This window comes from Enterococcus sp. DIV2402 (assembly GCF_017426705.2).
Classification (GTDB): Bacteria; Bacillota; Bacilli; order Lactobacillales; family Enterococcaceae; genus Enterococcus_F; species Enterococcus_F lowellii.
This window is the reverse complement of sequence record NZ_CP147251.1, coordinates 932,843-990,513: the sequence shown is the minus strand read 5'-3', so window position 1 is coordinate 990,513 and position 57,671 is coordinate 932,843. Positions and strand designations below refer to the sequence as shown.

Genomic DNA, 57,671 nt, shown 5'->3' with positions numbered 1-57,671 from the left:
CAAGAAGAAGGGAAAGTATTGGTCTACCAAAGTGCTGATTTAACAGATTGGTGCTTATTAGGAGAACTAGACTTTACCAAAGAATCAATGGGTTTTATGGTTGAATGTCCCAACTTAGTTTTTATTGACGAACGACCTGTGTTACTGTTTTGTCCTCAAGGAATGGCGCAATCTGTGACACCTTATGATAATATTTATCCAAATATGGTAGTCATTGGCGATGCTTTTGATAGTGACGATGTAAAACTCATCAATCCACAACCGTTACAAAACTTAGATTATGGATTTGATATCTATGCTACTCAAGCGTTTAACGCTCCTGATGGACGTGTATTAAGTGTTGGTTGGGCCGGTTTACCCGAATTAGAGTATCCAACAGATGAAGAAGGCTGGGCACATTGCTTAAGTCTCGTACGTGAATTAACAATTAAAGACAATCATTTGTATCAATTACCTGTAGCAGAACACAAAGAGTTACGCCAAAAGCAAACAGCCTTAAAAGGCACAATCGGTCTCCAACAAGCACTTGTTGAAAATACAACTAATTGCTATGAATTAGAAATAACTTTACCAGCAAATAGTGAAGGGGTTCTTTCTTTCTTTGCAGATGAACAAAATAACTACCAGTTAGCGCTTCATTTTGACACAAAAAATGGTAAGATAACCTTAGACCGTTCCCAAATGAGCTTACCTTTAAACGAAAAATTTGGTACAACACGCACAGTTGAACTTACTCAAAGCCGTGCATTGAAATTACAAGTATTTGCCGATCAATCTATTTGCGAAATTTTCGTTAATGATGGTGAATATGCCTTAACCTCACGTGTTTTCCCACAAACAGGCGAAACACAGCTCTTTATCGAAGGCACTCAAGGTGAATATACTGGTAATTACTGGGAGTTACGGTCATCATCACAAAATTAAGGAGTCCAAACGATGGCAATTAAACTCACAGATGTTGCAAAAAAAGCAGGTGTTTCACCAACAACTGTTTCACGTGTGATTAATAACTACGGTTCATTAAGCCAAAAAACTATTGATAAAGTCCATGCGGCAATGAAAGAGTTAAATTATCAACCAAATTCATTAGCACGTTCACTTCAAGGGAAAAATACCCAACTAATTGGATTAATCTTTCCAACCGTTGCAAACCCCTTTTTGGTGAATTAGTTGAAAAGCTTGAAACTAAATTTTTTGAGCGCGGCTACAAATCCATTTTATGTGACAGTGCCAATAATAAAGAAAAAGAACAAGCCTATTTAAATATGCTTGCAGCGAATAAAGTCGATGGAATTATCGCTGGGGCTCATAATCTAGGTATCAAAGAATATGAACAAGTCGATTTGCCGATTGTTTCTTTTGACCGAGCCTTAGCAGACAGCATTCCCATTGTGGGTGGCGATAATTATCAAGGCGGTTATTTGGCAACAGAATACCTATTTTCACAAGGAGCTAAAAAAATTGGGATTATTACTGGTAGCAACGCGTCTGATTCCCCCACAAATAATCGACTCCATGGCTATCGTGATTTTCTCAAAACAAAAAATTTAACCGAGCATGTCTATCGTTTTGAATCATTTGAACACTCTCTCGCCTTAAAAACGATGCGCCTTAAACGAATCTTGGAAGAAGAAGATGTTGATAGCTTATTTTGTACAGATGATTTAACGGCAATTCTTGTTTATAATCTGTGTCAAGAAATGCAACGAGATATTCCAAAAGAATTAAAATTAATTGGTTATGATGGTACCCGCTTTATACAGAATTACTTTCCCCAATTAACGACTATTGGACAACCCATTGATGAATTAGCTGAATTACTTGTGGAATTATTGATTCAACGCATCACCTATCCAGATAAACAACTCGAATCTGCCTATAAATTACCGGTTAAAGTCTTACCCAGTCAAACAACATAAAAAAGGATGAGCGAAGTGTACACTTTGCTCATCCTTTTTGTATTTCCAAAATTAATACACCGCCTTGTGCAGTCTGATCTTTTTCAATCATCCATTGTGTCTTGTTTAGCTCATGGATACTAAATTCCTGTTGTTGATTTATTGTTTTATTTCCAAAAAGAACGGTTACTTGATTCTTATTCGTAGAAAGAACTTGACTAAAATCAAAGGTAATAGTAACTGCTCGGTCGATATTTGGATTAGCCGCTACTACAATTATCCGTTGCTCGTCTTGATAATAATAGGGCGTTGGTAAAATCTCTTCGCTAGAATAATCAATCGTTGCATACGGCATTATCGCTTCTTTCATCCTATAACCATGTATTAAATGAGAATATTTATGTCGAATAGCAATGAGTCGTTTTACATCCTGAAACATCGCATTTTTTAAGGAATCATTTAGTTGTTCCCAATCCAACCAATTTCCATATAACCAGCGAGCACCTGTAGTTACACCATCACCAAATAAATTGGGCGACAAATTTGGCAATGGTCGATAGTCTGCATTGAATTCTTCTCCCGCCATGAAAACGGGCACTCCAGGTGAAAGTAATCCCACATATCCCATCAAATAGCGACTACCTTGGGCACAATAAGGATTTTCATTACTAGGAAAACCAATCCAGCCACCGTCATGACAACTGATTTGTGTCGATAAAAGTTGTCCGTCTTGAATTCTTATTGGAAACTCTAGCTGTAATTCATTTTTATCTTTTTTTACTGTGATTCGGAAATCCACTTCAATAATTCCCTCTAATTCTATATTGCTGTTCCACAATTGACCAATAGTATCCTTTAGTTGAATATTTTCAATTTTCTTTTCTTCAAAATAGTTTTTTATTGTTAGTTTGCCAATTTGATTTTCATACATAACGTCTCCGATAACACACGTCTGCCTTTCATATCCTTCCCAAAATATTTCGGGAACACGTTCTTTTTCATACCAATGATTCTCTTGACTATCTTGAACCGTTCCATCTTTATAAAAAATTTTTAGCGTATAATTCTCTCCTAAACGTTGTTGTCTATCCTTAAAATAACCAATTGGATCATGAAGAATTCTAGAGGACTTATTTAACCCATAATTATGAGAAATAGCTTCACCGTGTTGCAACATGTCTACAACTCCTCGAATTGCAGGACCATTTTCTGCAATAATCGCAATGTCCTTACCAATCGCTTTAGACTTATGACGAATTTTTGCCCATAAATCATTGCGGTAATGGGCAACATCTAAACGAAAACCATCTACATCAAAATCTCTCACATAGCGAAACCAGGTTTCAATCCACCATTCATCTAAATCAGGATGATCTCCATACCAGTCATAATCAAACATTCCCCAAGATTCAGCATTAAACCAATTTGGGTGTTCCATTACAAGTGGACTTGTTTTCATTACACCATGTGTGATAACGTCTAGAAAAACTTTGATTCCTGCTTCGTGCGCTGTTTCAATGAATGTTCTGAATTCAACTTCACTTCCTAAACTTTCATCTAATCGATCAGGTCGAATACAAGCATATTCCGTCCATATATTAAAAAAGTGTTTCTCATCACACCACTGATGTCCAGACAACCAAATAGCATTAATACCTAACTCTTTTAAATATGATATTTTCTTTGTTAAAGAAGCAAATGTTCCTGATTGTGGTCCATTAGGCGACGTAAAATTTTTAGTAGCAATTTCATAAATAACTAAATGCTTCAAATAATCCGGGGTATCTACTATAGTCATTGAAAAAACTCCTTCTCGTAATAAATAATCTAATTTGTTTGTTTTACAACTTTATCAAAAATAGCCAATAATAAATAGGTTCTTAAAAGATGAATAAAACTAATACCAAGAAAGCAACTCATATACATTCCAAAAACAAACGCATACGGAGACAACACCATCACAAAAATTGGTGCCAGCCAAACGCCTATTAAAAATAAACTACTAATTGGATAACGCAACAGTAATTTCAACAAATTACGTAGCATTTGCTTCAATGAATCATCGAAACGAGAAAGATAAAAAAAAGCATATTGAGAAATATTCATTACTAACAAGGTTACCAAGCCTAGACCGACTATAAGCCAACTATGCAATTGCTGAAAATGAATGACGTAATTCCAATTGATAATTAAAATGCTACTAATGATTAATAATATTCCCCACACTATCGTACTTTGTTTAAAATTCTTTTTAAAAGACGAGATAAACGTAGTTGTAAGATGTGTTTCATTTTTGGTAATCATTCGTGTAGTTACTGTAAAACCTGCTGTTTGCGCAGCACCAATGGTAACGAGTGGCAAACTAAAAATCAGAATCAAAAAGTTTAGTAGTAATAAATGCCAAATTTTCATCATCACTCGATAAAATAACCCATCTATTCGAAATATATTTTCTATCATCTCTCTACTCCTTCACTGCTCCAACAACAATTCCTTGCACAAAATATTTTTGTAAAAACGGATAAATAACTAACAAGGGCACAATTGCTACCACTATTTTAGCTGCATTTAAGTTACGATCAGAAACAGCTAACAAGCTTTGTAGTTGTTCTGTAGATAATCCAGCTGCATTTTGAAGTGTTTCTGCAATGTTGACTGATAACGATTGAATATAGGTCATAAGAGGATAGTTTTCAATCTTTGTCATATAAATTAATCCACCAAAGAAATCATTCCAACTACCTACAATACTAAACAAGGAAACTGTCGCTAATGAAGGCAAGGAAATGGGAATATAAATCTTTAATAAAACATCCCAAGCATTGGCGCCATCTAACAAAGCTGATTCTTCCAATGATTTAGGCACACCACGGAAAAAATTCATGACTAAAATCATACTCCCTATTGGAACTGCACCTGGTAAAATCAAAGACCAAACACTGTTAATTAAGCCTAGATTACGTACAATTAAATAGGTCGGAATCATTCCACCATTAAATAACATCGCAAAAATAATCAGACTCATAAAAAATTTTCTAGAATAAAATACTTTTGCTGATTTAGATAATGGATAAGCCAATGTAACAATTAAAATGATATTCAGTACCAACGTAACCAGTACACGAAACACAGAAATCCCAAAAGAACGCCAAAATTGGGTATCATTCACAATTCTTTCATAGGCTGCCCATGTCAATTCTACCGGCCATAATCCGACACGATTTCCTGCTACTGCTTGTGAGCTACTCAACGACAACGCTAAAACATTTAATAACGGAATCAAGCAAGATAATGTTAATAAAATGACAATAGTGTAAATAATCAATTGGCGTACACCAAATTTTTCCTTCATAAAACACCCTCCTTTAATTAGAACATCACACGATTAGTCGCTTTTTCTGCAATCTTATTAGAAGTTAAAATTAATACTAACCCAATAATTGAACGAATTAATCCGACTGCGGCTCCTAAACTATAGTCTCTACCAATTAGACCGATTCGATAGATATACGTATCTAAAACATCACCACTTGCATAAACTGGAGGGGAGTATAGATTGTATACTTGATCAAATCCTGCACTTAAAATATTTGGCAAAGCTAAAATTGTCATTAAAATGATAAAGGGCATCATTCCTGGTAATGTGACGTGACGCACTTTTTGACCCCAATTTGCCCCATCCATTGTAGCTGCTTCATATAAACCTGGATCAATCGACGTAATCGCTGCTAAGAAGATAATTGAATTATAGCCAAATCCTTTCCAAACATCCGTCCAAATTAACAAATGCGGAAACACTTTGTTGCTTCCTAAAAAATTTATAGAATCCAACCCTAAATTGGTTAAAATTTGATTGACAGTGCCATCCAAATTAAATAAATTCACTACGACAGATGCCAAAATAACCCAAGATAGAAAATGTGGGAGATAGACAATCGTTTGCATAGATTTTTTCATCCACTTCACACGAATTTCATTTAATAAAATAGCAAATACGATTGGAATAATCGTATTAAAAATAATTTTTCCTACTGCAATAAAAACTGTATTATAGGTAACTTGCCAAATATCAGGAAGATTGAGTATGTATTTAAAATTATCAAACCACACAAATTCAGAATTTAAAAAACCTCGTGCAGGCACAAAATCTTGAAAGGCCATAACCAACCCAAACATTGGTGCATATGAAAAAACAGCTAAAAAAATCAATCCAGGAGTAATCATTGCTAAAAATAGCCATTGGTCTTTCGCAAACCAAGTTTTATTTTCTTTTTTTCTCTTCATAGTTTTCTCCTCTACTTGTTTTGATAAAGAAGAGACTGAGACATAAGTCACAACAAGATAAAGTAACCGAATAATACGAAGCGAAAAATAGAGTCGCTATGTTCTACGTAGTTCGGATATTTCACTGTTAACTAGACGTATGTTACAGCCTCACTTCCAGACATAATTAGTTATTTTCTTTGATAATTGTACTCATTTCATCTAAAATCGCCTGACCACCTTGTTGATTCCATTTTTCTACATAACTATCAAAGTTATCCATTGATTCTTCACCAGTAACAAATTTGATAAAGGTTTCTTCCTCTATCTTCGCTACTTGAGCACCATTTCGTTCATTTGCTTTAATTTTTTCAAAGATAGCAATCGGATGTACTTCATTAAAACTTCCATTTTGTCGAACACCATTCATCACATTATCTACGGCTAGCAAACGGGAAGCGTAAACTGCCCAATCAGTTGGATCTGCTTCTTTCGGATTGTCTAGATAGGATTTGATTTTATTGGCATTATTTCTAACGGTAAAACTATCAATATCCTCAATATTAGTTTCTCCTAAAGCAGCATCCGAGGCTACCACTGCATCATCGATTTCACTTAAGTTTTTAAACATCTCAATATTGACTGGACGAACAGAGCCATCCACAGCTTGCTGCATGTATTGATAAATTTCTGGAAACTCATTTTCAATATCTTTTGAATTAGCTACTTCATCAAAAAGTAAATCAATCATTTCTACAACAAGTTCTGGTTTTTCAAATCCCTTGCGTACAACTACGAAATTGCCAACACCTGGTTTAGCAACACCATTTACTTTGCTATCTTTGTCTTCAATTGCAAAAGGGGTAAATTCTGCCTCTGAATTTGTTGTTCTAGCTTGAACTAAAGCCCAGTCTGGCATATGCCATGGTCCAGGAATAATTCCTAACTCACCATTAACCATCATTGCATTAATGTCATCATATGTTCTTGTCCCAAATTGAGAATCTAATACACCTTCATCAAACCAATTTTTTAAATGAGTTAACCCTTCTTTCATTTCAGACGTGTTCGAACCATAAACTAACTCGCCTTTTTCATTTTCTAAATACGTTTTAGGATACGCATTAAAAGCATTTAAAATAGCCGTAGCAGTATAACCTGAACCACCATGATTATCTGATGTTAGCCAATTGGCAAAGGCAATTCCTTTAGTTTTCCCAGTGCCACCCGCATCTTTTTCCTGAAAAGCTTTAGCTGTTGCTTCTAATTCATCTAAAGTAATAGCTTGGTTCCCATCTTCATCCAACTTGATGTTTAATTTATCTAACCAGTCTTGGCGAACCCATACTAAGTTTGGTCCAAAATCATTTGCTGTTCCAGGTAAAGCCATCAAACGATCATCAATCGTCGCTGCATCGAGTTGAACATTATCAAATGATTGATAAATTTCTTTAATATACTCACTGGCATGTTCTTCATAAATATCAGTCAAATCAGCAATTAGATCGTTATCGGCTAATTCTTCTAATTCATCTCGTCCTACTACCATCATATCGGGAATATCTCCTGAAGCAATTGCCAACGAAACTTGACGATTATAATCATCTCCATTCGCTTCAAAAGAACTTTCTAATTCAACACCTAATTTTTCCTTAACTAAACGACGATAGGCATTATCACTGTAACTATCACCTTGAGGTAATTTTGAATTTGGAGCTGTTTGTTGTCCTACAGTCATAATAATATCCCCATCTTGATTCGTAGGTGCTTCTTCTGCCTTTTCCCCACCACAAGCGGTTAAAACTAGCGGTGTAATTGCTAAAAGTGAAAATAAAGTTTTCTTTTTCCAACTTTTCATTTTTGTATCCCTCCGTTATTTGATAATACAAGTATACGCAATCGTTTTCATCGCATAAATAGCACATTTTCCATTTTTATAAAACAAATTCCATAACATGAAGCGCTTTCAAAAAGAATCTTCATTCTTATTTGTAGGAACAAGCAATTCAGACTATACTTTTAATTGTTCAACTAGTTTTTAGGAGGTTTTCACATGTACCATGTATTAATTGCGGATGATCATTTCGATCAACGTGAACTACTATACTTTCTTTTAGAAAAACATTCAACCCAGTGGATAATTTATGAAGCCATTAATGGCAAAGAAGCACTTGATATTTTTGCTAAGCAACAAATTGATTTATTGATTACCGATGTACAAATGCCTTTTACAACAGGAATCGAACTGGCTGAAACAATTCGGAAAAAACATCAACAATTACCCATATTATTTATTAGTGGCTACGATGACTTTGCTTACGCTAAAAAAGCACTTGATTTACAAGCCGTCAATTATCTTCTAAAACCTATTAATCCAGAAGAATTTTATTTACAGCTAGATAAATTAGTTACGTCTATCAAAAAAACAAAAATTGAAAACACACAACAACAACGGATTAATCAGCAAGATTTATTAATCAAATTATTTAGTGGGATTTCTTTTGAAAAATTAACTGTAGAAGAACAGGCTCTTGCTTTTCCTCTACTTACAAAAACGACGTATCTGCTAACGATCGACAGCAACCATGATGAAGCAGCAAAGTTGGAAAATTTTCTTTATCTCTATGTAGAAGATGCTGTATTGATTCGAACAAGTTTAACACGCTTTGTTTACTTACTCTCCGTTTCTACTTTCCATGAGGCTGTCTTAAAAAAACGCGAGTTGGTACAACAGCTTCAAAAAGACTTAGGAATTGAAGTAACTCTTGAATTATCCCAACGTATTCATAAAGCTTTGGATATTTACCAAGTTTATCAACAGCATAATGAACAAATTACTAAGAAATTCTATCAAATAGATAGTCATCCTACATTAGGATTAGCGTTACCTACCAAAGATATTGTCAAAGAGGAAAATATTTTAAATGAAATAAAAAACACTATCCATCTTCAAGATTTTGAAGCTCTTCAAAATCAAATGGGTCTTTTATTTTCACAGTATGAACAAGCGGCTAGCGAAACACCCAGTATTGTAAAATTTTTCTTTGCTACAGTGTATCGTAATATTGTCGAACTTATAGCAATTTCCCCTATGGAAGTTCGAGCTGGTTTGGAACTAATACTAGAAGCCACCACCTTTGAACAAATACCAAAAGCATTCACAAAATTGCTCCAACTGGCACAAAAACGATTGAATGATTTGAATAAGACGACCAACGAATATGTTCGTGAAACAAAAAACTATATGTGGAATCATTATCAAGAAGACTTAAATTTAGAAATTTTAGCTAACAATGTTCATCTTGCACCTAAATATTTAAGTGATTTGTTCAAGCGAGAAGAAAAAATTGGAATTACGAAATATTTAAATGAACTACGAATGGAAAAAGCAAAAGAGTTACTCATCCATTCTCATCATCGTATTCGTGAGATTAGTCAATTAGTAGGTTTTAACAGTCATTCGTATTTTATTAAAAGTTTTCAAAAATATACTGGAGTAACACCAGAACGCTTTCGAAAAATAAAGGGGAAAATTGAAAATGAAAACTAAATTCAAAGTTTTTTTCCAGAACTTGTCTTTTCAAAGAAAAATTATTGTGATTTCTTTTGCAGCAAGTCTTTTCCCATTACTCTTGCTTACTTTTTTCAGTATAGGAACGATTCAACATTTTATTATTGAACGTGAAAAATCGAATAATCAAGATAATCTGACAGCTACGTATCAACAGATTAATTTGCGATTAACTACTTATGAAGAAGCCATTGCTTTTTTAACAAGTTCTCAATTTTTAATTGATGAATTATCCATTGAAAATCCAAGCAATTTTGAACAATATGACTTATATACCAATACAATTGTCCCTTTATTTCGCAGTATTTATTCACAACAAGATACTATTGCTAATATTACCTTATATACTTCCATTAATTTGTACGATCATGGAAAATATGTCAAAAAAATAGTTCCTGGTGATATTACTTCAAAATTCAAATTAAATAATACGACCAACATTTCTTATTTTTTTGATAATAAACAGAATCAAATTTATTTATACAGTCAACTGTTTTCTGCTAAGAACACGGACACCAATATTATTGTTTTCCAGCTATCACCAGAAGTTATTTTTGATAATCTAGATAATATATCCAACGAACCTTATCTTTTAACAATCACTAATGCAAAAAAAGAAAACTTATTTCAATTCTCTAATGAACAACCTGAACAATTAGGCTTTATTTCTCGTTTGATGCAAACGCTTAACCAATCACAAATTAAAAATCAAAAACAATTAAAAAATGATTGGATAATTACCTTTTCACGACCAATGTACTCTGTTTATAATGGTGTACTTCTGCTAGCTTCTGTGGCATGTTTGATTTTTTTATTTGCGATTATCATGTTGAGTTTATCCATCATTGGTTTATCTAAGACAGTTGTTGCACCTATTCAAAAATTAGCGAATCAAATGAATGATTCACCAGAGAATACTTTGAATCTAAAACCTACCTATCAATCAAATGATGAAATAGGCAAACTCTATCAAAGTTTCTACCAGATGATTCAGCAAATCCAAGAACTTATCAATAGAGTCTATAAATCTGAAATCAAACAACAAAAACACGAGCTACGTGCATTACAAGCTCAAATTAATCCTCATTTTTTCTATAATTCTTTGTCCTTAATTAATAACAAAGCCTTATTGACGGGTAACCAAGAAATTAGTGAGATGGCACAGCTACTTTCTCAATTTTATCGTTTAAGCTTAAATAATGGTAAAAGCCGCTTATCGGTTGCTAAAGAATTAGAATTGACGATTACCTACGCAAAAATCCAATTAAAAATGCACAATCATTCTTTTGATTTAGCAATCGATGTAGACGAAGAAATTAAACAATATGAAATTATTACTTTATTGATTCAACCATTTGTTGAAAATGCCATCTTTCATGGAATTGATCATATTGAAGATGACCGGCGTGGTAAATTGACCATTCGTGGCAAAGTTTTAAATAATCATTTACAATTTGAAATTAGCGACAATGGACGAGGAATGACAGCTGAGCAAACTGCCACTATTTTAACTCACCAAGGAAAACATTATGGGATTCAAAATGTTAAACAACGAATCTCTTTATATTATGGAGTTAAAGAGGCTATTGTTTATACGTCCAAGTTAAATGTTGGAACGACTGTACGTATTATTTTACCTAAGTACACAACATAAAAAAAGGATGAGCGAAGTTTACACTTTGCTCATCCTTTTTTTATTCAGTCATCTTCTTTTGATATTGTAACGGAGATTGTCCAACAGCTTCTTTAAACACGTGATGAAATGTTTTTACACTCGAAAAACCAGCCTGTGCTGCGACTTCTGCCATTGGTAATTTTTCATTTGCCAAGATAAATTTCGCTTGGTTCACCCGATATTCTGTCAAAAATTGGATAAATGTTTGCCCGGTATTTTTCTTAAAGAAACGCGTAAAATAATAGGGACTAAATCCCACAAATTTGGCAACTTCTTCTACCGTAATTGCTTCTTGATAACGCGTTTCAATATAATCAAACACTTGATTCAATCGTTCTAGCGTTTCTTTCCGATGTACAGCAGTCGGCGTAACTTTTACTTGCTCAGCCTTTCGTGGAAGTGATTGATAGAATTCACCAATCAAACGATAAAGACATCCAAGTATCAAATAGTTTTCACCCATCGGCTGTGTCGTTTCCAATTCGTACAATTCCACTAGTAGATTTTTGATTGTCTCACTAAATTCTGACGGCCAATAGCGGCTATGGCGTTCCCCTTGTTCAAATAACGCAATCAGACTCTCTTCATTTTTACGTAAGCTAGATTCGTCAAATAATTTTAAATCAAATTGATACACATAGCGTTCACTATCGGGCGATGCCAGAAAATAATGGGGTTCTCCACTAGCAAAGAAAATCATCTCTCCTTCTTCTAATGCAACTACCGTTTGACCGATACCGATGTTTACCTTTCCTCGGCTAGCATAGATTAACTCAATTTCTTTGTGCCAATGAGGATAAACAATTGTCATCCCATCGTTTAATAAAAAACGATAAGGAAACTGTTGGTTTAGTTCAGGAATTTCTAGATATAAACTCATGCTAGCTCCCTTTAGATCAAATTAATGTCCGTGTAATTCTGCGTTTCTTGCTAAAGCCAAACAACCTAATGTTCCTGCATTATCTTCTAGTGCTGGAGTGACGATATATTTATCTAATTCAGGAGTTTTCACATAGCCGTTTAACAATTTGGTAAATGCTTGGTGAACTTTTTCAACCATGTGGCGTTGCTTCATGACACCGCCTCCAAAAATAATGACATCCGGTGATAACATTAAAGTTGTATTGTAAGCACATTGTGCAATATAATACGCTTCAATTTCCCAGAATGGATCATCCTCTGGAATGTCTTGTCCTTTACGACCATTACGTTTTTCAACGGCTGGTCCTGCTGCCATTCCTTCTAAACAGTTGCCGTGGAATGGGCAGCTGCCTTCAAACTTATCATCTGGATGTGGCACTACTAACATATGGCCCATCTCAGGATGGCTAAAGCCTTCAACAAAGCGACCATCTTGTAAAGCGCCTCCACCAACGCCCGTACCAATTGTATAATAGACGACACTTGATAAACCTTTACCATTACCAAATACATATTCGCCATAAGCCGCTGCATTTACATCTGTTGTCCAAGCCACAGGTAAGTTAAACGCTGCTTTTAATGTACCCACAAAATCATAATTTTGCCATGCTAATTTAGGTGTTGATGTAATGTACCCATATGTTTCAGAATCTTGATGAATATCGATTGGTCCAAATGAGCCTACTCCGATTGCTACCAATTCTTCTTTGTGTTTATTGAAAAATTCGATAACTAACGCCATTGTTTCTTCTGGTACCGTTGTTGGAAAACTGACACGTTCCACAATTTCTAATGCTTCATTCCCGACTGCACAGACAAATTTTGTACCGCCTGCTTCAATTGATCCATATAACATGATTTTACCTACTTCCTTTGTTAGTTGTTTCTCTTTTATTTTAAATAGAAAAGGACTAGAAAGCTAGTCCTTTTCTAAATTTATTCTGTTATTCTTCTTGACGCGCAAGATTTGTAATATAGTCAAAGAATGTATCATGTTCTACATGGTAAACTAACTCGACTGGACGACCTTCACTATGGCGTTCAGTTTTTCCTTGACTGACACCATCCGCAATGACAATTGACGAAACGGTTTCTTTTTTGACCATTTCTTCTTTGCCGAATGTTGCAGCAGTCAATACATCCCATAAGAAATACGTTGAATTGGTTTGGAAATGAACTAACGGTGGAACAATCGCATACGCTTGTCCAAGGAAATCAATACCTTCATCCGCACGGTTTCTTGCCCACATGTCACGAATATCATTAGTTAATGGCACCATATTCGTGCTTTCTAAAGCTACTAAAACAATTTCAATGGTACTCTCCCAAACCACAGCGACCGCTTCAGGATCCCAAAAGGCATTCCATTCAGCCGTTCCATCATGTTCAGGCTCTTCGACGTTTCCTTTTTCTAAAAACGTCCCGCCCATCCAATATAATTTACCAATTTTCTCTTGAATGGTTGGGTCAAGCTCTAATGCCCGCGCTAAATCCGTTAAAGGTCCCACAAAAACTAAATCAATTTTCTCTTCTTGCTCATGCAAAGTATCAATTAAATGTTGATGCGCATACGTATCAGCTAAGGGTGTTTCTACTTTGCCGCTTTCATTTAAAATAGGTAATGCATCAACTGTAAAGGCATGCATGCGCCAATCCTTTGGAAAAGGATTTTTAGGACGAGAATTTGATGATGCAACGGAAAGTTGTTGTCCTTTACCAAATTTATCAATAATTTTACGACTCGCAGAAACAGCTGGTTCTAAATAACAATCGGCTGGAATAACACCGACACCCACTAGTTCTACTTCTTCCATTTGTAACATTAAAAATAAAGTCACTAAATCATCCACGCCACCGTCATGGTTCAAATAAACTTTTCTCATAATTTCTCCTTTTCATTAAAGACGACACAGGCAAATGAGAAATCTTGACCTGTGTCGTATCATTTATTCTATTTTAACGTATCTTTCACAACAATGTCACCTGCAATGATTTGTTCACGAGCTTCTTTTACTGCTGCTTTTGCTTCATCAGAAAGTTGACCATCTGTTATACCAACTCCATTTTCTTCTAAACCGTAAACAATGTGTTCACCACCAGGGAATTCACCGTTGTTTGATTTTTCAGCTAAATCTTTTACTGCTGCTCCAACTTCTTTTAATGTCGAAGTTAACGTAAAGTTATCTTCTTTGCCATCTTTTTTGTAAGCACCTTCTTCAACTTGGTCACGGTCAACACCGATAACCCAAACTTTATCATCACGAGTTTCATTTAATGATTTCGCTTCTTGGAATAAACCATTCCCAGTTGCTCCTGCTGCACCGTAGATAATATCTGCACCTTGGGCATAAATCGCTGAAGCAATCGTACGTCCTTTATCTGGTGCTGAGAAATCACCTGCGTATTGGCTAACCACTTTAATATCTTTATCTAACGCTTTCGCACCATCTTCAACACCTTGTTTGAAACCAGCTTCAAAGGCTTCAATCAATGAAATTTGCATACCACCCAAGAAACCAACTGTATTTGTTTGTGTTGAATACGCTGCTGCTAAACCAGCTAAGTACGCTGATTCATTTGATTTGAATGTAGCAGAAACGGTATTATCTAATCCTTCAACAATTTCATCCACAATAACAAAGTTTACTTCTGGATTAGCTGTTGCTTGTTCTTGAATTGCTGCTTGTAATTTAAAGCCAATCCCGAAAATTGTTTGATATCCAGCAGTTAACGCTTGATCAATGTTTGGAATAAAATCAGATTCACCTGATGATTGGAAATATTGGTAACCATTGGCCCCTTGTTCCACGCCATTTTCTTCACCCCAAGCAACCATGCCTTCCCAAGCAGATTGGTTAAATGAACGGTCATCTACCCCATTACCATCTGTAATTAAGGCTACTGGTGACACTTCTGATGAACTAGCTTTGCTAGAAGAACTGCTACTTGAATCTGAGCTATCTGTTCCTCCAGTTCCGCAACCACTTAATACAGCAACGATTCCTGCTGTTGCTAAAGCTAATTTCATCAATTTTGTTTTTTTCATTTTGTGTATTCCCTCCGAATAAAGTCATCTGTATTTTCCGTAATTATAGATAAAAACGAATGTAATTAGAATTTAAACCTTCGTTTAATCTATAAAACACGTACATTCATATCTAAGCACTCGTTTATTATACACGTTAATTATTCATTGTAAATACTTTTTTTACAAAAAAACGAAAGAAAATGATTAAAAAAATAAAAACATTCCTATCAGTAAACAAGATTCGAATATTAATTATATAAAAACTCTTACAAAAGAGTAAAACACGAACAAAAAAAGAGTGTAGCTAAAACTACACTCTACGAACTACTAGCACTACTTGCTGCACTTTCGTCTGCTTTGACACAATCGATAGCGATTACTAATGAAATGATGACTTGTTCCATTGACTCATCTAAAATCGTTACTTCATATGTGTCGCCCCACGTAAACCATTTTTTATTAATATCAGCAATTTTTTTACCGTGGGCACGTACATCAAAGTCCATATCCCACCAGTTCCCTTCAACACTTATCCCTTGAGAATCAATCGAATATTTGGGTTTAAAAAAGGTGAATTCCTTTGTAATGGTAATCATTTCTTCACCATCAACTTCGACAAAAAATTTCGGAAGTAAAGAAAAGATTTTTTTCGTAATCACGCCAATCTCATGATGATTTTCATCTAAAATTTTGAATTCTTTTGGAATTTTAAAGAAACTACCTTCTACAGAATAGCGTGGCTGTTGATTTTCATCCGTGATTGTAAATTTTTCACCAATGCTAAAAACTTTTTGTTTAATATAGAGTTTTTTCATACGTCACTCTCCTATCTTGTTTTAACTTCTTTGACATCACCTGTATTAATAACCGGTTGAGTGCCACGATCGGTAATGATGGAGACAAGTAAATTATTAATTAGTTGTACTTTGCGATCATCTGTAAAATTAATTTCTTGGCCTTCTTCAATTTGTTCCAATGCCATTTGTGTCATCGTCACTGCTCCTTCGACAATTGTTTGTCGTGCTGCTAAAATGGCCTTGGCTTGTTGACGCTGTAACATCGCGCTAGCAATTTCAGTTGAATAGGCTAAGTGATTCAGACGTGTTTCGATTACTTCAACACCAGCCACTGCTAAACGTTCTTGCAACTCTTTCGCTAGTTCATCAGAAACTAACCCTGTATTTCCTCGTAACGTAACATCATCATCACTAAATGAATCATATGGATATTGGGTCGCAATATGGCGAATAGCTGTTTCACTTTGAATTTCAACAAAGTTTTGATAATAATCAACATCGAATAAGGCCTTAGCAGTGTCAACTACTTTAAATACAACGACTGCTGAAATTTCTATAGGATTTCCATCATTATCATTTACTTTTAACAAAGAACTATTAAAATTACGAACTTTTAATGAGACATTAATTTTTTGTGTCAATGGTGTCGTGATAAACAAACCATTTGATTTAATTGTTCCTAAATATTTCCCAAAAAATAAAATCGCTTTGGCTTGGTTAGGACTAACAATCGTCAATGAACTAATAAATAAGATAGAAATAATCCATAGAACAATACTAACTACAATCTGGAAAACACTGTCTGTGGTTACACCCATATAAAACACATAAATTCCTGCCAGCATTAAACCAATTAAAACAAACAAACCCAAATAGCCATTTACATGAAATGTATTCTTTTCTTTCATTACATAACCTCCCTTTCTTCTATAGTATCGCATAACTTTTAAAAAAGAAAATCAGGCGTTAGAAGGATTTAAAAAGATGGTCATCGACTTTTTCAAGGCTACGACCATCTTTTTTATTATCGGTAGGACATTTCTTCTACATGCAATACCCTGTTATCAATTAATGACTGGTACCAATGAGCAGATTTCTTCAATGAACGCTGACGATTACGTTGTAGATCAATCCGAACTAACCCATAACGATTTTTAAACGCATTCATTGGGGATACGCAATCGGTAAAAGCCCATAACATGTACCCTTCACAGTTGGCTCCCTCTGCAACAGCTTTTAATAAATAGTGTAAATGATCCCTAATAAAATCAATTCGATAATCATCTTGTACTGTCCCGTCTGCGTTTAGGTAATGTTCCTCATTCTCAGAGCCCATACCATTTTCCGTGATTAACCAAGGAATATCTCCATAATTAGCTTTAAGATACATCGCTAAATCATACATAATTTGAGGATAGATTTCCCACCCTCTGGAATGATTCATTTTTCTGCCTGGCAACTCAAAAGAATCAAAATAAGCTTCTGGATGAAATGGTGTATTTGGATTCCATTGATATTTCGGTGCTTGTACACGTTTAGGATAATATTGATTAATGCCTAAAAAATCAACGGGATTGGTTTTAATAATTTGCAACTCCTCTTCGGTTGGATCAAAATAAATCGCATGTTGTTTGCATAAATCAATTAATTTTTGGGGAAATTCTCCTTTAATCATAGGATCAAAAAATACTCGATTATAAAATAAATCATACATTTCTTTTGCCTGGCAATCTTCAGGTGATGTTGAGCGAGCATAAACCATCTCTGGATTTAATACACACCCAATGCGTCCTTCATATTGATTTTCATGGAAAATCTTAATCGCTTTCGCACTTGCTAAGACTTTATGATAATTCCATAGCATCCATTTTTTAGTATTTTGTTCATGTGGCCAACGAATGGCATCTAGATAGCAACGTGTTTGAATAACAATTGGTTCATTGAACGTAAACCATTGTTTCACGCGATTACCATATCGTTCAAATGCAATCCGCGCATACTCTGTGTACAGTTCAACTACTTTTTTTGAAGACCAACCATCGTATTTTTCCAGTAAATAGGCAGGCAACTCATAATGTTCCAAACAAAGCATGGGTTCAACATTTGCTTCGATTAAGGCATCAATAACGTTATCAATATGTTGTGCATATTCTTCATCCACAATTAACTGTTCATAATCTGTAAAAAAACGAGCCCAATTAATCGATGTACGATAATGTGTCAAATGAATTTCTTTCATCAGTTGAATATCGTCTTGATACCTTTCCATAAAATTAGTTGCAACCGCTGGGCCATACCCTTCATGCCAAACAAAAAATTCTTCTTGATACCACTTATCTAAAAAGGAGTCTTGTCCTGCTTTTTTGCCCTGCCATCCTTCTGTCTGCCAAGCTGATGAAGCGGCACCTAATATAAAATCTTTGGGAATTTGTATCTCTAACATAGTTCTCCTCCTCTAAAGTGTTTCATTTTTTGTCCGATTGGTAGTGAACACGAATGGTAAATAAATTAAAATCGAAAGAATAATACAAAAAGCTTGCGTAATCACAGCACCAATATCCCCAGCTGTTGCTAGATAAGCATTGATTAATGGTGGCGTTGGCCAGGGAACCATCACTACGGCTTTTGCAGCAAAACCAATCGAAGTCGCAATATAACCAATTGTTCCGGTAATCAGTGGTGTTAGAATAAAAGGAATTGCCAATATTGGGTTTAACATAATTGGCATACCAAAAATGACTGGTTCATTGATATTGAAAATACCTGGCGCTAACGATAATTTAGTAATTTGTTTCATATCTTCACGTTTTCCAGCAATTAAAACAGCAACCAACAACCCAATCGTGACTCCTGAACCACCCATGCTCATATACATGTCCCAAAAAGGCATCGTAATGATATTCGGTATCTCTTTTCCTGCTTCAAAAGCTTCGGTATTTACCGCAATAGCAGCTAACAAAAGTGGCTCTCTAACTGGTTTGACCATTTGATTGCCATGAATTCCAATGACCCAAAAAATTTGAGCAATAAACATTAATAATAAAATTCCTGGTAAACCTTGGACAATCCCTTCTAATGGTCGTTGAACGATATTGTAAATTATGTCATAAGCATACATTCCAGTCACAGCTTTCACAATAAAACCAGCTGTTGCAATCGTTACTACCGTTAGAACAGTTGGAAATAATGCAGAAAAACTTGATGCAACGTTCGTCGGTACCGTATCAGGCATTTTTAACTGCAGCTTCTCTTGTCTGCCCAACCAACAATATAATTCGACTGAAACAATCGCAATAAACATTCCCAAGAAAAGTCCTTTAGTATCCGTATATTGTTTAGCCAAAACATTTTCAGCCACCACCGAAATATCTTCATTCACTACCGTAAAAACTGTTGGATTCACTGATAAATAAGACATCACTGCAACAATCCCAGAAAATACACCGTCCACTTTATTTAGTTTCGCTAGCTCAATACCAATTAAAAATACCGCATAAATGGTCAAAAAACTTAACGTCACATAACTCACTGCCGATGAAATAGGTTTTAACTCTGCTAAAAAACTCAAAGTGCTAATTTTGGCTAAGCCATTTTCTGAATCAAAAATCATTGCAGAAAACAAAGTTCCAAACGCACCTGTAATAATTACTGGAATTAATGCTGCAAAAGCATTTTTAATAACAATAATGTAACGTAAACTATTAATTTTTGCGGCGATATTTCCCAAAACACTTGCAAATTTTTCCATTAAAATTTCCTCCTAATCCCTTTAAAAACCTCTAAGTAACCGATTACAAAGTAAATTTAACGTATCTTTCCAAATATGTAAACGCCATAAAGCGACTATGTAAATAAATACATTTACATAGTCGCTAAAATAGTTTATTCTAGCTTGAAAAGAGGTGATTCTGTGGCAAAATATCATGAGATTGCAGCTGATATTCGTTCAAAAATAACAAATGGGCTGTACAAAAAGCAAGAAAAATTACCCAAACAAACTGAGTTAGCCGACTATTATCACACTAGCCGCGTCACGATTCAAAAAGCTTTAGATTTACTGCATCTCGAAGGACTCATCTATGGTCGTAAAGGCATAGGCACCTTTGTTACTGGACCTTTGTCTATTTTTGATTACAATGCACAAACCCACCGTGGTCTCACCAAACGTCTCGGTGAATTGGGCGAAGTAACGAGCCAGATTATCTCGTTTGGGGTGTTATTTCCTGATGAAGTGGAGCAAAAAAAATTAAAAATCAAGAAAAACGAACCCATTTATGATATTGTCCGTTTACGCTTATTAGACAATGAACCTCTTTCGTTAGAATATACAATCATGCCTGTTCAACTGATTCCAGGTATAGATGAAGATATTTTAAAATCCTCCATCTATCGTTATATTAACGAAAGCTTAAACCTAGAAATCGGGACATCCATTCGTCGCATTAAAGCCGACAAAGCCGATATCTATGATCAAAACTACCTCAATTGTGACGTACATGATCCTGTGTTAGAAGTCGAACAAACGGTTTATTTAAAAAATGGTATTCCTTTTGAAATTTCTCACGCACGTCATCGCTATGACAAAGGCGATTTCACCGTTATTTCTGATTAAAAAACCATCGGACTTTCTTTTAAAAAGAAAGCCCGATGATTTTTATTCTTTTCATCTCTTTTGCATCCAATAAATCAATAAAAATGAACCTAGAAAGAAAACAGGTAAAATACTGATTGAACCAGTATGAATTGTACTAATACAAAAGGTTAAAATACTTACAATTACATAATAACCTAAACTTAAAAATGCCCCCGCTGTCCCAGCAACATCTGTAAAATTTACTAATGCTAAACTTAAACAGTTCGGCAAGGCAATTCCAACCCCTGTTAATACTGAAAAAATCCCAACCAGATATAGAAGCAAAAGAAGGTTAAATGACACTGGCAGCAACGATACTACTAATAATCCTAAACTACCAATCAGGGCTATTTTTGTTCCTAAAAGAATAATTGTTTCAGGTAATAATCGCTCTAAGGTCTGCTTCGAAATAAATGAACCTAGAACAGTAGCTAATGCCACCACAATTCCAATGAAACCATATTGAGCTTGGGTGAATCCAAATTTTTCAATAAAAATAGAAGGTGCTTCTGAATGGTAGCCAAATAATACGCCGTTCAATACACCAATCAATACACAAAATGTCCACGTATACTTGTCAACAATCATTCTTTGACCAATTTGGCAGATTTTTTGATAATTCAAATGATTTTTTTTGCTCGATGATGTTTCAGGCAATTTTTTCAGGCTCCAGATTAATAAAAAGGTGCCCAAACCAACTAATGCTAAAAAGACCATTTTGTATCCAAAATATTGTCCTAAAAAACCACCAATTAATGGACCTATAGCAGGAGTAAAAGCTAATGCTGCAGAAATTTGTGCAAATAAAGTATGCCGTTGTTTTCCTTGATAGTTATCGCGCAAGATTGTTTGGGTAGTTACAGAACCAGTACTAGCACCAAAAGCCTGTATGACACGCCCAACAAATAACAAAATAATATCTGTTGACCAGTAACAGAGCAGGCAACCAATGGTGTAGATAAATAATCCTCCATTCATCGCCACTCTCCGACCAAAATAATCTGAAGTAATCCCCCAAAAGAAAACGCCAAATGCAAATGCTAAAAAGTAAATACTTAATGTCATTTGTGACACATTTATTGACACTTGATATCCTTTAGCAATTTCTGTTAAAGAAGGGGTGAAAATAGTTTCACTAATTTGTGGAAAGCCGACTAGGCAAACTAATAACGCTAAACTAATTTTATTTGACTCGATGTTTTTTTCCATAATTCGCTCCTAAAAGTTTACTTATCTAAGAAAAAAACATCCTTTACAGGGAAATGGTGGAATCATGATTTTTATACGATGATAAAAATTCATAGCCTCACCCCTTTCTAAAAGAAAAAAGCACAATTCCTAAGAATCATGCTTCAATGATTATGCAGTTGCTTCTGGAGCAATTGCATATAGACGAGCTTCACGTTCTTCTGGTGAAATATTGTGTGCAACGACATAACGATTATTTTCGTTTGCTGCACATTCATAACAACAGCCACCTAAATGTTTTGCTTCGTTTTCTTCGGAAGTCAAGATTTGACGGTTACATTCGGGATTTGCACAGTTGATGTAACGTTCGCAAGGAGTTCCATCAAACCAGTCCTTACCAATTACATTTTTATCGACATGGTTGACTTCAACACTGATACGATCATCAAAGACATACATTTTGCCATCCCATAATTCGCCCTGAACTTCAGGGTCTTTTCCGTACATGGCAATACCGCCATGTAATTGGGCAACATCTTCCACACCTTCACGTAATAACCAACCAGAGAATTTTTCACAGCGGATACCACCTGTACAATACGTAACCACTTTTTTATCCATAAATTTCTCTTTATTATCACGAATCCATTGTGGTAATTCACGGAAACTACGAATATCTGGACGAACAGCCCCACGGAAGTGACCTAAATCGAACTCATAATCGTTACGTGCATCTAAGACTATCGTGTCTTCATCCAGTAGCGCTTCTTTAAATTCTTTTGGATCCAAATATTTACCTGTTAATTCATGTGGATTGATATCATCTTCTAAGTTTAAAGCAACTAATTCTTTACGAGGACGAACAAACATTTTTCTAAACGCATGTCCTTCTGCTTCGTCAATTTTGAACCAAGTATCTTTAAAACGTTCATCAGCGTGCATGTGTTCCATATACGCCTCTGTTGCTTCAATTGTTCCTGAAACAGTTCCATTGATTCCTTCTTCAGCAACTAAAATGCGACCTTTTAGCCCGATTGATTTACAAAATGCTAAGTGTTTTTTTGCAAATACTTCAGGATCTTCAATTGTTGTGTAATTATAATATAGTAATACGCGGTAATCCATTTTTCTCATTACTCCTCCTTCAAGTCATACATTATTTATTATATGAAATATTCTCACAAAAAACGATTTTTTTGCTTGTTAATTTATATACAATATTATAAATTTTTAGCTTGTATTCACCTAAAATCATCCTCGCACAGTTTCGTTAATGATTGCTATTCACACTCACGATTAATTAACTGTATTCGTTTTTTAACTTTACACAACTGATTTTGGTTTTGACCACGCCATTCAATAGTTATAGTTAAACATAATCCCTTACCCACCGTTCAAAAAATACCTATTTCCATAATCAGAAAAAAATAGGTATAATGTAAGGGAATTCAATTAGGAGGTCAATGATGGAATTAGAAGAAACTCTACAAAGAATGCATAGCGGGCAACTTTATTATAGTAGTGATTCCACTTTAGGTGTGGAGCAAGGTCTTTATCTCGAAAAATTATTCCACTACAATCAACTACCGCCATCTAAAGGTGCACAAAAGCAAGCCTTACTAAAAGATATGTTTGCCGAAATCGGTGATGACTGTTACATTGAAACACCTTTTCATGCAAATTGGGGTGGAAAACATGTGTATTTTGGGCATCATGTTTACGCTAATTTTAATTTGACATTAGTCGATGATTGCTCGATTCACGTTGGTAACTATGTCATGTTTGCACCTAATGTCACTATCGCAACGGGTACGCATCCGATTCATCCTGAGTTGCGTCAAAAGCAAGCCCAATATAATTTGCCTGTCACAATTGAAGACAACGTTTGGATTGGTGCAGGAAGTGTCATTTTACCTGGCGTAACAATAGGTAAAAATTCAGTAATTGGCGCAGGAAGTATTGTCACCAAGAATATTCCTGCAAATGTTGTCGCAGTTGGTAATCCTTGTCGCATTTTACGTGAAATTAATGAACATGACTTACAGTATTATCATAAAGATAAAAAAATTGACATTTAAAAAAGTCGCTCTTTTTAGAGTGACTTTTTTGCACGTATAAAAAAATCTGTGACTTGAGACATGGTTTCTCCACGAACTAAATGACGCTCTTCCGCAGAAATAAATTGAATCGTATTATCTTGATACGTCTCAACAAACTCTTCTACTTGCGTGTAAGGAATTTTTTCATCTTCTTTCCCATGCCAAAAGAATAAAGGTCGTTTGGATAATGAAGGATATGCGGTCATTAAATCATACGCTTCAATCCAACTAGTCAAGGCTTCATAATCTTCTGGCAATGACAATCCTCTTTTTTTAACATTTATTTGCAATAGCTCGCGATACCCAAGATAAGTTGGTGAGCCCATGACACATGCAGCAGCCGAAATTTCTGGATGTTGCGTCAACAAGCCACATGTGGTCATGCCTCCCATTGAAACACCACCAACACCAATAAAGTCATCAACTAATTCCATTTGCTTGAAAAAATCAATAATCAATGAAAATTCAAACAAATTTGTTTGAATACTTTGCCAAAAAGTCAATGACGGAATGGTAGATACTGGATTTTTGCGTTCCCCATGATTAGCAGCATCAGGTAACACCACACGAAAGCCGGCTTGTGCTAATTTCCTTCCTTGTGTTAAAACTAATTCTTTTTGTGTTTGCCAGCCATGATAGTAGATAATCAATGGTCTTTTTTCGTATAATGCCGTTTGTTCAACAACTTCCAATAATGGAATGGTGCCAATTAAACGACGTCTTACTTCAATCTTCATTCTCTCACCTCTTACTAATTATAAGTGAAAAAGATTTTTTTTACGAAAAGCATGCTTAACTACTACGTAACCGAATTGATTTGATTTCTGAATGAGTAAGAAACGCTTCTAATAACTCTTCTCTTGCAAAATCAATCGGTACTTCTAAGAGATAGCTATCTTTATAAATCACTGGTTGGTCACACTGAATCGTCACCGTATAATCTTTAATTGAGATATTTTGTTTGGCAAATATTTCTCGAATAAGCTGCTGCGTTTCGAGAGAATACTGATAACTTATTTCTAAGCGTCTAATTTCTGGTGTACGAATCATTCGGTTTAAAACACTTAAAACTAACAAAATCACTGTAGCACCTAATAAGCCAACTCGATAAAAACCCATGCCAATCGCCAATCCTAAACCTGCTACTGCCCATAACGATGCGGCAGTAGTTAAGCCTTGAACAGATTGTTTAGTCACAATAATCGTTCCTGCTCCTAAAAAACCAATACCACTGACAACTTGAGCAATTAAACGTGCTTCATCTGAACGAACCACCCCTTGAAACTCAGGATATTCTTTCGCAAAGTCTAAAGCCGTTGCTGAAATATGCTCTTGGATCATCGCAATAATTGTGGCACCAATGCAAACTAAAAGATGTGTACGGATACCTGCTGGACGATTTTTAACTTCACGATCAAAACCAATCAATCCTGATACTATAACTGCCAAACCCATGCGTAGCAACATTTCTGTCGTTGTCATTGCTTCACCTCTTTCTTTTCATCTTATCATGAAAGAGCTACCAAAAAATACCGAGATAACGCTCACTGTGGGCAAAAATAGTGTCGAGGTAATGCCAACAACTGTGCTTTTATTTCTTCAAAGGGCCGATCCAAATCCAGTGCCATAATCCATAAATGCTTACCATTCATAACATATTCATGATTAGGTTGCGTGAATGCTTTGGTTTTTGCATATAAAAGCATTCCACCTACTGTTTCATCCTTTTTTAGCGAATAGTTCATCACATAGCTGTACAATTGGTACAAATTATCTGATTGATGTTTCAATGTATGACTGCGATAACTTGCCACCATATTTTCAGCATAAAATTTTGTGTCGATAATTAAAGTTTGTTGCTTTTCTTTTAGAACCACATCTGTTTTCATCAAGGGTAAATCTTCCGAATAGCCATCATCTACATTCCAGCGAATATGCGGACTGGACACCTGATAGGTTGTTTCTTTCTTATAAAAAGCACGCACAAATTGTTCATATAACGAAGACAATTGTTGTTCATCAGTCAGCTGTGACTGACGATATTTGTCTTCTTCTGAAAGCAAACGCTCCTCAAATAAATAACGACAAATCGTCAAAATAAATTGATATCGTTGATTTCGAGGCGTCATTGCTATATTTTGCCATAAACGACTATCAAGAACAATCTCCGAAACTTGCGAAAAATAAGGTAAAAAACCATACAACACTTGTTTTTGATGACGTTTGACATGTTCGTTTTGTAATAAAGTAAGAACTGTTGCTTTGATAATCTGGTTTGCTAGAATATCTTCTGAAAATTCATCATAAGCAACAATTAACTTCTTATTAATCAACGCGTTTTTTTTAATCGAACGACTAATGTCAATTTTGCCACGTAATACTTGCGATTGTTCTTGCAAGGGCATATAATCTCGCAGCAAACCACCTCGTAACAATACTGGAATACCAACAATTAAAATGGCTGTATATAACTCAGTAACATCATCGAATTCTTCAGTACTTAACTCTTGGTATTCCGTAAATTGCAATGCCTGATACGCATACGCCAACATATAATAAATATTGCGAATTGGAATGTTATTCTTCATAACTATTCCTCAACTCCAGTGCCCATTGCTCGGCTTTTTCTTCATTGTCAAACCAGTATTCAAATAATTGAGGAATAATCTCAAATTCAACCACTTCTTTCACTCGTTCGCGAGCAATGGTTTCGGACGCTTTCCAAACAAAATAACTATGCCCAATACGAAACCCTTTCCCTAACTCTTTTTCGATTTCTTGATTTAATTCTTGGACTTTAGCAATCACTCGTAACGTACTTTCTGGATGATCCAAATCTTGAACCATCTTGCGGAACAACGGATGGTCAAATGCTGGTTCAATTTCAATAAACGAAAACCGACGACGTAAGGCATAATCCAATAAAGCTAAACTTCGATCGGCGGTGTTCATCATCCCAATGACATATAAATTTTCTGGCACAGTAAATTTTTCATTAGAATACAAGAGATTGATTTGCTTCCCACGTTTGTCTGCTTCAACCAGCATTAACAGCTCGCCAAAAATTTTACTTAAATTTCCTCGATTGATTTCATCAATAATAAAAAAATAATCCCGTTCTGGATCACGCATCGCTTTTCGCGCAAACTTAACAAACGGTCCTTGCTTCAACTCAAATCCCTCACCATCTGCTTTTGGACGAAACCCTTCGATAAAGTCTTCATAGCTATAACTTTGATGAAATTGAACCATTTGAACTCGAGACGCATCTTTTTCTTCCATCGTGGCGTAAGCTAGGCGATCGGCTATAAAGGTTTTTCCGACACCTGGTGCTCCTTTTAAAATAATGTTTTTCTTATTTCGTAAAACTGAAAGCATGATCGTTACTTGTTGTTCCGTTAAATAGACTTCTTCTAGAAACTTCGACAGAGGATAGATTTCATTTTCTTCCACCACGGGTTGCGATTCCAAATAACGAATATAATAATCAAGTGAACTACCTGCAACTCCTTTATAGCGGTAATTATTATCAGAAAGTACCGATTCTTTTAATTCGCGCAAAATTTCCGCATCAATTTCGCCAAAAACAGGTGTTTGAAATGTCTTTTCAATATTTTTTAGTGCATAAATTTTTGACAAAATAGTCTTATCATTTAAAACAATCCCATTTTCATCGACTTGTTTTGCTAACCATAATTTGAATTCACGTTCCACCATACTACTTTCATCAAATTCTTCCTCATTAATCGTTTTTTCAATACTGAAGACTAAATCAGGATAAGCCGACAAGGACGTCAATGTTTTTTGAGCCAAAGCTTGACGAATATTCCACTCACCTGTTTGAATCCAATCTACTTTACGACGATGTTTGTATTCTTGTTTCGTGTCATCAAAATAATAATTATCAATGACTACACCTTTTCCCAGAATTTTTTTAATGCCTGCTTTGACGTAGATGGTGTCATTAATCTGGATGTTATGGTAAAAATCCCAAACAGCTTTCGAGTCATTAAACGGACGCTTGCCATCATCACGTTGTGCGGCAATCGCTTGTTCAATTTCCATTCGAGAATCGTATTGATTCAAATCACCTAAATAATCCCAACCTAAACCAATCGTGCCATCTGAAATAAATTCGTACCATAGCCGAGCATTTTCGCCAGGTGAAATGACCCAATAATTAGACGAGCCATCAACTTCCCCTTCTTGCGCAGCAATTTTCTTTTCACGTTTAGGATAGATGAGTGTTTGGTGCTCATCGTAATATAGGAATTTCAAATACGAACGTAAAATTGAACCTAAATTAGCAATTCCACCAAAATTATCGGGACGACTACGTTCACCTTTTTCATGCGTATATTTAGCATACGCTTTGTTCCACTGTAAATTTTTAGCAACAAATTCTTTGGGATAATGTTTCGTTATCCCTTCTAACACGATAGCTATATCTGCTTGGGTTTCTCCCGTAAGCTCACCATAAATTCGCGCAAATTCTTCATATGTTTGATAGGCAAAAAAGTTATCTTGATAACCATGCGCAAGTTCAAACATCTCTAAATAAATCCCCATTTTTTCTAGATAAGGTGCATACCACATCCCCGTTTTTTCGCCTAAATTCTCTGTGACCCATTCTGAATAGTTTTCTTTTTGCCCATCTACCGTTACCATTCCACTCCTCCTAATCGTTTTCTTTTATTGTATCATAGGTAATTTCGAGTAAAAAAGAAAAGAGAACATATGTGTCCTCTTTTCTAAAGTTATTAATTTTTCTTCAAATAAATGGATTGGCTGCCCATTTTTTCGTAAATCTCTTTCATTTCGCCCATCTTAATTTCTTTTTCTTCTTCTCCTAAAGGATCATTGATATACACACGGTATTGATCCATGCCGACAATGACCACTGCATGAATATATTTGGGCATATTCATCCTACCTGCTTCTGTCGACCATTGTTGATAATCGCCGTTTCTAGGTACTTTCAAATCTTTGCTGGCAGTAATCCAAACAGGGCGATTTCTTTGAACTTGTTCCAATAATTCTTCAAATGGCATTTGATCGCTCATCACTACTTGATAACTATCACCTACTACTTCTTGTGCAACTTTAGCAATTGGCTCTGCTAAAACACCTAAAGCCTGCCCTTTTTCCAAATCACCTACAAAACCTTTTGTTGGATCGCCATGCAGTCCATCTTTTTCATAAGGTTCAATAGGTAGTTTGTCAGCAAGTTCATTTTTACTTGTACCTAATCGATAATAATTTAATAGCATCGATAAAGCTGTGATGCCACCACCATTTTCTAATGCAGGTTTGTCTAATTGATTTTCAAATGGAACATCAAAGCGAATTGTTTTAATAAACTTACGCGACCCTTCATTTTCTACTGGTGCATCGCGTGAAGTAATCGTAATTTGGTCATCTTTGTTATACGTAGCTTCTTCATTGTATTCTTTGCTAGGTTCTTCAATCTGCTCTTCTGTCGAGCTAAGGGTTGTTTCTGAATTTATTGTTTCTTCAGTGGGTGTTGGTTCTTCTTTTATGAAAAAATAATACGCACCAAAACAACCAGCAGCTAGAATAATTAATGCTATTAACATCCGTAATGCCTTACTCATCTTTTTCCTCCTTGATAAGAAAACAAGACTGAGCGACGGCACGCCACAGATCAGTCTTATTCATAATCTTTATACACAATAATTTCTACTCTGCGATTTTTAGTTCGGCCCTCTGTTGTTTGATTCGTTGCCATTGGTTGCGTATCGGCAAATGCCTGAATCGAAACTTTCTCTTGCTTAACACCAGTCGTACCCACTAAGTAGTCCATCACCACAATGGCTCGTTTCGCGCTCAATTCCCAGTTAGTAGAATTTGGATCAGGTATATTATCGGTATGTCCAGCAATGACAACTTCTTTATTCAGTTCTTTAATATGACCTGAAATCAAATCGAGATATTGTCGGACTGCATTAGATAAATTCGTACTGCCCGATTGAAATAAAATACTATCTTCCAAAGAAATATGAATCCCATCTGAACGCAAGGAGACTTCCACATCACCATCTAAATTGGCATCAGTTAAGGCTTGTTTAATGTCTTCACGTGCCGCTGCCATTTTTTGGTCCTCTAATTTCTGTGCTAATACGGCTTCTTTGGCTTCCTCACCAGAGATTGAGCGAACCTCATCGCCTGTACCAGTCTTTTCTCCACCACCATCCCCTGCTTGTTCAGCTGGCACGACTCGACTAGTACCAAGATCTACTACATTTCCAATAATAGAATTACTTCCACTTCGAGAGGAAAAAATTGTTCCAAACTCACTACGAAATTCTTCAAATTTTTCTTCATCAACTCGTGCCATCGCAAACATCACGATAAATAATGCTAGCAAAAGAGTCATCATATCCGAGTAGGGAAGCAACCAAGCTTCGTCATGATGTTCTTCATGTTTTTTCTTTCTTTTCATTGCTTCTCACAACCTTTACTCATCATTTGATGAACGTTTTCCTGGTTCAATTAAACTATTTAATTTTTGTTCGATCGTTTTTGGCGTTTGACCCGCTTGAATTGCCATAACCCCTTCGATAATAATCATCATCGATTGAACTTCAATTGCTGACTTTGATGTGAGTCGTGACCCAAAAGGCACCAAAATAACATAACCTAAGAAAATCCCATAAATCGTCGCTACGAAAGCTGCTGAAATCATATGTCCCAGTGCATCCACATCATTTAAGTTCCCTAAGGCACCAATCAGACCAATTACAGCTCCTAATACTCCTAGTGTGGGCGCTGCTGCTCCTGCTGTTTTTAGCATTTGAGCTGCTGTACGGTGACGTTCTTCAATACCGACAATTTCATTTTCCATAATTTCTCGGATTTGTTCAGGATCAACGCCATCAACAACCATTTCTAAACCTTTTTTCATAAAAGGATTTTCTAACCCTTCGACACTGCTCTCTAATGCCAACACACCATCTCGACGCGCAAGATTGGCTAATTCTACAATTTTTTCGATAATTCCTGTAACATCTTCTTCATCATTTCGCATTAATGCACCAAAAACTTTCGGTAGGCGTTTAATCTCGCTTCCAGGAAACGAATTGACTAAGGCAGCAATTGTCCCTATAAAGATAATCATCGCAGCAGCCGGATTGATTAAAACCATGACATTTGCACCTTTTAAAATCATCCCGACAACAACGGAGACAAACCCTAATATAATCCCAACTATTAAAAATATATCCATTTGACCGATCCTCCTGCTACTAATTTACACATTCTCAATTTATACTATCGGCTTTTTTTCATTTCTTTTTAAGTGGAGAATGAAAAAATCAGTAACTTCTGCCAAATTTTCTTGAAACAGAACCTACTGATTTTTAATTATTTTACTTCTGAAATTTGTTTCCATGCATCCAATAATTCGGTTAATAATTTTTGTACTTCATCCATTGCTTTTGTATCACGATCCACATTCGCAATCACTAAACGTTGATACATATATTCATACAATTGAATTAGCTCTTGTGGAATCGGACTCTCGATTTCTTCATTAATTGAATAGCGTAATTCCATCACAATATCTTGAGCTTTAAGCAAATTTTCACCCATTTGCGCTAATTTTCCTGTTTCTAATGCTAATTTTGCAACACGAATTTTTTTAATCGCGCCTTCTAAAAGCATTTCAATTAATTTATTGGGTGAAGCACTCATCACTTGTGTTTTCAAATAATTTTCTTGCATAGCTTGTCCTTGATACATTCTCTTTTCTCCTTCAATAATAAAATTCATAATCAGGTGATACAGGTTGGGTATAGGCATTACGTTTAGTAGTTCGCTGATTTAATTGCGACATTTCTTTGGCGATTTCTTCTTTTTGTGTTTTCATGCGTAGCAGTAGTTCTTGATATTTAAGTATGACACGATTTGCTAAATTTTCATTTGCACGAAATCCCGCCGTCGATTGCGCTAAAGCAGTCAATTTTTGATCGCATTGTTCTAATAGAGTTTCCATTTGGTCAATTTCGCCATTCCATTTATCCATCTGTTCTAATAAATACATTAACACTTCTTTGACAAGACGTTCATCATTCTTCATTATTTTCCACCATTAAATGATTCCACTTGACTAACCAACCATGACATTTGTTCTTCCGCCTGCATCATCGCTTGGTCTAAACGAGTAAACATATCCACATACCTAGCTTTCTTTTGCTCCAAGATCGTATCTAAACGTGTAATTTGTTTATTTAAATCTTTAATACTTGCTTCGTAAGATTCAAATTTTGTTGCTAAAACCCCTTTATTATCGCTTTTTTCTGATAAATATTTATCGGCAATCTCTTTTAAAGCAACTGAGTAACCACTTGTTTTGGTTGTTTCTCCTGTTTTTTCTGATTTGAAAAAGAAATCTTTGACCGCATCTGGATCTTTAGCCAATAATTCATCAAATTTCTTTTCATCTAAGGCTAAGGTTCCTTGGCGATCAGTAATCGAAATCCCCAAATCTCCAGCTTTCAACCCACCACCAGAAGTATACGGTGGTGCAACCATATTACGTAATTCTGTTTGTAGCCGAATTAACGTGCTATCTCCTGCTAAAGCACCTGCATCCGTATTGTTGTCTGAACTCGGATCACCAACTTTTAATTTGTCACTAATTAAAGACATTAAACTATTGTATTGTGTGACAAAATCTTTAACCGCAGTTTTAATTTTTGATGTGTCATTGGTTAGTGTGAGAGAAACATTTTTCCCTTCTTCAGTTTGCTGAAGCAATTCAAATGTTACACCTTCGATAACATCATCGATTGTATTTGACTGGCGTTTAATTTCAATCCCATTCAATACAAATTCAGCATCTTTTCCTTGTGTGAAAGTAGCCTCTGTTTCTGATAATCCTAAAGCATTTTTGACGTTTCCTTCTACAGTAAAGGTACGATCACCAGTTTTTTTATCTTCTAAAACTAAACGATTATCAACAATTGTTGCAGTAATATTGGAATTTTTTGTTTCTTTATTAATTTTTGTTGCTATGTCTTTTAAGCTATCTAAAGAATCAATATCAAAAGTAAATTCTTTTGCTACTCCATTTTCATCTAATTCTGCTGTTTTAATTGTTAATGCCCCAGACGCTAACAAGGAGGTATCATTCGTTGCTAATTTTGCACCCGTTAAACTAGAGGATGTCGCTAATTGCTTAACTTGAACAGAATATTTTCCTTCTCCAGCTGCTGCCGTACCTGAAATTTTAACGCTTTTATCATCAGAAGAAGTGGCCTTTTTCGTTTGAAACGTATCTAATTTTTGTAAATCCTCTGTTTTTTTCAAAAAATTTGTTAAACGAGTTTTAATATCACTCCAAGCAGTTTTTTCTTTTTGAATACCTTCAATTCGATTTTGTGCACGTAGTTTTGGAATCGCATCACCTTGCAATAACTGATCAATTTGATCGGCACCTATGCCAGAATATTGCCCTAAAATACTACTAATTCCTGATGCACCTGTAATACTTGCCATATTCGATCCCTTCTTTCTTCTATGTAATCTTCACTTCATATATATTATCGGTAAGAATCAGAACAAATTTAAGTAGAAAATAAAAAAGAATCGACTTTCGCCGATTCTTTATAAAACAGAATATTAACCTTGTAATAAGCCTAATACGCTGTTTGGCATAGCATTTGCTTGAGATAACATTGAAGTAGCTGCTTGAGAAAGGATGTTATTCTTCGTGAAATTCATCATTTCTTCCGCCATATCAACGTCACGGATACGTGAGTTCGCTTCAGATAAGTTTTCTTGAGTTGTTGTTAAGTTTTTAACTGTATGAGATAGACGGTTTTGCGCCGCACCTAAGTCAGAACGTTGTGCTGAAACAGATTTAATTGCCGCATCGATATCAGCAATCGCATCTGAAGCATTTTTACGACCAACTTCGTCTAATTCTAAAGCTTTTACTGTTTCTAAATCAGCTTCTGCAGTTTTTACAGCATCTTCAAATGGAGTAATTCCTGCTTCTTTTGCTTTTGTTGCTGATACTAAGTCTTTCTGTGCAGCTCTTTCAGTAGCATCTAAAGCTTCAAAATCTAAAGCAGCAAACGCAGATTTAATCACTGATCCATTTTGTGAAGATGTAAAATCAATTCCTGCAGCTTCTAAAGCATCCGCCTCGTTAGCTCCAATTACTGCTGCCACTGCAGCTTTATCCGCATAAGCATCTCCATTTACAAGAGCACTAACATCAACATTTCTTGCACTTGCTGCTAATTTAGCTGTGTCATGAGCAGTACCAGCATCAGTAGCAGCAGTATCTAAAGTTGCTTGATCAAAATTAATTACAGCTAATTTTGCATCAGTAACTTTTTGTCGTGCATCGTCAACTCTGGCATTTCCTACAAGGATATCTTCATCACCAAATAAAGAAGTTTTAGATAAACCTAAGTTTTCAGAATCCATTTTACCAATTGTTACTGACATTGTTTGTCCGCCATTAGCACCAATTTGAAAAGTAAAATTTTGATCTTTTGTATTTAATAGTTTTTTCGTATTGAACTCAGTAGTATCTGAAATACGAGTGATTTCTGTTTTCAATGCTTCAAATTCTTTATTGATTTCACCACGGTCATCTTGACTTAAAGTTCCGTTAGCACCTTGGTTAGCTAAATCGCGCATACGACCTAAGATTGCATGTGTTTCATTTAAAGCACCTTCAGCTGTTTGAATTAAAGAGACACCGTCTTGTGCGTTACGTACCGCTTGTTTCAAACCGCCTACTTGGCCTTTCATTTTTTCAGAGATTGCTAACCCAGCAGCATCGTCTCCAGCTTTGTTAATACGTAAACCTGATGATAATTTTGATAATGATTCACTTTTTGCAGCATTTGCATTAGTCAAACGACCATAAGTGTTCATTGCAGAGATATTTGTATTAATTCTCATTCTTATTTCCTCCTAATTGGCATTCATCTTTTGTTAAGGTTTCCCCTCTGTTATATAGTATCGGCAGTTTCTATTTAGAGTTAATAGCTTCTTCGCAATTTTTCTAAAAAATACCAACTTTTTTCACCTATCTAAACACAGGTTCATCCCCTGTTATTATGTATCGGAAGGTAATTAGCTTTTTTAAGAGAAAAATGAGGATTTTTTTTTAAAATTCAGAAATTTTTTTGAAATAAAAAAGAGCTCGCACACGGCTCGCTCTTTTTAACGGACATAATCCAAAATTGTTGTTTGCATAATCTTCGTGCCCATAGCCATCGTTGTTTGATAGGCTAACATTTGATTTTGATACTCCATATATTTTTCTGCAATATCAACATCTTGTCGTTCAGATAGAGCGCTTGTTAAATTAACTTTATCTGATTCATTACGTTGTTGTGCAGATTCTAAGCGATTATCGACTGCCCCAATTTTAGTACGGAAATTGACAATGTTGTCACTAAATGTATCGATTTGTTTCATAAAATCTTCCGCAAAAATTTTTAAATCAGCATCATTACCAGCAGGTGGTGGTGGTGTTTGATTGGTTTCGCCTAAATAGATGTTCATTTGATTAATGACTTTACCAAAAAAGTCATTTAAATTTTTGCCATTTACACTCATCATCGCATTGCCATTAGTAGGGACGTCAATCGTCACATTATCTGCAATTTCACGAGAAATATCCACTGTTGACCCATTGTAAGAAATTCCTACCACTTCACTTTGAGGATCTGCTGGATTACTTCTAACAACTGCAAAGGGTGGTTCAGTTGTGTTTTGCCCACCAAAAATATACCGTCCATCAAAATTGGTATTCAACGCTTCCACAATTCCTTGAATTTCTTGTTGGATTTCATTTTTATTTGCACGAACCGCATCAGCATCTTTCGTTCCTGAACCTGTTGATTGAATTAAATCTCGAATACGACGCATTGAATCTCCAACATTCGATAATGCACTATCTTGTGTTTGCACCCAAGAACGAGTATCTTTAATTTCTTGGTTAAATGTTGCATTACGAGATAATGACACATTTAAGTTCATAATTTTAGAAACCAATAGTGGATTATCTGATGATTGGCTCACTTCTTTTAAGCTTGATAATTGATTTAATGTTTTTTGAACTTTTGAGGCGTTGGCGCCTAAGTTTTTGATAAAATCGTTATATGTGACATTTGTTGAAACTCGCATGGTCCTACGCTCCTGTTCTGTTGATTAAAGTATCAAGCATATCTGAAATTGTTTGAATAACACGTGCATTTGCTTGAAATGCTTGTGAAAAACGGATAACATCCGAAACTTCCTCATTCAAGTTTACACCAGAGATTGATTCATTTTTATATTCTAATTGATTTAATACTGTAAGTTGAGATGCTGCAATATTATCTGCTTGCTGTTTGGAAATTCCGTTTTTCGTGACAATATTATTGTAGCGTTCAGAAAACGTCATTTGATCGCCGGCATCTTTTGTATTAAACAGTTTTTCGATATCTTTGGCCAATGAACCATCTCCTGGAGCGGGAGTAGCTCCTTTTCCAGTTTTCAACGTAGCCGGATTCTCTTGTAAAGATTGTATCACTTTGATATTTTCTAAGACTTTTGTAGAATCTGTTCCTAAATCAAAGAAGTCAATTCCTGCTTCATTGCGATAAGCGGTATTAATCGTCTCGGCAAATTTAGTGACGAACGTATTTAATTCTTCTAAACGAACATCAATTTCTTTACTGGCTGCTTGGAAACCACCAATCTCTCCTTCATTGACATCCACCGCCTTGAAAGCTGGCTCGGTTGGTGTATATCCTTCAATAACAATAGTTCCTACTGGTAAATTACTCGTAAAAGTTACTTTATTATTGGCATCGCCACCCACAGAAATTGTATTTTCAGCAGAAACGACACTAATTTTTTTATGTCCATTAATGTCTAAAACAGTTTCACCGCTTTTCCCACCAATCTTTAACTCTGATACACGTCCATAGCTATCGAAAGTGGTAGAAATATCTGCTAATCCAGCGATGTCTTTTAACAAAGAATCACGGGTATCTAATAAGTCATTAGGTACATTTCCATTTGAAGAAATCGAAAAAATTTGGTCATTTAGAATGGATAGCTGTTCTAATTTCTCATTGAAATCCATCGCACCTTTTTCAATATTGCTAGTAACTTCTCCTTTTAACTGAGAAATTTGCCCTGCCATTTCGCGAACCATGTCGGCAAAAGAAGCGGAATTTTCAATAACTAAAGATTTGGAAGTAACTAATTCTGGATTACTGCCTAATTTAGACCACGCATCATACATCACCGATAATTGATTGATAACTCCTGTTTCAGAAGGTTCATTCATAAAATGTTCCAATTGTCCCAAGGCATCTGATTTTTGTTCATACATACGGAATTTTGAATACGCATCACGCGTTTGATTTCGGATAAAAGGATCCACAATACGATCCACACTTGATGCAGAAACACCCATCCCAATTGCTCCGACGCCTGTCATATAATAAGGACGTTCTGTTGTCATATGTACGCGTTGGCGTGAATAACCGTCTGTATTTGTATTCGCTATATTATGTCCACTTGTTTGTAAGGCTGTCTGATTGGCATTCATCCCGCGTGTTGCGGTGCCTAACATCCCGAATAAACCTGTCATCGCGTGTTCCTCCTAAAATTCTGTATCTACAAGGCTTGTTGGTGCTTGTTGTTGATAAGGTGTGTTTGGTGACTTTGAATAGGTCTGTTTGGTTGCTGATTGCATGGTATCTTTAACGGCTTGCATCAATACCTCTTGGTAACTGATTGCCTGTTTGGTTAGCAGCAAATTCTCTTCTTGTTGAAATTGAATTTGCTGAATTAACTCACGCATCTTATCTGTCACTTCACCAGTATAAGCATTAAATAGTGGAACAAACGCTTCTTTTTTTCCCACTAATTCTTCTAGTTTCTCAGATTGTCCCTTGATAAGGTAATTTTTTTCTTTTTTTAATAAATTAAAAAATGTTACTAATTTACGTTCAAATTCAGTCGTTGTCATAGATTAGTCCTTTGCTGTTTTCATTGCTTGTACCATACTTGTCGCAATTTCTTCGGCAGACACTTGATAGGTTCCTTCTTGAATCGCTTTTTTCAATGCAGCTACTTTCTCCGAACGAGCAGTTTCTGCTTTTTCGTTCGCTTGCGTTTGTCGAATTTTTTGTGTCGTCTCAGACAAATCAATATTATCCTTAGCTGCAGGAATTGCTTTTGATTGGCTATAAGCTGTCTCGGCCTGCTTTTTTTTCGACTGTAGTATATGTTCTTTATATTCGCCATAACCTCTTTCGATTTTCATACAGAGCCCTCCTTTGTCGTTCTTTTTATTCTCTGTTATATATTATCGGATAAAAACAAAAAAAGTTAAACGGATTCGCTTAACTTTTTTTATTTTTAGTTTAAATGATGCAATCGTTGTTTTGGCGATAAGATATTAGTTATACGGACACCAAAGTTTTCGTTAATTACGACAACTTCTCCAGTAGCTATAAGTTTACCATTCACTAAAATTTCTAATGGCTCATCTGTTAGCTTATCTAATTCAACAACAGAACCTGTGTTTAAAGATAAAATCTCTTTAATAGATTTTTTACTCTTACCTAAAATTACACTTAAATCCAATGGTACATCTAAAATCAAGTCTAAATTATCACCATCCACGCTTGGTCTTGCAGTTAGTGGTTGAAATTCTGCTTGATTTATTTCTACTTTACGCTGGGTTTGTTGCGTTGATTGTTGCCATTGTGGTTCTGGTTGTGCTTGCTGAATGGGTTGTGACGGTTGTGTTTGCACTGGCTGTGGCTCTGGTTGAACAACTTTTTTCTCAACTTCAGGTACAGGTTGACGTAAGTCTTCTGCTTGATCAGCCAACATGGCTTCCATAATTTCGTTGACTACCTCATTTGTAAAGATTTGCATAATTTCACTTTCAATAACGCCCTCGACATTTAATGAAAAGGAGATACGATAAATATCTTCATCTGAAACGATTCCGTCATAATCAATCGCTGCCTCATTTTCCCATAAGTTTACAACAGGGGGTAAAATATCAACTTTACGATTAATCATGGTTGCCATCGAAGTAGATGCAGAGCCAATCATTTGGTTCATCGCTTCAGCTACAGCGCTTAATTCCAATTCAGTAAACTGGGTATTTTTAGGATCACCCTCGCCACCCATCATTAAATCAGCAATAATAATCGCATCGCTAACTTCTAATAGCATCAAGTTCGTGCCATATAATCCTTCTTTAAACTCAACAGTGGTTGAAACTTTGGGTGCGGCTAACCCTTTTAAAATTTCCCCAAATTTTACTTTTGCAACACGTGGTGTAGTAATCATCACGCGTCGATTTAGGATAGAAGACAATGTTGTCGCTGCTTGAGACATCGAAATATTGCCTACTTCACCAATAATATCAAACTTATCTTGCTCTGTTAATGAATTATCCGACTCACTTGCTTGAGTAGGAATAGAACCTCCATTTAACATTGCATCGATTTCTTCTTGTGACAGACTTTCACTCATTCGTTCTGATCTCCTTCCAATTTATCTATTAATTCAATTGCATATTGGTCACCTTTCTTACCTGGAATTACGCGATAGAAAGGTTTTCCTTCAATAAATGTATCTAATGGGTCAGTGATTTTACGGTCTAATTTAATCACGTCACCTGGTACCAAGTGAAGGAAATCAGAAAGACTCATTTGAGCCTCTCCTAAAAGAACTTCTAGCTCTAAGTCAACACCGTTCAAACTCTTTTGTAATTCATCAGAATCTTCTTGGCTCGATGTTTTATTCGAATCAAACCAGTTACGGAAACTCAATTTATCAACAATACCTTCAAAGAAAACATATGGAATACAAATGTTAATAAATGTTTGCACTTTAAAAATTTTCACAGTAAAGGTAACTAACACAACAGGTTCATTTGGAGACATATTTTGCAACAATTGGGGGTTTGTATCCATTCCTCCTAGTACAGTTGATAGATTAACAATATCCTTCCAAGAATGCTCAAAGGCGGACGTCAATTGAGACATAATTTCTTCTAAAATTGCTAATTCAATATCTGTAAAAGACTTCTTATCTGCCAAATTTTCTTCTGCATTTTCTCCTTGTTGTTGATGGATTTCTGTTCCACCACACAACAATTCGACCAACAACATACACAGCTGCGGATTCATCTCAATGATTTGAATCCCATTCATCGGTTCTGATTGTAACAAGCCTAATAATGTAAATTTAGGAATTGAATGGATAAACTCCTCATAACTGATTTGTTCGATTGCTGCCAACTGAAAGGCTGCATTCGTTCTTAACTGTGTCGATAACGCATTACTTCCCATTTTCGAAAAGTCTTCAAAAATCATATACAATGTATTGATATATTCTTTTGAAAGCTTGGTTGGTCTTCGAAAATCGTAATTCTTAATCTTGGATTGTTCGTTTTCTATTTCAACTGTTTCTTGAGTAATCTCACCACTGCTCATGGCACTTAACAGATTATCAATCTCTTGTTGCGACAATACCTGATCCAATTCAATCCCCCATTTACTCAAAAATCATGTGATTTACTTGAATCACATTTGCTACCTTATCTGGGAATGATACAATACCTGAATAGTATTCATATCCATCCTCATCCGTTAACTGAATATCATCTGCTTCAATATCTACAACTTCAACTACTTCTTCAATCAGCAAGCCTTTTTTCTCTTCGTTTTGCTTCATGATTAAAATATTTCGGTTGGTTTCTGCGGAAGGAACGCCAATTAATTGTGATAGATTTACCACTGTTAATACCGTTCCTCGTAAATTAATCAATCCTTCTACCCAATGCGGTGCCAAAGGAACTTTCGTAATGCGAATTGTATCGATTACTTCTTCCACAGCATCTGCTGAGATGAGAAAGTTTTGATGATTCATTTTAAATAGAATCATTTGCATCTTGGTCCATCTCCTTTTTAAGAAAGAGCTTTATCTACAGCTTTGATGACACGATCTGTATCGAATGGTTTAACGATAAAATCAACTGCTCCAGCACGGATAGCATCCATTACCATACCTTGTTGCCCCATCGCACTACACATAACAACTTTAGCTGCTCCATCCACTTCACGAATCATTTTCAATGCCTCTAAACCATCTACTTCTGGCATTGTAATGTCCATCGTTACTAAGTCTGGTTTTACTGCTTGATATTTTTCGAAAGCTTCTTGCCCATTTTGTGCTTCGCCAACTACTTCATAGCCATTTTTTTCCAAAATATCTTTTAATTTCATACGCATAAATACCGCGTCATCTACAATTAATATTTTTTTTGCCATTTACTCTTCTCTCCTCAAATTCCTAAAGTTGTTAAAAATTTTTCAATAACGCCTTCTTCTGGTATAAAAAACAAAGACGCGTCTAATTTATCTGCATCGTACGTAAACTCATTACGAATAACCATAATTTGATCATCAAACTGATTTAATTCCATGTAAATACTACTAATAATCGCACCAAAATAATCATATTGTATCATAGGTAAAGATGAAAGCAATTGATTATTTAAAAAACTACCAATCGCACCTAAAAAAGAATTCGAAACGATATTCGTCAGCTCATTCACAGCAGAATGTTTGACTTCATCATTAAAATCAGTAGTTCCTATCATAAATTCAGTCATTTTATCTGCAGCTGAGTTTGTTAACACAAATAAAAATACGCCACGGACATCACCTAAAATTTGACTAACTACCGCATACACTTCTTCATTTTCTGATAAAATTTGTTCATAAAGTTTGTCATAACTTAAAATTTCAACTTCAGGTACACGCATATCTATCGTGCGGTTAACCATCATGGAGATGCTCGTTGCTGCATGACCACCGCCGATATTGATAATTTCTCTTAATCCATCTAATTGTAAATCTGTATAAGCCATCTGTTATTTCCTCTGGTCATGACAAATCGCATTGATATCTAGGATAAGGGCAATGGAGCCATCTCCTAATATCGTTGCGCCTTGATACTTTCTAATTTGTTGTAAAATATTATCAATTTTCTTAATTACAATTTCTTGTTGCCCGATTAATTCATCCGATAAAATACCGTAATAACGTTGATCGATATTCACAATGATGGCATAGTGTTTACCTGTGTGATTCGTTTCGACTCCTAATAATTCATTCGTGCGAATAATCGGGATCATTTCCCCTTGGAATTCATAAACTTCCTCGTTCAATGTTTCTTCGATTTCTGCTTCGCGAATCATTACGACACGTTCCACAATATCTAATGGAATAGCAAAATTTTCATTTCCTATTCGAACCATTAATGCTTCGATAATGGACAAGGTCAATGGCAGTTTGATAATAAAAAGCGTACCTACATTGACTTGGCTACGTAGTTCTATCGTTCCACCCAATGAAGTGATTTTCGATTTTACAACATCCATGCCTACCCCGCGACCAGAAATATTGGTGACTTCTTTAGCTGTTGAGAAACCTGGATGGAAAATTAATTGTTGAATTTCTTCATCATTTAACCCATCTATAGATATCCCTTTTCTTTCAGCGCTTGCACCAATGACTGCTGGATCCAACCCTTTTCCGTCATCTTCAATCGTAATCATGACTTGATTTCCTTCTTGAAATGCAGACAAGCGAATGGTTCCTTTACGTTCTTTGCCTAAACGCTCCCGCTCTTCTGGCAGCTCAATTCCATGATCGACTGAGTTTCTTAATAAATGAACAAGGGGTTCACTCAATTCAGAAACAACTGTTTTATCTAGCTCTGTTTCTTCCCCCGTAATAATTAAATCCATTTCTTTGTTTAATTCGTTGGACAAATCGCGGACCATTCGTGGGAAGCGGCTAAACACAACTTTGACTTGCTGCATACGAATCTTCAAAACTAAATCTTGTAATTCTGAAGTTAAACGAGAAACTTGCTCAAGTGATTCTTTAATATCTGCTATATTGGCACGAGTGCTTACTTCTTCTAATTGGTTACGATAAACCACTAGTTCCGAAACAAGATTTAAAAATAAATCTAAACGTGATAAATCAACCCGAATTGATTGATTATTATTGTTGTTATGGTGTTGTTGCGCAGGTTTATTCGTTGTTTCCGTTTTTGGCTCATTCACTACAGTAGGCTCTACTGCTTTTTCCACTGTTTCTTCATCCACTGTTGCTACTTGAACAATTTCTACGTCTTCAACTGGTAGTGGTTCAAATAGTTGTGCTCCTAGAATATGACGTGTCTCATCAAAATGTTCCACTTTGACTTCTTCCACTTCGCTATTTCCCATTAGATTTTCTAACACACGTTCTGACTCATTTTTCGTTAGATAAATAACGTGGAAATCCGAATCAAAATCACCTTCTTCTAGTGCTTCAGTAGTCGGTTCCGTATGGAGAATATCGCCTTCTTGTTCTAATTTTTCCATTATTAAAAAGGCACGAGGTCCTTTCAACAAGGAATCTTCTTCTAGACGAACAGAGATACTATACGATTGATAATCATCGTTAATTGCACTTTTAATAACATGCAAATCACTATCTTCCAATTGTCTAAAGCCCACAACTAAATCATTTGCTTGAGGAACATCGACAACGACATCTGTAGGTTCTGATTCTTGAGTTGATTCTTGAATTGAGCCTTGTTCAACTATATTTAATTCCGCTAATAAACCTTCAATTGATTCATGCGTTAACTCTTTTTCTTCACGTAAATCTTCGACTAAGCTAGATAACTTATCCAAACAACGAAAAACTAATGAGATTGAACTACTTGTTACATCAACCGAACCTTCTTTGAATTTTTCAAAGATATTTTCCATTTTATGAGTTAATTCGGTCATCACATCATAGCCCATCGTTGCTGCCATCCCTTTTAAGGTATGAGCTGAACGAAAGATTTCATTCAATAGGCTGGCATCATTGGGATTACTTTCTAATTCCAATACATTGTCATTTAACTGTTGTAGATGGTCATCTGTTTCTTCGAAGAATAGTGTACGATAAATACTGTTATCATCCACGACTTCTTCCACTCCTAATTCTACATTTTTTGATAAATAAACGAATCAATTTTTTTCAATCCAAATTTCTCTGAAAAATTGATTGTTTCTGTTGCTCCTGTAAATAGAATGCCTCCAGGTAGTAGTGACTCGCTAAATTTGCGATACACTTCATCACGCGCATCATTTTTAAAATAAATGGTGACATTTCGACAAACAATGATGTGACATTTATCTTCGTAACGATCTTTTAACAAATCATGCTTTTTGAACATTACTTGTCGTTTAATTGGATCTTTTAATTGATATTGCTCATTAGCAAGTTTATTGAAATATAAATCGCGATCAACCGTTGGAATATTCTTAATTTCATTGGGTTTATAGGTGGCGTCTTTTGCTTTTTGGAGAATTGTCCGATCAATATCTGTTGCAATAATTTTTGCAGTTTGAATTTTATTTTTTTGTAAAATCATCGCTAACGTATAGGGTTCAGCACCTATCGAACATGCTGCACTCCAAATTTTCAAACGTGGAAATTGCTGATTTAATTTGACAAGATTTTTTTCAAACGTATCAAATAAATCTCGGTTACGATAGAATTCTGTCACATTAATGGTAATATGTTCCAAAAATTCTTGTTTCGCTACAGGATCACGTTCTAAAAGTTTTGCATAAGCTTCTAACGTTTTAACTCCACGAGATTCCACAATATTAGCGATTCGTCGTTGCATTTGTTTTTCTTTATATGCATCCAACTGAATGCCTAACTTATCTTTGACCCATTTATTAAAAAATTCAAAATTTAGTTGCATCTAGCTCACCTCACCATTTGTCTTAGTTTCGGACCAATTTCTTCTAAACTTAGAACCTCATTTACTACGCCAGACATAATCGCTTGACGTGGCATCCCAAAAACGACACTTGATTCTTTATCTTGTGCAATGGTGTATCCGCCAAATCGTTGGATTTCGCGCATACCTTCTGCGCCGTCTTTTCCCATTCCTGTCAAAATCACACCAATCAATTCACGGCGGTACACTTGTGCAGCAGATTTAAATAAATAATCAACTGCTGGTCGGGTACCATGAATTTTAGCTTCTTGATTCAGGCTAATTTTACCTTGAGTGATTGTCATATGATAATCTCCTGGACAAAGATACACGCATTTTTCAATTGACATGCCATCTTGTGCTTCTTTGACAGAAACAGCACTTTCATCATCCATTCTCTTCGCAAAAGAAGTGGTAAATCCTTTTGGCATATGTTGGACAATAAAAATCGGTACGTTTAAATTTGCAGGCAAAGATTGACTAATTTTCAAGAGTGCTTTGGGACCACCTGTAGACGCGCCAATCACAATGGCTTGAATACGACTAGGTAATGAGCGTTCTGTAATAGTTGGTGTAGTAGTATCAACTTTTTCAATACGCTCCACGCGTCGTGGCACACGACGATTCTGCGCATGAATACTTTTAATTTTCCCGTAAAATTCACGAATCCACTCATCTTGGATTTCTCTAATGTTTGTCGGTTTTTCAACGAAATCGGCCGCACCTAAAGCTAGTGCTTCAATCGTAATATCTTTATTGGAGAGTGCGCTAAGCATAATTACAGGAAGGTCATACAGACGTTTAATCTCTTTTAATGTGTCTAATCCATTTAAAATTGGCATTTCAACATCTAATAGTACTAAGTCTGGCTGTTTATCTTGTAACAATTTCAACGCATGTTTTCCATTTCTCGCCGCATTAGAGACGTGAATATTTGGCATTTTTTCTAATAAGTCTGTAACAATCTTTCTCATGAATGCAGAATCATCTACTACCAAAATATCCATCTAGTCTCCTCCTTTAAATGTAAACCACTTCTTGATTAACAATTCGGACAGTCGTTTTAAAATCGTTTAAGTCAACAATCATTGTCCGACCAGCATTTCCCCCAACATGTTTCGCTACAATTGGAATTCGTAGTTCTTTTAAAACTTTTTCCACTGCTTCAATATTTCTTTGGCCAATCCCAATAGAGGCAGCACTAGCATTAAAACCAAACATACTGGCACCGCCCACAATTTTTGCTTTTAGGCGTGGCAATGGTACTTGTTGTTTTAATTCAGTTACCATTTGTGGTAAGGCAAGATCAGCAAACTTAGCAATTTTTATGTCTTGTTTACCGATGAACATCGTGCTATCCGGTAGCATGATATGACTTAATCCGCCTACTTTGGTTTTTTCGTCATAGATAATTGTCCCAATACACGAACCCAAACCTACTGTAATTAATTTATTAGGGGCTTTTCCTAACTTATAATCAGAAATACCTACTCTAATTTCAGTCTGCATCATCAATGGTATCCTCGACATCAGTCAACTGTTCAAGCTCTTGGAAAGCAGCTTGTGTTTGTTCATTATTAAATAGATAGTCAAGTTCCAATAGCATGACAACTTCATTTTCTAATTTCAAAAATTTTTCGATGTAACCTTTTTTTAGTAAAGATTTGACTAAATCTTGTTCATAATTGGTTTCTTCCATATAAGAAATCCCAATAATATCTTCTACATATAATCCTTGCGAGTGACCTTCAAAACGACATAAAATGACTTTGCTTTCTTCTATTTGTTCTGAAAATTGATTAAATAATTTTTTACGCACATCAACAATTGGCACCATATTGTCATGATATTCATAAACACCTAAAATAAATTCTGCTACTTCAGGCAATTCAATGAATCGATTCGCTTCAATAACACGGTCAACATTTGTAACTCGAATGGCAAATAGTTGATTGTGACTTTTAAAAACAACATACTGCTCCATATTTATTTTCTTCCTTTTTCATTTTTTCCTTTTACAACTTAAAGTGATCTACTTGAAATTTAAGAATACTAGCCATTGTTGCAATTTCTTGGATTTCTGATTCAAACTTCTCAATAATAATTGAAACGTTTTCTAAATTAGAGCTTACTTCTTGCGTGCTCGCTGAAGTATCCGAAATTGCATTTGAAATGTTATTAACTGAACGTTGAACTAAATCCTTTTTCGCTACAATATTTTTAATATGCGTTTCCACTGATTGAATGCTGGTAATAAATGAATCTACAACATCGGTGATTTCATTCGATGACTCAATTGCTTTGTTTAAGGTTTGTGTTTGTTTTTCACCATTTTCAAAAGAAGTCGTTACTGTGGTTACCATATGTTCAGATTTATTGCGAATATTTTCCATAATATTGCGAATGTTCTTCGTTGATTGACTACTTTGTTCAGCTAATGTCCGAACTTCATCCGCAACAATTGCAAAACCATGACCCGCTTCCCCTGCACGAGCTGCTTCAATTGAAGCATTTAATGCTAATAAGTTGGTTTGCTCCGAAATATCGTTAATTAATTGAACAATTTGTCCAATGCTTTGAATATCTTGATTCATTTCTTTCATTTCTTCAACAAGTTGCGATTGCCCCAAACGCTCAGTTTCCCAGCGTTCAAATACTTTAAACATTAATTCAGCGTTACGAATATTACTATTTTTTGCTTGGTCAATATAGCTATCAATTTGTTTAACATCGCGGTGAATGGCTTCAATGCCATTAGCTAGTTCATCGGTTTCTTGCACTGTTTTTTCAGCATCTGCAGCTTCTGTACTTGCAGAATCTGCAATACGATCCATATTACCTTGAATATTTTCAACAGCTGATCGAATATCGTGGGCAGTTTCATCTAATTGAGCTGCCATATCAGTCATGCGGGAGCTTTCGTCTTTCATCCCTAGAATTAAGGCTTTAAAGGTATTCGCAATACCACTAAATCGTTCAATTACATTTTGGATAATTGGATGTTTTGTTGCAATTTCAGTGTTCTCTAAATGTTGAAAATCACCTTGGTTAACATATTGTAACTGTTCTAACAATTGCGTTAACACTGCATCGGTTTTTCTCTTAGACATTGTAGTTACAACAATCGAAAGAACGATTTCTAAAAGCAAGACAATCGCAGAAAAGCGAACAAACTGTTGCGTAAGTAAGTCATTATCACTAGGTTTTAATACAAACATGTAACAAGCAAACAAAACAATTACCGTACTAACAAATGAAACAACTATACTTAGTGGAATACGTGAAAAAAAACGTCTTTTTTCTTTCATTGAGCTACCCTTTCTTTCAACAACATATATTAATAAATTAATTAGACACTATCCAAGACGTATCTAAGTCCCCTCCTTTTGGCCAAAAAATGATAGTTCTGATTTAACTATCGGATATTTTTGACAAATTTAAAGCAAGACTTACCAAACATATACATCTTTTGGGTCAGAAATTCGTGTATAGCCACCAAATTTTTCATCGCGAACCAATTGACCATTATCCAGTTCTAATACACGTTTGCGAATCGAATTTACCATCGTACTATCATGCGTTGCAATAATCACAGACGTCCCCGCATCGTGAATTCGCAAAAAAATTTTCATCATTTCAACAGATGATTTTATATCTAAATTAGCTGTGGGTTCATCAGCAAGTAAAACTAACGGATTATTTACCAATGCACGAGCAATCGCAATTCGCTTACGTTGGCCAATTGAAAGTTCTGTAATTAACTTGTCTTGACAATCCAACATGCCCACTTGTTCTAATACTGTGGTAGTTCTTTGATAGATCATTTCGGGTTGAGGATTCTTTTCGACCACTTCAATAGCAAAAGCAATATTTTGAAAAGCTGTATGCTGCGGTAAGAAAAGATCTTCTTGCGTCACAATGCCCAGTTTTCGTCGCAATAAATATAATTTAGAATCACTAATTTTATCCACTAAAATATTATTCACTTGAATTGAACCGCTCGTTAATTTTTCTTGTCGAGTAAGTAATTTCAAGAGTGTTGATTTTCCTGAACCACTGGGGCCGACTAAATAAATAAATTCACCGGCTTGCATCTGAAAAGAGATTTTTTTTAATGCCCAATCTGCACCATTTTTGTAGTTTTTGCTCGCATTTTTGACTTTAATCATTTATGACTCACCTTAATCCGTAAAACGATTAACAATACTTAACATTTCATCTGTACTTTGTAATACACGCGTATTTAATGAATAGGCACGTTGCGTTGTAATCATTTCAGTCATTGACCGAGCTAATTCAACATTTGAATTTTCAAGCATCGATTGTTGTATGGTTCCTAATCCTTCGATATTTTCATTGGAATTTCTCACAACTGTACCTGGCTCAACTTGATATAAATTATCGCCAGTAAGCACTATTGTTTCAGGATTTTCTGGTAAATACATCATCACTCGTCCCACAGGAGTTGATGTTCCATTCGCGGTAATCGAAATATTCCCCGCTTGATCAATCACTGGTTTTCCTTGTGGCCATTGCTGGTAAGGTACTGTTAGGGTCGTATCCACACGCAAACCTTGACTATTGACTAATGTTCCGTTGGCATCAAAACCAAAATTACCATCACGCGTTAGCAATAACTGATTATTGGCATCACGCACACCGAAAAACCCCTCGCCTTGTATTGCCAAGTCCAACGGTGAGTCAGACGAACGTAAAGCCCCTTGTCTAAAAACAACGCTTTGTTGTGCTGTTTCTACTCCGCGATTAAATGCTACTTCTGCATTTACTGGAAGATTGACTTCTTGGGCGGTCGTTTGGTTAGTTAAAAGTTCGCGAAAGCTTGTTTGCTTTTCTTTATAGCCAGTCGTATTTACATTGGCAATATTATTGGCAGTTCTATCCAGACTTTGTTGTAAGCCATTAATTCCTGATTTACTTACGTGTAATAAGCTATTTAAATTCATTGTCTTCTCTCCCTACTAGAATCTACCTAAATCATTGACTGCTTTACGCAAAGTTTCATTCGTTGTGCTCAAAACTTTTTGATTGGCTTCGAATTCTCTTGTTGCTTGAATCATTGCGACCATTTCATCAGCTACTTGTACATTTGCTTGCTCAAGATACCCTTGATAAATACGAGGATTATTAACTACTTGTGGCTGTTCATCGCTTGTATAATATGTATCGCCTTCACTCGTTAAATTTTGTGAATTTGTAAATGTGACCACGCGAAAATTGGGGGCTGCTAAGGTCGCTGGCTGGTTAGTTTGATTGAGAACTGAATATCCTTCTTGAGTCACATATTGATTTTGATTATTCAAAATAAAGTTACCATTACGTGTATAACCAACTTCGCCATTTGGCATTTGTACCGCAAAATATCCTTCACCTAAAGCAAAATCAGTTGGACGTGACGTTTCTTGTAGGGCACCTCTTTCAGTATTCAACGTAGAGCCTGCCAATTCATTGCTAAAAACCAATGAACCGATATCATTGCGACGATTTAAACGTCCACCGTTTTGATAGTTAAACACATCAACTTCTTCTAATGTTTGCTGAAATAATTGTTTCGATTGAAAACCTGGTGTTTGAACGTTCGCCATGTTGCTACTAATATTTTCTTGGCGTTTTTGTAAAATATCAAATTGGTTAGTTAATGTATCAAATGCACGTATCATGACATTTCCTCCTGAATAATCTGTTTTAGTTTACTGATTGTTTTTCCATGAATTTGTGAAACTCTTGCGATTGACACATCTAACACTTCAGCAATTTCTCTTAGGGTCAATTCTTCTTTATAATATAAACTCAACAAAAGCTGTTCTCTTTCCGTCAATTTTTGAATGCCTACTTGCAACGCTTGCTTATGCTCGACTTCTAGCATCTGTTCTTCGGCACTAATAATTGACGTATCTTTAATCGTATCTTTTAACTCAATACCTTCATCTTCTTGATTGAACAAGGTATCTTCCAAAGACATACTGGCTAAATAATGAATGCTATCAAAAATCTCTCCTAATTGTTTAGAATCAATTTCCAATTCTTTACAAATTTCATTGTCAGTCACTTCACGTTTTAACTCTTGCTCCAGACTTTGTTTTACTTGGTAATATGCGTTCACACGGGCCATTTTATAACGAGAAAGTTTGGCATTTTTACGAACTTCATCAATGATTGCTCCTCGAATACGAATAGCTGCATAACTTTCAAAAGGAACTTTTTTCGATGCGTCAAATTTATGTAACGCATCCATCAAACCAATCACACCGATATTAAACAAATCGCCTTTTTCATATTCTTGGCTTTTAATTCCTATTCGATTGACAACTCGTTCAACTAGTGGTAAATATTTGATGATTTCATCTTCCATATTCACTGCATACATCCCAAGCACCCCTTTCTTATTATTGCAATTCTAAACTCCCTACTGTTTCAATCATCATCTCATTTGGTATTTCATTTAATGACAACACCGCAATATCAGGAAAATTAAATGAAATTAACTTTCTAAAAGCTAAACGAATTTTTGGTGAAGCTAAAATGACATGTGGGATATTTTCCATCATCAAGTGTTGATGCGTGTTGCCTAAACTTTCCAAAATTTGACTCACCGTTTCTGGTTTTAATACTGGATAAGAACCTGTCGCTGTTTTTTGAATACTTTGCATGATAATATCTTCAATTTTCGGATGAATCACCACAACATTGATTGAATGATTCCCATCCGCATATTTGGCTGAAATTGTACGTTTCAATGATTGCCGTACATATTCAGTTAACGTTTCAACATCTTTGGTTACTAAACCATAATCAGCAAGTGTTTCTAAAATAGAAGCTAAATCGTTAATGGGAATCTGTTCATCTAATAAGTTTTGTAAAACTTTTTGTACTTCTCCCAAACGCATGATATCAGGGATTAATTCGTCAATAACAACATTGTATTGGTCTTTAATACCTTCAAGTAATTTTTTCACTTCTTGACGTCCTAATAATTCAGAGGCGTGATTATAAATAATTTCTTTTAAATGCGTCGCAATAACGGTTAGCGGTTCAATAATCGTAAAACCTTGTAAATCTGCAGCATCGCGATCTCTCTCATCAATCCACATAGCATCTAAATTAAACGCCGGCTCTTTGGTTAATTGTCCTTCAAACGGAAAGGGTTCTCCCTGACTAATAATCATAAATTTATTGGGATAAATTTCGCCACTCCCTACTTCATTTCCACGGATTTTAATGGAATAACTATTGGGTTCAAGATACAAATTATCTCGAATACGAACAGGATTAACTAAAATACCTAACTCATGAGCACTTTGCTTACGAATAGCGACAATTCGATTCATTAAACTATTGTCAACAGAACTATCAACCATCGGAATCAACGCATAGCCAATTTCAATTGAAATGGGTTCAACTTGAAAAGCTGAAACAGATTCTTCTTCCTCTTGTTGTTCTTTTTTCCTTTGTAACGCCAATTTTTGTTCTTCTTTTTTCTGCTGAATAATAGCTTTTTCTTCTTGTTGCTTGATAAAAAAACTCAGACCCATTAAACAAATACCAATAAAAACAAATGGTAAAAAAGGAAACCCAGGTACAATGGCTAAAATAAATAAGATAACAGCGATAATGCGGAACAATATCGGATTTCTTGTAAAATCGTCTGCTAAATCTGCTCCGAATGAACGTGAATTATCTGAACGAGTCACGATGACCCCAGAAGCCACTGAAATTAATAACGCCGGAATAGAACTGACTAGTCCATCCCCAATAGACAATTTACCAAACTGAGCAAAAGCTTCACCAACTGTTAAATCACCATTTAGAGAGAAAATAACGGCACCACCAATTAAATTAATTAGTGTAATCATAATCCCAGCCATCGCATCACCTTTTACGAATTTGCTGGCACCATCCATCGATCCAAAGAAATCTGCTTCTCGTTGTAAATCTTTACGACGTTGACGCGCTTGATCTTCTGTAATCAAACCAGAGTTTAAGTCTGAGTCAATCGCCATTTGTTTCCCAGGCATTGCATCTAAAGTAAACCGTGCAGAAACTTCCGATACACGACCTGCTCCGTTTGTGACCACGACTAATTGGACAATTGTAATAATGATGAATAAAATAATTCCGACAATATAATTGCTACCAGTCACTACATTGGCAAAAGCGTCAATTACATGTCCAGCATTTCCTTGAGTCAAAATCAATCGAGTAGAAGCCAAGTTCAAACCTAGACGAAACATAGTTGTAATCAGTAAAACAGTTGGGAAAGTAGAGAATTCCAAAACATTTTTCGTAAACAACGTAATTAGCAAGATATTAAAACCAATTGTTAAATTAACAATAATTAAAAAATCCAAGACGGCTGCTGGCAAAGGTACAATAATTAAACCAATTACTCCGACTACTATAAAGGAGATGATTACATCGGCATAACTGATTTTTTTCAATTTTTTGCCACTTGTCGCTTCGTTCATTTCTGCTCCCACTTTCTAACGTATTACAGTTTCCCTTTATTTTTTTCTTCCATTTGATAAACCAAAGCAATAATTTCAGCTATTGCTTCATACCATTCAACCGGAATCGGCTCGCCTGCTTCAACAATTGGATAAAGTGCACGCGCTACTGGTTTATTTTCAATCATCGGTATTTTTTGAATCTTCGCTTCTTCTTTCATACGTTGAGCAAGCTCATCTGCTCCTTTAGCTAAAACTACCGGAACATCATCTTGTGCTGGATCATAACGTAACGCAATGGCATAATGCGTTGGATTTGTAATTAAAACAGTAGCGTCTTTAACATTTGCAATCGCATTACGAACCATCGCTTGATATTTCGCTTTACGTTGGGATTTCACTTGTGGATCTCCCTCCATTTGTTTAAACTCTTCTTTGACTTCTTGTTTGGTCATTCGTAAATTTTTACGATGAGAGTAACGTTGAAAAAAGTAATCAATAATCGCTAAAACAACTAAAATAATGGCTATTTGAATCGTTAAACTGGTAACAAAAGCCAATAAAAATTGCAAAGGCTTTTCAGTGCCCACTGAACTAAGATTCATTAATTCTGGAATGGCATCTTTAATTTTTATGTAACATAAGTAAATAACTATTGCGAATTTCATTAATGTTTTAAAAAGATTCATCCAGGTTTGTTTGCCAAACATGCGCTTGATTCCTTCGATAGGATTCATTTTTTTAAATTGCGGTTTAATTGCTTTAGTAGAAAAAAGCAACCCTACTTGGGCAACATTTCCGATTACACCGATTAAAACAGCTATTGCAAAAAAAGGTAAACAAGCTAACATAAAGACCAAAATTGCTTGGATAGCTAATTTAGGTAAATCATGTAATAAATTTCCATAATTATGTACATGTTCTATCGAAGTTATAAGGTAAGGAAGAAGTTGTTTCATCATATATGTCCACAAAGGAACTAGTAAACCGGCAAAAGCCAATAATGCTACAGCAGATGATAAGTCTTGACTCTTAGCGACTTCTCCACGTTCCCGTGCATCTTTTAAACGCTTGGGCGTGGGTTGTTCTGTTTTATCATCTTTTGCCAATGTCCTCACCTCACTAACTTAACGATTGAATAAATTCTTGTAAAAATAATAATGCTTCGGGTAATTTCTTTCCTAAATAACTGACAAGGTTTGGCAAAACCAATAAAAATAATGCGAAACTAACCGCATTTTTAATAGGCATTCCTAACATCAAAACATTTAGACTTGGAATCGTTCTGGAAATAACTCCTAAAACAACATCAATCACTAACACACCTACTACTAATGGTGCTGCCAGATTAACCGCCATTTCAAACGTTCCCACAAACAATTTGATAATCCCCTCAACTGTACTCCCTTGAATAGGTAACGCACCTAGCGGAATTAACTGAAAGGATAGCAACATACCTTTAATCAAAAAATGATGTAAGTCTAAAACAAATACAATTGCTAAACTCAGCCAATAATAAACTTTCCCATATTGTGAACTCATCATTTCAAACGTTGGGTCAAATGCTTGTCCCATTGAAAAACCTACTTGAAAATCAATCATATTACCTGCCATTTCAACACCTGTAAAAACTAATTGAGTGACGTAACCCATAGCTAGACCAAGTAATACTTCCTTCACACTAATTAATGCAAACAATAAAATTGGATAAGTCGTTGTTGCAGCTTCAACATATGGCCAAGCCCCGACAACAAAACTGCCGCCTAAAACTGCTTTTGCCATCATAGGTACTCCTTTTTGAGAAAATACCGGACAAACAGCTAAAAAAGAAAGAATACGAATAAAAACAAATAAAAAAACTTGAATTTGTGCCATCTTACTTCCTCATAAAGAAGCAATGATTTTAAAAATCGATTGCGTAAATTCTAAAAGTAAATTTAACATGAAGTTACCAGCTAACATGAGTGTTAAAAAGATAGCCATAAGTTTCGGCACAAAACTTAATGTTTGTTCTTGAATTTGCGTGGTTGCTTGAAAAATACTAATAATTAATCCGACCACCATCGCCACAACAATTGCTGGACCAGATACTAACAAGATTTTCATGAACGCTTCACGCATCACATCTAAGACTAATTCAACAGACATTTTTCTTCCTACTTTCTAAGCAAAGCTCTTAATTAACGATTCCACTACTAGATACCAACCATCGACTAACACAAATAATAAGAGCTTAAACGGTAAGGAAATCATCACTGGTGACAACATAAACATCCCCATCGACATCAATACACTGGCTACAACCATATCGATAATCAAAAACGGTATGAAAATCAAAAAGCCGATACTAAAGGCGATTCGTAATTCACTAATAATAAAAGCGGGTGTTAAAATAGTCATAGGTAGTTCTTCATAAGACGCATATTGACCACGTGCATCTGCTAAATCAACAAATAATTCCACATCTTTATCACGTGTTTGCTCATACATAAATTCTTTAATTCGAATTTCCGAGCGATCAAAAACTTCTTGTTGTGTAATTTCTTCATTTTGAAATGGCTGAATCGCATCATTATAGATGTCTGTATAAACTGGGCGCATCACAAAAAAAGTCAAAAACAAAGCCAAACCAATTAAAACTTGGTTCGGTGGATTTTGCTGTGTTCCTAAAGCATTACGTACAAAAGATAACACCATAATAATTCGAGTAAACGATGTGGTCATTACCAATAGAATCGGAATGATTGATAATAAAGTCATCATGATAAAAGTATTAATTGTTTGGTCAGAAGAACCTGTATTTGAAAGCAAACCATTAATTGTATTTGTCACTTCTTCTGCATCTAATGCATGAACTTGCGTAGGAAATACCAACATAGTGACTGCTATTCCTAGTAAATACAACCATAAACTACTTTTCTTCATTCGATGAATTCCTCTTTCTACGTGCTAACTGTTCCGTTTTCTTTTGAATTAGTTGCGAAAATTGTTTAGGAACAATTTCTTGTGGTGTTTGTTGTGACGTACGATATTTCTGCACTTCTTCTGGTGTTAACTCACGAATAATTTCATTCGTTTGTTCCGATAAACTCATCACATAATATTTGTCTAAAATTTTAACAATGGCGATAAAAGACGATTTGCTAACTGCAATTCTTTCTAGTACTTGTAACGTTTTCCCACCATTTTGATGTGTGCGATTGTTTAGATAGCGAAGCAATTGATTGGCTCCATATAATAAAACAAAAAGAAAGACAATCATCTTCACTAATAAAAATATTATTTCCATAACTGCTCCTACTGAATTGCTAGATCAGTAATATATACATCACTAACGATTTCTGTCCCGTACGCATGATTAATGGTTTCTTTAAGTTCTGCCTTCCACTGCGCTAGACCTTCTGGCGTATCTAAAATATCGCTAGCTTTTTTTTGACGCAAAACATTGACGATACTGTCTCTAACTAAAGCAACATTTTTAGTAAAATCTTCACTGTCTTTTTCTTCAATCAATACAGAAAGATTGACACGAATATATTGTTGATTTCCTTCGCTTTTCGCTAAATTCACAACAAATTCATCTAATGGAACAATGGTTTGATCTTCTGAAACAGTGGGTTTACCTTCTTTTTCAGCAACTTGTACACCTGTTGTTGGGGGCAATAAAAACTTAGTTGTTACGACTGTTCCAATCACACTACCGACTACTGCCAGTACCAGGATTAAAGGTAAAATAAGTCCCATCTTCATACTCTTTTTTTCAACTTCAACTGTTTCATTTTCAGCTTTTGGAGCTTTTCCTTTTTTCTTTTTCTCCATACTGACTCACCTCCTACGCTTCTTTTAAATTAATTGGTTGTTGAATTTTTTGGCGATACTCAATGATTCGTTGAATCACTTCGTCAGCCGTTTCAATAACAAGCAATGTTTTTCCATCTACTAAAGTCACCATAGTATCAGGGGTTTCCTCTAAACGATAAATCAAATCAGGATTGAGATAAAACTGCTTTTTGCTTAACGATGTGACCGGAATCATATGAGTATCTCCTTTTAATTAAAGTTTAGGATATTAACGTTTCAAGTTTAATAATTCTTGAAGCATTTCATCAGATGTTGTAATACTTCTTGAGTTTGCTTGGTAAGCACGACTAGCAACAATCATTTCAGTAAATTCAGTTGATAAATCAACGTTTGACATTTCGATTTTTCCAGATTGCATCATGCCTGAGCCATTTTGTCCAGCAGCTCCAAGAATTGCATTACCTGTATTTACAGTTGCG

General features: G+C 35.5%; 59 protein-coding genes and 1 pseudogene (2 of these 60 running past the window's edge). 6 read left to right on the top strand and 54 right to left on the bottom strand.

Annotated features, from left to right (window positions below; translation table 11 throughout):
• Together DOK78_RS04865 and DOK78_RS04860 are read left to right on the top strand one after the other, a co-directional pair.
• Positions 1-924: the 3' portion of a sucrose-6-phosphate hydrolase gene (locus tag DOK78_RS04865; RefSeq protein WP_207942398.1), read on the top strand. The gene continues 564 nt to the left of window position 1, outside the view; the window shows 924 of its 1,488 coding nt (coding positions 565-1,488); its start codon lies off the left edge, out of view; it ends in the stop codon at positions 922-924.
• 12 nt (positions 925-936) lie between these two features.
• A pseudogene (locus tag DOK78_RS04860) lies at positions 937-1,919 on the top strand (LacI family DNA-binding transcriptional regulator).
• A 28-nt stretch (positions 1,920-1,947) separates the two neighbouring features.
• Here the strand turns inward: DOK78_RS04860 and DOK78_RS04855 are convergent.
• The 5 genes from DOK78_RS04855 to DOK78_RS04835 form a co-directional block, all read right to left on the bottom strand.
• A complete protein-coding gene (locus tag DOK78_RS04855) occupies positions 1,948-3,696 on the bottom strand; it encodes an alpha-amylase family glycosyl hydrolase (protein WP_207942400.1) in 1,749 nt (582 codons plus the stop codon).
• A gap of 29 nt (positions 3,697-3,725) precedes the next feature.
• Complete coding sequence (locus DOK78_RS04850; RefSeq protein WP_243430741.1) at positions 3,726-4,358, bottom strand: YesL family protein; 633 nt, start codon at positions 4,356-4,358, stop codon at positions 3,726-3,728.
• 4 nt (positions 4,359-4,362) lie between these two features.
• On the bottom strand, positions 4,363-5,250 hold the full coding sequence (locus DOK78_RS04845; RefSeq protein ID WP_207942401.1) for a carbohydrate ABC transporter permease: 888 nt from the start codon (positions 5,248-5,250) through the stop codon (positions 4,363-4,365).
• A 17-nt stretch (positions 5,251-5,267) separates the two neighbouring features.
• Entirely contained in the window at positions 5,268-6,182 is a 915-nt protein-coding gene (locus DOK78_RS04840; protein ID WP_207942402.1) for an ABC transporter permease, read from the bottom strand.
• 166 nt (positions 6,183-6,348) lie between these two features.
• The gene (locus DOK78_RS04835) at positions 6,349-8,019 is read right to left on the bottom strand and encodes an extracellular solute-binding protein (protein ID WP_207942403.1); all 1,671 of its coding nucleotides are present in this window, start codon (positions 8,017-8,019) and stop codon (positions 6,349-6,351) included.
• A gap of 195 nt (positions 8,020-8,214) precedes the next feature.
• On the opposite strand from DOK78_RS04835, the gene DOK78_RS04830 reads away from it, so the two are divergent.
• Together DOK78_RS04830 and DOK78_RS04825 are read left to right on the top strand one after the other, a co-directional pair.
• Positions 8,215-9,711 carry a response regulator gene (locus tag DOK78_RS04830; RefSeq protein ID WP_207942404.1) on the top strand — a complete coding sequence of 499 codons (1,497 nt, stop codon included), beginning with the start codon at positions 8,215-8,217 and terminating at the stop codon, positions 9,709-9,711.
• Complete coding sequence (locus tag DOK78_RS04825) at positions 9,701-11,386, top strand: sensor histidine kinase (RefSeq protein ID WP_207942405.1); 1,686 nt, start codon at positions 9,701-9,703, stop codon at positions 11,384-11,386. The genes DOK78_RS04830 and DOK78_RS04825 overlap by 11 nt, the downstream gene beginning before the upstream one ends.
• Before the next feature lie 40 nt (positions 11,387-11,426).
• Here DOK78_RS04825 and DOK78_RS04820 read toward each other — a convergent pair whose 3' ends face one another.
• The 8 genes from DOK78_RS04820 to DOK78_RS04785 form a co-directional block, all read right to left on the bottom strand.
• A complete protein-coding gene (locus tag DOK78_RS04820) occupies positions 11,427-12,287 on the bottom strand; it encodes an AraC family transcriptional regulator (protein ID WP_207942406.1) in 861 nt (286 codons plus the stop codon).
• A gap of 21 nt (positions 12,288-12,308) precedes the next feature.
• Positions 12,309-13,184 (bottom strand): fructokinase ScrK, encoded by an 876-nt coding sequence (scrK, locus tag DOK78_RS04815; RefSeq protein WP_207942407.1) that lies wholly within the window; start codon positions 13,182-13,184, stop codon positions 12,309-12,311.
• A gap of 88 nt (positions 13,185-13,272) precedes the next feature.
• Positions 13,273-14,214, bottom strand: coding sequence for a nucleoside hydrolase (locus tag DOK78_RS04810; RefSeq protein ID WP_207942553.1), 942 nt, complete (start codon positions 14,212-14,214; stop codon positions 13,273-13,275).
• Between the two features lie 65 nt (positions 14,215-14,279).
• Complete coding sequence (locus DOK78_RS04805) at positions 14,280-15,374, bottom strand: BMP family lipoprotein (protein ID WP_207942408.1); 1,095 nt, start codon at positions 15,372-15,374, stop codon at positions 14,280-14,282.
• Between the two features lie 299 nt (positions 15,375-15,673).
• Complete coding sequence (locus tag DOK78_RS04800) at positions 15,674-16,171, bottom strand: LURP-one-related/scramblase family protein (protein ID WP_207942409.1); 498 nt, start codon at positions 16,169-16,171, stop codon at positions 15,674-15,676.
• Between the two features lie 11 nt (positions 16,172-16,182).
• The gene (locus DOK78_RS04795) at positions 16,183-17,061 is read right to left on the bottom strand and encodes an SPFH domain-containing protein (protein ID WP_207942410.1); all 879 of its coding nucleotides are present in this window, start codon (positions 17,059-17,061) and stop codon (positions 16,183-16,185) included.
• Between the two features lie 116 nt (positions 17,062-17,177).
• Positions 17,178-18,596 (bottom strand): glycoside hydrolase family 1 protein, encoded by a 1,419-nt coding sequence (locus DOK78_RS04790; protein ID WP_207942411.1) that lies wholly within the window; start codon positions 18,594-18,596, stop codon positions 17,178-17,180.
• Between the two features lie 12 nt (positions 18,597-18,608).
• Entirely contained in the window at positions 18,609-19,901 is a 1,293-nt protein-coding gene (locus DOK78_RS04785; protein ID WP_207942412.1) for a PTS sugar transporter subunit IIC, read from the bottom strand.
• 162 nt (positions 19,902-20,063) lie between these two features.
• Between DOK78_RS04785 and DOK78_RS04780 the strand changes: the two genes are divergently transcribed.
• Positions 20,064-20,765: a UTRA domain-containing protein gene (locus DOK78_RS04780; protein WP_207942413.1), complete on the top strand. Its 702-nt coding sequence runs from the start codon at positions 20,064-20,066 to the stop codon at positions 20,763-20,765.
• Between the two features lie 51 nt (positions 20,766-20,816).
• On the opposite strand, the gene DOK78_RS04775 is transcribed toward DOK78_RS04780, so the two are convergent.
• Positions 20,817-21,995, bottom strand: a complete 1,179-nt coding sequence (locus tag DOK78_RS04775; RefSeq protein ID WP_207942414.1) for a multidrug effflux MFS transporter — start codon at positions 21,993-21,995, stop codon at positions 20,817-20,819.
• A gap of 150 nt (positions 21,996-22,145) precedes the next feature.
• Positions 22,146-23,099, bottom strand: a complete 954-nt coding sequence (locus DOK78_RS04770) for a rhodanese-related sulfurtransferase (RefSeq protein ID WP_207942554.1) — start codon at positions 23,097-23,099, stop codon at positions 22,146-22,148.
• Positions 23,100-23,440: 341 nt separating this feature from the next.
• Here DOK78_RS04770 and DOK78_RS04765 point away from each other — a divergent pair, with 341 nt between their 5' ends.
• The gene (locus tag DOK78_RS04765; protein ID WP_207942415.1) at positions 23,441-24,052 is read left to right on the top strand and encodes a sugar O-acetyltransferase; all 612 of its coding nucleotides are present in this window, start codon (positions 23,441-23,443) and stop codon (positions 24,050-24,052) included.
• Positions 24,053-24,066: 14 nt separating this feature from the next.
• On the opposite strand, the gene DOK78_RS04760 is transcribed toward DOK78_RS04765, so the two are convergent.
• From DOK78_RS04760 to DOK78_RS04570, 39 genes are all read right to left on the bottom strand, one after another.
• Complete coding sequence (locus tag DOK78_RS04760; RefSeq protein WP_207942416.1) at positions 24,067-24,810, bottom strand: alpha/beta fold hydrolase; 744 nt, start codon at positions 24,808-24,810, stop codon at positions 24,067-24,069.
• Between the two features lie 55 nt (positions 24,811-24,865).
• Positions 24,866-25,555, bottom strand: a complete 690-nt coding sequence (locus DOK78_RS04755) for an MgtC/SapB family protein (protein ID WP_207942417.1) — start codon at positions 25,553-25,555, stop codon at positions 24,866-24,868.
• 62 nt (positions 25,556-25,617) lie between these two features.
• Positions 25,618-26,661, bottom strand: coding sequence for a 5-methylcytosine restriction system specificity protein McrC (locus DOK78_RS04750; RefSeq protein WP_207942418.1), 1,044 nt, complete (start codon positions 26,659-26,661; stop codon positions 25,618-25,620).
• Positions 26,651-28,741: an AAA family ATPase gene (locus tag DOK78_RS04745; RefSeq protein WP_243430746.1), complete on the bottom strand. Its 2,091-nt coding sequence runs from the start codon at positions 28,739-28,741 to the stop codon at positions 26,651-26,653. The genes DOK78_RS04750 and DOK78_RS04745 overlap by 11 nt, the downstream gene beginning before the upstream one ends.
• Positions 28,742-28,833: 92 nt before the next feature.
• Positions 28,834-29,688 (bottom strand): C39 family peptidase, encoded by an 855-nt coding sequence (locus DOK78_RS04740; protein ID WP_243430748.1) that lies wholly within the window; start codon positions 29,686-29,688, stop codon positions 28,834-28,836.
• 56 nt (positions 29,689-29,744) lie between these two features.
• Entirely contained in the window at positions 29,745-30,536 is a 792-nt protein-coding gene (locus DOK78_RS04735; RefSeq protein ID WP_207942419.1) for an OmpA/MotB family protein, read from the bottom strand.
• A gap of 15 nt (positions 30,537-30,551) precedes the next feature.
• Complete coding sequence (motA, locus tag DOK78_RS04730; protein ID WP_207942420.1) at positions 30,552-31,319, bottom strand: flagellar motor stator protein MotA; 768 nt, start codon at positions 31,317-31,319, stop codon at positions 30,552-30,554.
• Positions 31,320-31,456: 137 nt separating this feature from the next.
• Positions 31,457-31,834, bottom strand: coding sequence for a flagellar export chaperone FliS (fliS, locus tag DOK78_RS04725; RefSeq protein WP_207942421.1), 378 nt, complete (start codon positions 31,832-31,834; stop codon positions 31,457-31,459).
• Between the two features lie 13 nt (positions 31,835-31,847).
• On the bottom strand, positions 31,848-32,171 hold the full coding sequence (locus DOK78_RS04720; protein WP_207942422.1) for a hypothetical protein: 324 nt from the start codon (positions 32,169-32,171) through the stop codon (positions 31,848-31,850).
• Positions 32,171-33,592 carry a flagellar filament capping protein FliD gene (fliD, locus tag DOK78_RS04715; RefSeq protein WP_207942423.1) on the bottom strand — a complete coding sequence of 474 codons (1,422 nt, stop codon included), beginning with the start codon at positions 33,590-33,592 and terminating at the stop codon, positions 32,171-32,173. The genes DOK78_RS04720 and fliD overlap by 1 nt, the downstream gene beginning before the upstream one ends.
• 123 nt (positions 33,593-33,715) lie before the next feature.
• Entirely contained in the window at positions 33,716-35,014 is a 1,299-nt protein-coding gene (locus DOK78_RS04710) for a flagellin (RefSeq protein ID WP_207942424.1), read from the bottom strand.
• Between the two features lie 264 nt (positions 35,015-35,278).
• Positions 35,279-36,247: a flagellar hook-associated protein FlgL gene (flgL, locus tag DOK78_RS04705; RefSeq protein ID WP_207942425.1), complete on the bottom strand. Its 969-nt coding sequence runs from the start codon at positions 36,245-36,247 to the stop codon at positions 35,279-35,281.
• A 4-nt stretch (positions 36,248-36,251) separates the two neighbouring features.
• Positions 36,252-37,706, bottom strand: coding sequence for a flagellar hook-associated protein FlgK (gene flgK, locus DOK78_RS04700; RefSeq protein WP_207942426.1), 1,455 nt, complete (start codon positions 37,704-37,706; stop codon positions 36,252-36,254).
• 12 nt (positions 37,707-37,718) lie between these two features.
• The gene (locus DOK78_RS04695; RefSeq protein ID WP_207942427.1) at positions 37,719-38,087 is read right to left on the bottom strand and encodes a flagellar protein FlgN; all 369 of its coding nucleotides are present in this window, start codon (positions 38,085-38,087) and stop codon (positions 37,719-37,721) included.
• Between the two features lie 3 nt (positions 38,088-38,090).
• The gene (flgM, locus tag DOK78_RS04690; RefSeq protein WP_207942428.1) at positions 38,091-38,384 is read right to left on the bottom strand and encodes a flagellar biosynthesis anti-sigma factor FlgM; all 294 of its coding nucleotides are present in this window, start codon (positions 38,382-38,384) and stop codon (positions 38,091-38,093) included.
• 95 nt (positions 38,385-38,479) lie between these two features.
• The gene (gene fliY / locus DOK78_RS04685; protein WP_207942429.1) at positions 38,480-39,613 is read right to left on the bottom strand and encodes a flagellar motor switch phosphatase FliY; all 1,134 of its coding nucleotides are present in this window, start codon (positions 39,611-39,613) and stop codon (positions 38,480-38,482) included.
• Positions 39,610-40,626 (bottom strand): flagellar motor switch protein FliM, encoded by a 1,017-nt coding sequence (gene fliM / locus DOK78_RS04680; RefSeq protein ID WP_207942430.1) that lies wholly within the window; start codon positions 40,624-40,626, stop codon positions 39,610-39,612. Before fliM ends, fliY begins: the two co-directional genes overlap by 4 nt.
• A gap of 13 nt (positions 40,627-40,639) precedes the next feature.
• A complete protein-coding gene (locus tag DOK78_RS04675; protein WP_207942431.1) occupies positions 40,640-41,035 on the bottom strand; it encodes a chemotaxis protein CheW in 396 nt (131 codons plus the stop codon).
• Between the two features lie 17 nt (positions 41,036-41,052).
• Entirely contained in the window at positions 41,053-41,415 is a 363-nt protein-coding gene (locus DOK78_RS04670; protein WP_207942432.1) for a response regulator, read from the bottom strand.
• A gap of 14 nt (positions 41,416-41,429) precedes the next feature.
• Complete coding sequence (locus tag DOK78_RS04665; protein ID WP_207942433.1) at positions 41,430-42,017, bottom strand: chemotaxis protein CheC; 588 nt, start codon at positions 42,015-42,017, stop codon at positions 41,430-41,432.
• Between the two features lie 3 nt (positions 42,018-42,020).
• Positions 42,021-44,120: a chemotaxis protein CheW gene (locus tag DOK78_RS04660; RefSeq protein ID WP_207942434.1), complete on the bottom strand. Its 2,100-nt coding sequence runs from the start codon at positions 44,118-44,120 to the stop codon at positions 42,021-42,023.
• Between the two features lie 20 nt (positions 44,121-44,140).
• On the bottom strand, positions 44,141-44,911 hold the full coding sequence (locus tag DOK78_RS04655; RefSeq protein ID WP_207942435.1) for a CheR family methyltransferase: 771 nt from the start codon (positions 44,909-44,911) through the stop codon (positions 44,141-44,143).
• A gap of 5 nt (positions 44,912-44,916) precedes the next feature.
• Entirely contained in the window at positions 44,917-45,936 is a 1,020-nt protein-coding gene (locus DOK78_RS04650; protein WP_207942436.1) for a protein-glutamate methylesterase/protein-glutamine glutaminase, read from the bottom strand.
• A 13-nt stretch (positions 45,937-45,949) separates the two neighbouring features.
• Positions 45,950-46,459 carry a chemotaxis protein CheD gene (locus DOK78_RS04645; RefSeq protein WP_422389686.1) on the bottom strand — a complete coding sequence of 170 codons (510 nt, stop codon included), beginning with the start codon at positions 46,457-46,459 and terminating at the stop codon, positions 45,950-45,952.
• Complete coding sequence (locus DOK78_RS04640) at positions 46,428-46,913, bottom strand: chemotaxis protein CheW (RefSeq protein WP_207942438.1); 486 nt, start codon at positions 46,911-46,913, stop codon at positions 46,428-46,430. Before DOK78_RS04640 ends, DOK78_RS04645 begins: the two co-directional genes overlap by 32 nt.
• A gap of 31 nt (positions 46,914-46,944) precedes the next feature.
• Positions 46,945-48,237 carry a methyl-accepting chemotaxis protein gene (locus DOK78_RS04635; protein WP_207942439.1) on the bottom strand — a complete coding sequence of 431 codons (1,293 nt, stop codon included), beginning with the start codon at positions 48,235-48,237 and terminating at the stop codon, positions 46,945-46,947.
• A gap of 141 nt (positions 48,238-48,378) precedes the next feature.
• On the bottom strand, positions 48,379-49,098 hold the full coding sequence (locus DOK78_RS04630; protein WP_207942440.1) for a cell division ATP-binding protein FtsE: 720 nt from the start codon (positions 49,096-49,098) through the stop codon (positions 48,379-48,381).
• Between the two features lie 12 nt (positions 49,099-49,110).
• Entirely contained in the window at positions 49,111-49,893 is a 783-nt protein-coding gene (locus tag DOK78_RS04625) for a flagellar hook-basal body protein (RefSeq protein ID WP_207942441.1), read from the bottom strand.
• A 15-nt stretch (positions 49,894-49,908) separates the two neighbouring features.
• Positions 49,909-50,607, bottom strand: a complete 699-nt coding sequence (locus tag DOK78_RS04620) for a flagellar hook-basal body protein (protein WP_207942442.1) — start codon at positions 50,605-50,607, stop codon at positions 49,909-49,911.
• Positions 50,604-51,314 (bottom strand): sigma-70 family RNA polymerase sigma factor, encoded by a 711-nt coding sequence (locus DOK78_RS04615; protein ID WP_207942443.1) that lies wholly within the window; start codon positions 51,312-51,314, stop codon positions 50,604-50,606. The genes DOK78_RS04620 and DOK78_RS04615 overlap by 4 nt, the downstream gene beginning before the upstream one ends.
• A 19-nt stretch (positions 51,315-51,333) precedes the next feature.
• Positions 51,334-53,412, bottom strand: coding sequence for a flagellar biosynthesis protein FlhA (flhA, locus tag DOK78_RS04610; protein ID WP_207942444.1), 2,079 nt, complete (start codon positions 53,410-53,412; stop codon positions 51,334-51,336).
• 23 nt (positions 53,413-53,435) lie between these two features.
• Entirely contained in the window at positions 53,436-54,500 is a 1,065-nt protein-coding gene (gene flhB, locus DOK78_RS04605; RefSeq protein WP_207942445.1) for a flagellar biosynthesis protein FlhB, read from the bottom strand.
• Between the two features lie 13 nt (positions 54,501-54,513).
• Positions 54,514-55,266, bottom strand: a complete 753-nt coding sequence (locus DOK78_RS04600) for a flagellar biosynthetic protein FliR (RefSeq protein ID WP_207942446.1) — start codon at positions 55,264-55,266, stop codon at positions 54,514-54,516.
• 9 nt (positions 55,267-55,275) lie between these two features.
• Positions 55,276-55,539, bottom strand: coding sequence for a flagellar biosynthesis protein FliQ (gene fliQ, locus DOK78_RS04595; protein WP_207942447.1), 264 nt, complete (start codon positions 55,537-55,539; stop codon positions 55,276-55,278).
• A 15-nt stretch (positions 55,540-55,554) separates the two neighbouring features.
• Positions 55,555-56,316, bottom strand: coding sequence for a flagellar type III secretion system pore protein FliP (fliP, locus tag DOK78_RS04590; RefSeq protein ID WP_207942448.1), 762 nt, complete (start codon positions 56,314-56,316; stop codon positions 55,555-55,557).
• Positions 56,303-56,680: a flagellar biosynthetic protein FliO gene (locus tag DOK78_RS04585; protein ID WP_207942449.1), complete on the bottom strand. Its 378-nt coding sequence runs from the start codon at positions 56,678-56,680 to the stop codon at positions 56,303-56,305. Before DOK78_RS04585 ends, fliP begins: the two co-directional genes overlap by 14 nt.
• Before the next feature lie 8 nt (positions 56,681-56,688).
• The gene (locus tag DOK78_RS04580) at positions 56,689-57,210 is read right to left on the bottom strand and encodes a flagellar basal body-associated FliL family protein (protein WP_207942450.1); all 522 of its coding nucleotides are present in this window, start codon (positions 57,208-57,210) and stop codon (positions 56,689-56,691) included.
• A gap of 13 nt (positions 57,211-57,223) precedes the next feature.
• Positions 57,224-57,427 (bottom strand): flagellar FlbD family protein, encoded by a 204-nt coding sequence (locus tag DOK78_RS04575; protein WP_207942451.1) that lies wholly within the window; start codon positions 57,425-57,427, stop codon positions 57,224-57,226.
• Between the two features lie 33 nt (positions 57,428-57,460).
• Positions 57,461-57,671, bottom strand: partial view of a flagellar hook-basal body complex protein gene (locus DOK78_RS04570; RefSeq protein ID WP_207942452.1) — the final stretch only. It continues 644 nt past the right edge of the window; the window shows 211 of its 855 coding nt (coding positions 645-855); its start codon lies beyond the right edge, outside the window — the gene reads right to left on this strand; its stop codon occupies positions 57,461-57,463.

Excerpts from the sequence above, each read along its gene's own strand:
- DOK78_RS04720 (WP_207942422.1), bottom strand. The coding sequence starts at position 32,171 with ATGAAGAATGATGAACGTCTTGTCAAAGAAGTGTTAATGTATTTATTA.
- DOK78_RS04710 (WP_207942424.1), bottom strand. The coding sequence starts at position 35,014 with ATGAGAATTAATACAAATATCTCTGCAATGAACACTTATGGTCGTTTG.
- DOK78_RS04640 (WP_207942438.1), bottom strand. The coding sequence starts at position 46,913 with ATGGAGCAGTATGTTGTTTTTAAAAGTCACAATCAACTATTTGCCATT.
- DOK78_RS04655 (WP_207942435.1), bottom strand. The coding sequence starts at position 44,911 with ATGCAACTAAATTTTGAATTTTTTAATAAATGGGTCAAAGATAAGTTA.
- DOK78_RS04825 (WP_207942405.1), top strand. The coding sequence starts at position 9,701 with ATGAAAACTAAATTCAAAGTTTTTTTCCAGAACTTGTCTTTTCAAAGA.
- DOK78_RS04795 (WP_207942410.1), bottom strand. The coding sequence starts at position 17,061 with ATGAAAGAAAAGAATACATTTCATGTAAATGGCTATTTGGGTTTGTTT.
- DOK78_RS04770 (WP_207942554.1), bottom strand. The coding sequence starts at position 23,099 with ATGGATTACCGCGTATTACTATATTATAATTACACAACAATTGAAGAT.
- flgM (WP_207942428.1), bottom strand. The coding sequence starts at position 38,384 with ATGAAAATCGAAAGAGGTTATGGCGAATATAAAGAACATATACTACAG.
- fliP (WP_207942448.1), bottom strand. The coding sequence starts at position 56,316 with ATGAAGAAAAGTAGTTTATGGTTGTATTTACTAGGAATAGCAGTCACT.
- DOK78_RS04585 (WP_207942449.1), bottom strand. The coding sequence starts at position 56,680 with ATGGAAATAATATTTTTATTAGTGAAGATGATTGTCTTTCTTTTTGTT.
- DOK78_RS04805 (WP_207942408.1), bottom strand. The coding sequence starts at position 15,374 with ATGAAAAAAACAAAATTGATGAAATTAGCTTTAGCAACAGCAGGAATC.
- DOK78_RS04630 (WP_207942440.1), bottom strand. The coding sequence starts at position 49,098 with ATGATTAAAGTCAAAAATGCGAGCAAAAACTACAAAAATGGTGCAGAT.
- DOK78_RS04735 (WP_207942419.1), bottom strand. The coding sequence starts at position 30,536 with ATGAAAAGAAAGAAAAAACATGAAGAACATCATGACGAAGCTTGGTTG.
- scrK (WP_207942407.1), bottom strand. The coding sequence starts at position 13,184 with ATGTTATATGGATCAATTGAAGCAGGCGGTACAAAATTTGTCTGTGCA.
- DOK78_RS04600 (WP_207942446.1), bottom strand. The coding sequence starts at position 55,266 with ATGGCACAAATTCAAGTTTTTTTATTTGTTTTTATTCGTATTCTTTCT.
- DOK78_RS04670 (WP_207942432.1), bottom strand. The coding sequence starts at position 41,415 with ATGGCAAAAAAAATATTAATTGTAGATGACGCGGTATTTATGCGTATG.
- fliY (WP_207942429.1), bottom strand. The coding sequence starts at position 39,613 with ATGAGTGAAAGTCTGTCACAAGAAGAAATCGATGCAATGTTAAATGGA.
- DOK78_RS04775 (WP_207942414.1), bottom strand. The coding sequence starts at position 21,995 with ATGGAAAAAAACATCGAGTCAAATAAAATTAGTTTAGCGTTATTAGTT.
- DOK78_RS04650 (WP_207942436.1), bottom strand. The coding sequence starts at position 45,936 with ATGGATATTTTGGTAGTAGATGATTCTGCATTCATGAGAAAGATTGTT.
- DOK78_RS04845 (WP_207942401.1), bottom strand. The coding sequence starts at position 5,250 with ATGAAGGAAAAATTTGGTGTACGCCAATTGATTATTTACACTATTGTC.
- DOK78_RS04635 (WP_207942439.1), bottom strand. The coding sequence starts at position 48,237 with ATGAAAGAAAAAAGACGTTTTTTTTCACGTATTCCACTAAGTATAGTT.
- DOK78_RS04665 (WP_207942433.1), bottom strand. The coding sequence starts at position 42,017 with ATGGCTTATACAGATTTACAATTAGATGGATTAAGAGAAATTATCAAT.
- DOK78_RS04745 (WP_243430746.1), bottom strand. The coding sequence starts at position 28,741 with ATGGTAACGGTAGATGGGCAAAAAGAAAACTATTCAGAATGGGTCACA.
- DOK78_RS04830 (WP_207942404.1), top strand. The coding sequence starts at position 8,215 with ATGTACCATGTATTAATTGCGGATGATCATTTCGATCAACGTGAACTA.
- fliS (WP_207942421.1), bottom strand. The coding sequence starts at position 31,834 with ATGTATCAAGGACAAGCTATGCAAGAAAATTATTTGAAAACACAAGTG.
- flhA (WP_207942444.1), bottom strand. The coding sequence starts at position 53,412 with ATGAACGAAGCGACAAGTGGCAAAAAATTGAAAAAAATCAGTTATGCC.
- DOK78_RS04820 (WP_207942406.1), bottom strand. The coding sequence starts at position 12,287 with ATGAGTTTATATCTAGAAATTCCTGAACTAAACCAACAGTTTCCTTAT.
- fliD (WP_207942423.1), bottom strand. The coding sequence starts at position 33,592 with ATGGCAAGTATTACAGGTGCATCAGGAATTAGTAGTATTTTAGGGCAA.
- DOK78_RS04785 (WP_207942412.1), bottom strand. The coding sequence starts at position 19,901 with ATGGAAAAATTTGCAAGTGTTTTGGGAAATATCGCCGCAAAAATTAAT.
- DOK78_RS04755 (WP_207942417.1), bottom strand. The coding sequence starts at position 25,555 with ATGACAACGACAGAAATGTTGCTACGCATGGGTTTGGCAGTTATAGTA.
- DOK78_RS04750 (WP_207942418.1), bottom strand. The coding sequence starts at position 26,661 with ATGAAGAATAACATTCCAATTCGCAATATTTATTATATGTTGGCGTAT.
- DOK78_RS04695 (WP_207942427.1), bottom strand. The coding sequence starts at position 38,087 with ATGACAACGACTGAATTTGAACGTAAATTAGTAACATTTTTTAATTTA.
- DOK78_RS04855 (WP_207942400.1), bottom strand. The coding sequence starts at position 3,696 with ATGACTATAGTAGATACCCCGGATTATTTGAAGCATTTAGTTATTTAT.
- DOK78_RS04620 (WP_207942442.1), bottom strand. The coding sequence starts at position 50,607 with ATGATACGTGCATTTGATACATTAACTAACCAATTTGATATTTTACAA.
- DOK78_RS04760 (WP_207942416.1), bottom strand. The coding sequence starts at position 24,810 with ATGAAGATTGAAGTAAGACGTCGTTTAATTGGCACCATTCCATTATTG.
- DOK78_RS04800 (WP_207942409.1), bottom strand. The coding sequence starts at position 16,171 with ATGAAAAAACTCTATATTAAACAAAAAGTTTTTAGCATTGGTGAAAAA.
- DOK78_RS04615 (WP_207942443.1), bottom strand. The coding sequence starts at position 51,314 with ATGTATGCAGTGAATATGGAAGATGAAATCATCAAATATTTACCACTA.
- DOK78_RS04580 (WP_207942450.1), bottom strand. The coding sequence starts at position 57,210 with ATGGAGAAAAAGAAAAAAGGAAAAGCTCCAAAAGCTGAAAATGAAACA.
- DOK78_RS04675 (WP_207942431.1), bottom strand. The coding sequence starts at position 41,035 with ATGCAAATGATTCTATTTAAAATGAATCATCAAAACTTTCTCATCTCA.
- fliQ (WP_207942447.1), bottom strand. The coding sequence starts at position 55,539 with ATGTCTGTTGAATTAGTCTTAGATGTGATGCGTGAAGCGTTCATGAAA.
- DOK78_RS04740 (WP_243430748.1), bottom strand. The coding sequence starts at position 29,688 with ATGAGTAAGGCATTACGGATGTTAATAGCATTAATTATTCTAGCTGCT.
- DOK78_RS04765 (WP_207942415.1), top strand. The coding sequence starts at position 23,441 with ATGGAATTAGAAGAAACTCTACAAAGAATGCATAGCGGGCAACTTTAT.
- flgL (WP_207942425.1), bottom strand. The coding sequence starts at position 36,247 with ATGCGAGTTTCAACAAATGTCACATATAACGATTTTATCAAAAACTTA.
- DOK78_RS04645 (WP_422389686.1), bottom strand. The coding sequence starts at position 46,459 with ATGTCGAGGATACCATTGATGATGCAGACTGAAATTAGAGTAGGTATT.
- DOK78_RS04575 (WP_207942451.1), bottom strand. The coding sequence starts at position 57,427 with ATGATTCCGGTCACATCGTTAAGCAAAAAGCAGTTTTATCTCAATCCT.
- DOK78_RS04835 (WP_207942403.1), bottom strand. The coding sequence starts at position 8,019 with ATGAAAAGTTGGAAAAAGAAAACTTTATTTTCACTTTTAGCAATTACA.
- flgK (WP_207942426.1), bottom strand. The coding sequence starts at position 37,706 with ATGACAGGTTTATTCGGGATGTTAGGCACCGCAACACGCGGGATGAAT.
- DOK78_RS04840 (WP_207942402.1), bottom strand. The coding sequence starts at position 6,182 with ATGAAGAGAAAAAAAGAAAATAAAACTTGGTTTGCGAAAGACCAATGG.
- DOK78_RS04850 (WP_243430741.1), bottom strand. The coding sequence starts at position 4,358 with ATGATAGAAAATATATTTCGAATAGATGGGTTATTTTATCGAGTGATG.
- motA (WP_207942420.1), bottom strand. The coding sequence starts at position 31,319 with ATGGATATATTTTTAATAGTTGGGATTATATTAGGGTTTGTCTCCGTT.
- DOK78_RS04790 (WP_207942411.1), bottom strand. The coding sequence starts at position 18,596 with ATGTTAGAGATACAAATTCCCAAAGATTTTATATTAGGTGCCGCTTCA.
- DOK78_RS04625 (WP_207942441.1), bottom strand. The coding sequence starts at position 49,893 with ATGAATTTAAATAGCTTATTACACGTAAGTAAATCAGGAATTAATGGC.